Genomic DNA, 52268 nt, shown 5'->3' on the forward strand with positions numbered 1-52268 from the left:
ACCGCGGCGCGGGCGGTGTCGGTCACGGCATTGGAAAGCTGCGACTGCTGGAAAAACACGATCCCGCCGACGATGACTGTGAGAGCGATGACGAGGTAGAGCACGCCCTCGATGAGGGAGATGGCTCGATTCCGGGCGGCGATGCCCAGTTTGGTTGTGAGTTTCATGATGCTATTCCGTGGCGTTTTATATGACAACAGCGTAGCAGTAAGAAATCACTGATGGACTTACAGCGGTTCAGATCGGACTGTTTTCCCCAATAAACCAGCTCCACCGCTCAATATGGGTATCTGAAGACCGCTTACTGTCACGGCTATCAATAAGATTATTGGCAACCTCATGCTCAAATGTGTCATGCGATTTTGAGAAATGGATAGACGAAACACATGACAAGACAACCACGATATGCTTCTTGGATTTGATACTTAGAGGACTTCTTATGCACGGATTTTCATTCTCAGCACTTCTCGTCGCCACCGCCATGGGCGCAACAGCAGCTCACGCCCAATCGATGCCTCGGTACAACGTCGAGAGCTACTGCCAGGAAGTCTCCGACTTCAGCGGTGGGTCATCAATGATCTATAACGGCTGTATCGACCAAGAGCAGACGGCCTACAATATGCTGAAGGCACGCTGGTCAGGATTCAGCGCTCAAATGAGAGGCTACTGCGATGAAGTCGCCTCCTTCGGCGGTGGTTCATACATGCTTCTCGATGGCTGCATTCAGATGGAGAGCGATGCAGCCTCCGGAACGAAGAGCTTCAAATACTGAGGGCTGGCTGGATCTGCCATTACCCGGGTTCAGGCAGATCCTCGACTTCAGCAATGCGGGCCAATTCCCGAACCTCAGCTTCAAGGCGAAGCCCTTCGGTGATGGTTTGCGCGACGAGGGTTGCAGCATCCGGGTCACCGGCATCCTTGCCGCGCGCATCAGGCTGACCATCGAGACCACAAAGCTCGCGCAGTGGAATGACGATCGTATCTGCTGAGGCGACGTCATGGGTGGATAGGATCCGCTTAATGTCTTCATGCAAAAATTCAGCGGCCTGGTTCAGTTCAACATGGACGTCTTCCACGTCGCTCTTGTTGAGGCATTTGGAGATCTGCACCAAAGCACGTTCGGCAAAGACCTTGGCGCCGAAGTCACCCTGACCAAGGGCCATGTCAGACTCGCGGATAAGGAAATCCCGCGCGTCCTTCAAAACGCGTTCAGGGCCGCGATCAACCCAGGCTCTGACCATATCAGGTTTGGCTGCGGGTGTGCCGGCCGTGTCGGACATGATCAACCAATGCGAGGTATCAAGCTGATGAAGCGCCGCATCGCGGGCACCATCTGCTGCACCATCCGGGATGGAGCTCATTGTCTTCATGATCCTGCGCAGCGCGTCGCGCTTGGCGTTCCTGGCTGTATTCATGATGTGGCGTCGAAAGGACATTAGGTCTCCAATTCTAAAGCGTAGGTTCGGTGGTGGTGTGCCTTTTCGCGTAGGCTGCACGGTATGCTTCTTGTTCGAGGTTAATGCCTTCCAACAAGCAGTGCGCCATATCAATGGCGGCTGTCTCATCACCTGCTTCAGCCCCTCGCGTCTCTGGAATGCCATCCAGCCCACAAACTTCTCTCAGAAGCATCTCGATGAGGTAGGGCTTTGAGATTTTGCTCGTTCCCAGATCTGACATCATGTCCATTCGAACGTCTTGAGCCGCAGAATGTAGTTCAGAATGTACATCAATCGGACCCTCTCTCGTTAGCCGTTTGGTGATATGCAGCAATGCTAATCTTTCAAATGATAAGGGCGCCCCAACACGCTTCTCGACAATCAAATCAACCTCCCTGCGCAGGAAAGCACGAGCATTCCTCAAGACACGCTCATGGCCAGTGGCGATCCACTTCTTGATCTGGTCGGGATGCGCGGCGGGGGTGCCGGCAGTATCTGACATCACCTTCATTTTAGTCTTTGCCAAGTGATCCAGCGCGATATTCCGGCGATGATTGCCTGGCTTATCGGGAAGTCCAATGATGATTTCTTCTAGCTCGCGCATGGCTCTGCGCTTGGCATCTCGTTCTGTGTTATCCAAATGACGCCCGAATGATCGTACATAGCCCATTATCAGGCACTCCTTAAATCTCTGGTTCGTCGTTTTCGCAATCATCATCCAGCGAGGGATCAGGCTCATAGACCACATGATCTGAGTGCTCGATCTCGGCCGCGCTACCCAGCGCTTCGCGCAGGGCGACCAATACTGAGCTCGCACAGCCTGTGCTGAGGTCTTCTGTAGCCCAGGCACCGGTGACGAGGATGCGGTGGTCTGCAAGACGCGGCGCAATGGCTGTGGCGGCCTCCTCCTGCCCCTCAAACACTGCGCCCTCCATAGAAGCGCCAAAGGGTGCCCAGGAGGGGTAGGGGCTCTCACCCGCGTCACAACCCCAGAGGCGCAGTGCCAGATGTCCTGAAGCCGCGTTCTCAGCAAGAGCCTCATCGATCAAGGCTTGCTCATGCGAGGACAATTCGTCTGAGAGAAACCCATCGATGACAATGAGCGGTCCGCGATGGTCAGCAACCTCCTGGAGCACAGTTTGGCGTGCGCCGTCCGCCTCTTGTTTTCCGATGAACATACGTGCCGATCCGCATAGCGATCCTGCATGTACGAGCACCAAGGCTTCAGGGGTATCTGCGAGGTCGTTGCTCATTGCTCCCTCCTGTAGTTCTTCGATTTCATTGGGTGTCGCGAAGACATATTCGATCGCGGAGTGGACCGCATAGACAAGACCGGTCGAAGGCTCGCGCTTAAAGGCGACGTGATAGTCATCTTCGATATGCAGCCCTTCCTCTTCGGGCTGGGCATAGTTCAGCATTGCGAGCAGATCATGATAAGCTTCGGGGTCCAGCTCGGACCGGAACCTCTCCAGCGTGATGCTCTCGCCATTCTCGATCAGCAGATCCAGCGCATCGGCATAGGGTGCGCCAAAGTGCTCTTCACAGACCTTGGGCCAGCTGACGCAGTTGCTGAAATATTGCCGCTGGCCCATAATCAAAGCTCCGGGATGTCGGCGTTAGTCTGTTGCTCAGGCAAGGCCAGCTCTTCGCCATCGAAGAGGGCGCTTGTGATGACCGCACTCTTGGGCGCAAAGACAAGCGAGAGGGTGCGCTTCACACTGTCTTCGCCGCCCTCATCGCAAAAGACCGTCTTTGACATGCTGTTGTCACCATCGGTGCGCCAGCCGCTATCGTCGACGACATCGCCAAGCTCGGCATCATCTTCATAAAAGTAATCGGCAGCCGCGCGGCGTTCCTGCTCGATCAGATATGTCCAATTGGCGACACCATCGATTACCACTGCGCGGTCTAGGATCTTACCACCAGATGTCATGGAAGCGATGATATGCCCATCAGGGATCTCACCAAGCTCCCAGATTGCCGGGGCAGGACCCAGGGTGAAGTCGCGGGTCTCAATGCATCCCATTGGGCCTGCGGCATAGACCTTCTTTTCGTCCTGTGGACCGGTCAGCGCTGCAACAACGCTGCGCGCGGTATCTTGCAGGGCGGCAAACTTCGCATCGAAGTCTTTATCGCTACGGTCCAGTGCCGAGAGGACAATGAGGGTTTTGTGCATGGCGTTCATTTTTCTGCCTATATTGATGTTATTCGCAAAGCTGCACGCGCATGGCATCGATTTGCTGACGCTCGTAATCGCTATACTGAAGCTTATAGGTCAGCACGATACGATGGAAGCGCGTGACATATTCGCAATGAAACCCAGCGTTCGGTGGCAGCCATTCAAGCGGTCCCTTAGCACCCTTGGAACGGTTGGCCGAAGCCTCAACGGCAAATAGGTTCACCGGGTCATTGGCAAAGCGGCGGCGGGTCTCGTGATCCCATTTGTCAGCGCCATGGGCGTGGGCCCAAGCCAGCGGCACCATATGGTCGATGTCCATGTCGCGGGCGCGGGTGAAAATCTGGTTGGTATAGGGATCAATCCAACGGCCTTGAACCACGGTGCAACCGGAACTGGACAGGGTAACGCGACCTGTCGAAAGCTCTTGCAGAAGCTCGTGGCGGGCATTCTGGCAATCGCCATCCTCATCGATCCAGTGATCATAGAGATCGCGATCATAGGCAGTGCTGACGCCTGTGCGCTGCCCTTGTGGGGCAGGGGGTTTCGACATCGCCTGTGTGGCGCCTGAATAGCCCTTATATGCGCGACCTGACCCCATGCATTCGGACATCGAACCGTAGGCCGTGAAGTTTTTGGTGCGCCCATACCATGCAGAGTCTTCATCATGGCAGATGCCAGAGTTGGATTGTTTGACCATAGCCGCTTCGGCCGGGCCAGCGGGAAGAGAGATCTGGGTGAGAGCCAGACCAAATGTCAGGGTGATACTGCGCAGAACACTGGAAAGGGGCTTCATGGTGTCATCTCCACAGTTTGCTCAGGGGTCGCGCGTGGGAAAGCCTCGATTTCGTGCATTTCTGCAATCTCCTGGAGAAACGCCTCGATCTTTGAGACGCGACCGGAAATCGAAAGGCATTTGTTCACTTCTTCGATGATCTTCGGCCCCGCTTCAGGATGGCTGAGGGCTTCCCAAGGGATCGCCACAGTTTTGGTGGTTTCATCGATCGTGCGGAGCAGCGCCGCTCTCTCCTCAATGAATTCCTTGCGGCCATGTTTGTGCAGGCAGCCGTTACCATCCTCGTCTGAGGTCCAGACCATTGCCAGGTCGATATCCCCGACGATGGTCTTTGCATTGCCACTGGTGAAGAAGAGCTGTCCTGTGGCTTCGTCAAAGCGGTACGCGGGGTCGGCATGGCGTGTCATATCTCGTTATCCTCAATTATCTGGGCCAACTATACATATGAGTAATGAAAGGCTTTTGTTGTTTTTCGCACATGCGCTCAGTGGTTACCAGTGCCAGACCGCTGATAATCGAAGGCTTTGCGAAAATAAGTGCCTGAGTATCATCTCCACAGCTCGTCCCGCGGGACAATTGAGCGATAAAGGTCTAAATGTTTTCAGAGGCCGGTCCTATTCTTCAACCAACAAAATTGGAGATGACCATGTCGAGTAACCGCATAAAAGCCACTGAAGGCACTTTCGATCAATGGGTGCGCAATCACACTCTTGATGGCGCCGATGTCGAGAACTTTCGTGAAACTCCGGTGCATATGCGACAGGCAGCTGAAAAGATCCTGCACACACTGACGCGTCGCTACAACAAGACAGACGATGAGTTCACGGAACTCCTCGATGAAAAAGATGGTATCCAGTACCTCAAAGCTGGCAGGATCCTCTTTGCGCTTGATGCCGAGGACGGTTCCGCTGCCGGCATTTGCTGCGCAGGGCGCGAGCACTGCCTCAGCGACAACGCAGTGGGCGTCCACTTCCTTGTTTTGAATGAGGAGCGTGACCTGAACCAGTTCATGAGAAATCAGCCTGATGTGTTTTCCAGATCCGAATACGAGCGCCGCCAGGAAGCTCATCGCGAGATCTGCATCCGTGCTTTCGAGCGTGGCGATACCGTCAGCGAAGAGAATCTTTCGACCTATGCCCTTGAGCCCGCTGAAGCGGCTTGCGACGGTCCTTCGTGAGTGGCGCCAGCACCAGGCGATAGGATGTAAACATGGAGAGCAGCATGACGCAGCCAAGCGATCCGACACACATCACACCCTCTGACGGAAACGTTTTTGCAGATCTGGGATTTGATGCGGATGAAGCAATCGCCCTTCAGGACTGGTCCCAAGCAACCATCAGAAAGAAGCTACGCGGGCTTACAGCTCCATGCCCTCATCCGGAAACTCAGCGACACGAACCATCCGACCTATAACCTTGAGCTGGTTGAGTCGTCGTACGACAGTCCCCAATCAGGATCGTACCATAGGGCGGGCCCCGAGTGCATTCATGCCAATACGATCAAGGGCCCTCACAGATCGTGGGACTCTTCGGGTTATTGCTGGGCCACATGTAGATCGTAGTTCTTGATCATTTCATCATAGAAAGGCGGCTTGTATGAACTGTCCCATACAATGACCTCGAGCTCCTCGATGAACGCGTCAATGGTCTTATGGGCAGTTACTGGAGCATCTGTATGCTCGACACTGACCAGCGTGTGAAAGGGGTGGTCATCGGGACCCCACATGGGTTTTGTCTTCAGCAAGCTTTCGCGCAATTCATCGAAGGGTTCCGCAGCTGACCGGTCCGCCGCTTCAGCATCAGGATCCAGACCGGCGCTGCCCATGGCTTCAGCAAGTGCGACGAAATCATCATGCAGCGCGTTCTGAAGGTCCACCAATCCAACCTGGCCCGGAATGAAATCCCCCAAGCCATCATTATCGTAGCTGTGCAGAAGGGCGCCACTGACCCGTCCAAGATCTGATGCAGGCATAAGGCCGGCAAAAACCGCCTGGCTGTGAACTTTGTTCTTCGAGCCGTCATGATAACGGTATATGAGCGCCGTGTTTTTCAAGTTCCGTCCTCCACTTCATATTATTATGTGGTGCTTTTTTTCGCAAAAGATAGTTCAGTGAGAAATTTATGCGAGGTGGCGCGACCTCACCTGAGTGACGATGTCATTGAGCGCGCCCTGCCAGGCAGTCTACGTATCGAGAGCCTCGTCTGGGGACTCTAGGGCGATGAAATCATCGTAGTTTGCGATCATCTCGTCATAGAAGGGCGGGGTATAGGAGCCATCCCATTCGGTTGCCTCGAGTTCCTCGATGAATTCAGCGATCGTCTTCTCCACTGTCGGGGTCTTATCCGTACCCTCCACGCGCACAATCGTGTGCAGCGGGTGATCATCGGGCCACCAAATGGGTTTGACTTCCGACATGCTGTCGCGCAACGCATCAAAACGCTCTGCGGCAGCGCGCGCTGCGGGGTCTGCGTCTTGGGGTAGGTTATCACTGCCCATGGCTTTGGCGAGCAGCATGTGGCGCTCATAGAAAGCATTTTGAAGGTCTTGCAGACCCACCTGACCAGGCACGAAATTACCGATCTCATCGGGATCATCGGAGGGGACGAGGGCGGCTGTGATGCGCGCGCTCGACGCTTCATCCACTGGGCCAGCAAAGATCTCTTCCTTGAAGGCCTTATTGTTTGAGCCATCCTGATAGCGGTATTCGATCACCGTGTTTTTCAAAAAATGTCCTCCCTTACGGAATATATATGACAATCTTAATCTGAGAATGGAAGGTGTTCAGATACTTATTTTCGCAATGTGGTATTGTGACCCCGTCAGGCCATCTTCACCGCAACGGGTGATCCCATGGATGCGCGGATCCGTTCTTTCCAGGCCGCACGAGACACGGCGAGATAGGTTTCCTCACCACCAACCATGACCTGAGGACCGTCGACCATGGCCCTTCCGTCGGGCCCGAGACGCGCCACCATCATGGCCTTGGCGCCGCTGGCGCAGACGCCGGTGTTCTCGGTCAACACATCGGCCAGTGCCATCAGGGCGGCGGATCCCTCAAAAAGCGCGCCGCGGAAATCAGATCGCAGGCCAAAGCAATCCACCCGGATCCCAAGATCATCGACAATATCCGAGAGCTGCCAGACCTGGTCGCGCGACAGGAACTGCGCTTCATCGCAGAAGACAGCATCGATCGGTTGCTGGGCGTGGAGATCCGATAGACGTTGAGCAAGATCATCTCCGGGGCCAAAGACATCGGCTTCGGCCGAGATCCCAATGCGAGAGCGGATCATACCGCGTCCGGAGCGCGTATCGCCGGCCGCCGTGAGCAGATGCGCATTCAGCCCATGCAGTCGAAAGTTATGGGCTTCCTGCAAAAGTGCGGTGGTCTTGCCGCTGGTCATGGTGCCATAGACGAATGTCAATTTGCTCATCGGTAAATCCTCTTGTCGGTGTCTGACCAGCCTAAACCAAGCTCGGGAAAATCACAGGATCGGTTCGGGGAAAAGTTCAGAAATCTGGTCAGCCGAGGCTGAAGCCGCAGACCCCTTGGAGATCCTCTGGTGGACCGTCGAACCGAGCATAGCCCTGCTTGGCCTCATCCCAAGCAAACCAATCCACCGGCGACGCGATGGGGTAGATGCCCTCTGCCATCGTCTCGATAACACACAGAGGGAAGGTGCCGGCCTCGTTGATGTCGCCAGCGTTCATCTCGATGAGCCGAACAGCCTGATCCTTGTCCTTCAAATAGCCGACACAGCGGCTGTCGCGATGGGGCGCTTCGTTATTCGCAGCACTTAAATCGGTTAACGTGGTGATGAAATGCATGCCTGCCTGATCCGTCATTTTGATATTCTCTGATTGTTTCTATTCTGATCTATGCGCCCAAAACGAATGCGCCAGGGTGTTTCCACCCCGGCACTCTCGACACTCTCTTCAGCTCTCGCCTATCTACCCTTCCGGTTGGACTGCCCTGCGGCAGCGGAGGACCCCTCCCAGTCGATCATGAGGTCCTATCTCTGGTTGGTATCAGGGGGCGGGACAGGCCTCACCATCTTCTTTGTTCTCTTGCTCAACAACCGGCGGTGCCGTGCGGCTGATCCCGGCTTCGCGCGCCTGATCAATGTCATCTGTTTCATGCAAGCAGATCAAGAAGGCGTCCTTCGAGACTTCCAGCGCATGATGAACCTCAAAATTTTTCGGTGCGGGGTCCTGTTCAAGGGAGCGCTCATGAACGGCCTGGGCGACTTGCGCCCATGCGCTTTCGACGCGGGAGCTGAAGGCCGCATCGCCATCGAGGCGGTCGCGCATACCCTGCTGGATGGTACCATCCTTGAGCTTTGCTTTCTCTTCATTGCGTCGCGCAACAGCAGCAGCATCGACGTTTGTATCAGACATGTGGGCTCCTTGGTTTGTAAGGTTCCCCGACGCGCCGTAGCTGGCCGAGGGGTCGGGCGCCCCGCTGTTAAGCCAGAGCTGCTATGATGGAACCATCATGAGCGATCGTCATGAAAACGATCAACATCATTTCCAGCATAGATGAAAGCTATACGCAAGATTTTTCGCAAAGATATAGTGCGATGTGGTATCCCTGACCCCAACAAGCAACAGATAGATAGGACCACCTGATGAAGATGACGAAAACAGCAATCCTGGCAGCAACCCTCTTGGCCGTGTCTGGCCCGGCCTTTGCGCAGGGTATGGAAGGCCATAACCCGAGCTATGTCGAAGACAAAGCGGCTGCCGGCACCGCTTCGAAGAACGCGATCAAAGAAAACACCCGCTGGGTCTCTCCGAACTACTTCGCGAAAAGGCGCTCTGGGCTGGGCAAGAACGCGGATGGGAAAACCACCTTTGCGACAACCATGGAAAGTCGCGCGGTCACCGAGCATGGGGCAACGCATTAACCGTCGAGCTTTCCTGCCAAGGAATACCAAAGGGACCCTCAGTGAATGATGGTCCCTTTTTCAATGGTCATGGGGGCAGTTTGGCGCTCGGCGGCTTTGTCATCGGGACCGGCCGTCATCGCCTCTTTGATCTGTCTGCAGGCCTCAACAGCTTCCGTGCGGCCAACCTCACTGTAGGGATATTTGACCTTGAATTTATGACCGTCAACGGTCTGGATGCGGACTGAATACTGCCGAGCGTCTCTTACAGTGCTCCACAATACTATGGACACGAAGACCTCCAGGAGACCGAATACCTCACTGCCAAATGCCCAGGCTGCGGATGAGATCAGTGTAAACCCGATCGACATTAAATTCAGTAGCTGCAGGCGGCGCTCTTTGAAGGACACCGACAGGATGCCGGATACTGCGATGAGTTGCTTCTCATTCAGCGTGACCGTGTATTTTTCGACAACAACCTTTTTCGCTTTGGTCTGGCTCATAGCGTCCCTCATTGTTTGACGCCCTTTTTCATGTCTGCGATTAACGCGTCATATTTTGCAGGCGTTTTACAAGAAACGTCGTTTGCGGTGCCTTCCGCGAGACCTTCTGACTGTCCCTGCACTGAGGAGTCTCCGGCCATCGCAAGGCAAAGTCTCTCGTAGTCACCACCAGCCAGGTCGATGCCTTCTTTATTTGGAAGGTAGTACAGCACCAATGTTTTCCCCGAGCTACATTGGATCGCCACCTCCATGCGCCGGGTGCTCCAAGCATACGCCATTGCAATGAAGAACAAGACTGCGGCGAGTAGCATTTCCCCGGCGCCATTCCCAAGCCACGAGCCAAATGTAGCACAAAATCCCATTCCACCGGCCACCAGAATTTCATCTCGAGTGTTATTCTTGATCGATACCGCTGTGATGCTCCGCACGGAAAGCATTTGATTGTGCCCAAAAGCAACGGCGTTGCCGGAAAAGATGATGGGCTTTGAGATGAATAATTCTTTTTTCATATAATCCTCACTGGTCCATGCCAGAGTAGGCGCTCCTGTTGCCTGTGCGACCCCTCAATGGGACTTGTCCACATCTTTTCAGATCGCTTTCAAGCCGCGGCAAGCTCCTGAACCGCAGCTACCAACTCATCCTTCGGAATGACCCAGAGTTCATATCTAGAGATCAAACCAAGGACATCTTCGACAGGGACCATCTTTACGGCAGGGGAGGGGGCATTGCTTTGCGACAACTCAGGAAAGGGTTGGCCGTTATCGTCTAGCATCTGTTCAAGCATGGTGCGCTCCTTTTGGAAGCTGGCCGATGCCGGCATGGCACCAGCGACATGTTCAGCGTGACAGAGATCGGTGAAAATCCAGAATGCGGATCAGTCGAAGAATGAGAGGAAACCCTCTACGATGGTGTCCAGAAAGCCATAGATCCCCGACGACTTCTTCTCTTCGGGCCTTCGCCTGTCGTGTTTGCCGCGTCTCGCCATGGATCTGTGCTTTCGATTGATATCAGGGTTAAGCTAACCGCAGTTGGAAGATGCACAAGGAATTGTTTTCGCAATTCGTCCAGAGCGCCCCTATATATGTGGATAATGGTCACCATGGGCTTTCATCATCCACCCGCGCTTCATCGATACGGCGCTTGCTTGGAGGAGGCATATGGTGTTTTTTGTCAGAAATTCACAACGGTTAGAGCCGTGCATTTGAGATTGAGACCAATATGAGAGACGACAGTATTTCCTTTTCCTATGATGAGAACCCGGCGATGTTCAAAAACCATCCCCTGGGGTTTATTCTGTCGATCTTGCTGATCCCGGCATTCGGCATCGGGATCTTGATCTTGCTCTACTGGTACATCCAGACCAAATCTGTGCGTCTTCGGATCACCGGAGATGACATCGAGCTCGAGCGCGGGTTGCTCAGCAAAAGCCGCACCGATCTCGATCTGCGCAAGATCCGTACTGTTCAAGTCGACCAGGGCTTGCTGCAGCGCATGTTCGGCGTGGGCACGATCGAGGTTTATACCACCGGTGACGAGCCCGAGTTCAAGCTCTACGGCATGCCTGACCCCAATGATGTGCGCAATTACATCAAGGAGCGTGGTCGCGGGGCAGCGGACACATGAGTGAACACGACGAACAGCAAAAGGCCGCCAAGATGGTGCTTGGACTGGTCGTTCTGGTGATCTTCCTGGCCGGTCTTACCGTCTGGGGCGTCACAGCGCTGGCGCCAGACTTTCTGGCGGAGGCGTCGGCCGGGTTCGAGACAGGGATTGGCCTGAAGACCGCGGCGATCGCGGCCATGGTGGTCTCCGTACTGATCTCGATCATCTTTGCCATCTTCTCGGGCGACGGGTTCATCGGCGAGCTTCAGTTCATGATCCCGGGGTTCTTTTTCTTCTTCCTGTTCTTCTGGCTTATGCTGGCTTGGGTGTTCTGATGCATGTGAGGCCGCCTACGTAGTGCTCAGTATCTGCCATACCGTAGGGCTTCCGTTTCGCGACTTGCAGCGGCTTCCCTTGCCGTGCGCATACCCTCTGCAATTGCTTTGCAGACTCTGGCATCGCGAGCCTTTTCTTCATCCGTCCGTGTGTCCGGGCCATAATCAACTGCAGTTCTAAAACCTGGGTTGATATATTGGTTTACCGTTTCAGGAGGGCTAGAAAGAGAGTGTTCTTTCGAATACATCTCGTGAAACCGAGCTGCATTTTCGATCCTCTTACGGTAGTTATCTGCCAGTTCTTGGCTTACTATCTTGACCTCATCGATTGGGAAATTTATCCCCTTCAACAAGGTGTTTGGCGAGCCGAAGATGACCCCTTCCAAGCGTCCATTATTGATTTGTTTGAAAACTACCTCTGCTGTCTCTTGAGACTCGATTTTGAGTTCAATAATTGGCATCCCGGAATATATCTTTTCATCACTGCACGGGTGCGTGACGTATACCTCAATGAAGATATCCAATCCCTCAGAATTCTTTGCAAATACATCAGGTACAAACTGTTTCACCCTTTTCTCAAGGTATAATTCAGTGGAGGCATTCAGGATTTCGTAAGACTTAGGTACGAGTTTTGGGCGTGCGTTTTTATTGAACTCGATGCCATCTTCGTCAACAAAAATTTTGCGCTGTTGCCAAGGTAATTCCACATCAACTTTCAGACCTAGATTCCGGCGTTCTGTCAAGATTTCGTATATTCGAGTTTTAGTCATGTTGTGCAGGTAAGTTTCACTTCCACATCCTTTGCCATCACTACGGTGATAGAAGTGATTTACGTTCTTCGGGCCAAGTCGGGGTAGAAGTTCGCTGCCACAACCAAAGCAAGTAAGTTCACCATACTCTTTGCGGCTTTTGGGATCGATTTGATCAATAGAGATCGACCTACCGGACGGGCTGAGCGCGTATCTATATTTTATCGGTGACATAGATCACCCTTTTTTCGCGGCCTGTAACGATTACAGACACCATTGTGACGTCTGGAGCGAGGTGCAGATCTGCGTTGGTGAGCGGTACCAGGTCAGCTGTAGGCCGCGTAGAAGTGATCTTCGAAATCCGCCGCGGCGCGTGGGTGCTCTTCATTCCTGTGGTAGGAGGCAAAGACCTCCTCAAGCCTATATGCACCTCTGATAAGGTGCCGGAAGCCACTACGACCTTTAAGCGTAATGACAGGCTCCAGCATCGGATTTTTCTTAGTGGGTACAAGGCTACATCTGATGATGCCTTCCTTGAGAAGCCATTTGCAGCACCTTAGGTAGCTTTCCGCCTCTTTTTCGCAGAGCCCAAGATCGTCAAGCGAAAGAGCGCTTCGCTGATTGCACACGCCGGCCTGTGCAAGCGAATATAAAATCTTGCTGATGATTTTGGCGTCGCTGGGGGTGCTTTCGAGCATGTCGTATTTCCTGCTAATCGTTTCTTATGCGCTGCACGACAGGTCCCGTAGGATACAGTTCACCAGTATCGCAGCATTTTGGGGATATTACGGTCTGCGGGATGAGCTCCATAGGTCGCAAAATAGGTTATCCACATGTTCTTCTGATTTGATCTAACTGTCAGAAGTTCGAGCGCGATGTTCTGTCTGTCGGAAAGTTGCCATCCATTCGTCCACGCAGATCGAGCATGCCGCCAGTCGCGCGCATGCCATAGGTCTCGAGCTCTATCAGCGTCCTCCCCTGTGAAACTGCGGTAAGGCCGCGTGGCCCAAAGAGGTGCTCGCGGCCACGCCATGATTTACCTGATGCGATGATTAGCTTGTAGGTCCCTGAAGGTACCGCGACATCGAGGCTCTCACCGCCCTTCACGTAGATCCCCACCGACCTAGCAGGGGACCGAACATCCTCAAGCTTGATGAGATAGTTCGAACCGGGATTGGACATCACTCTGAATTCGGCAAGAGGTGGTTTGCCTGTCTCGTTCCATTGGATACCTGGATAGATGTTCTGAACCGGTGGTGCCGGCAGGAGAGAGAAGGACCGACCATTGGCGACGCCGCCACCAGGGCCGGGGTCCATTATGAAGAGTGAGGTCATAAGCGCTACCAGGAGAATGCCTGCGGTCGTGAGCCGTGCTTCTTTCTGTGCAGACGGAGCCGGGCCGTAGGTCGTCTTCCGGAGTTTTCTCTGGTTCGCACGCGGGTTGTGGTAGAGGCTATCTGGATGGGGCGCAGACCTGGCTCTTCTTCGGTTGGCATCCAAGCGCTTATTTCGGAACTCTCTGGATTTGATTTGATGCGACTTCTGCTTGAGATGTAGGCGACCGCCGCATGTCTTGCATACAGCGCGCCCTCGGAAGTCATCCGACAGTTCGTTGGTGATCCCGCAATCGAGGCAGATGTGAAGGGTTGAAGGCACGATGAATTCTATCCGTAGAGCATTTATCGCAGGATAGAAGAGGCTGAACATCAGCCAATATGGCAAAACCAGTTATCCACAACTCATCAATGAAAAGAGAAACGCCTTCCCTCTCGGAACGGCGCATAACATGTATCACCGGAGCAATGCCGTTTAGGCGGGCTCAGTTGTGATGTTCTTCAATCGGTCTAGCGGAGCGCTCTCTACAAAGCGCTTGACGAGCTCTTCATCAGGATCCGTTGGTTTGAAGGCATTCTTGTGGGCGCGCCAGGCAACATAGAAGGCTCCAGCACTGGCAGACATGCCCGAGATTGTAATTAGAGCTTCAAGAGTCATCATGTTGTCATCCTCTTCTTTGCCAAGGCTACCATTGTATATGTGGTCACAGCAACGCTTTTGCCAGTGCGGCTTCGCGCTTCAAGGCCTTCTCTAGCCCCGCAACCTTTTTTCTGTAGTAAGAGGTGCCAATAAAGGCCCCGATCGCGAGGAGTCCAATAGGTAACGCTGCGCTCACAGCCAGTGTTCCTGCCGCGAAGCCAATCACTGTACCAGCTGTGACGGTGATCGAGAGTGCCTGAGCCGGCTGCACTGCAGCAGAGATGCTATCCGCGTTTGCGCCTGCTTCCGCATCGATATCAACCGCAACCTGGTGGATCAAAGTCCTAACCAGCGTGACGGTTTCGGGGTCGTTCACCCTCTTTAGCTCTGCGTCCAGGGCCACTTTGCCTAGAGGGTCCTTCCCGAGCTTCACAACCGTCGAGCGTACAGCTGCCATATCAAGCTCTTCGTCGCCCGGCAGATAGGCGGCGGCATGAGAGATGAGTGCCTTGGCGAGTTCCGAGGATTTCAATGCGTTACCCTGTCTGTATCTGTGCTGCTCATTGATGGGATTATCTGACCTGATCATCAAGCGAAAACGCCGGTGCTGGTTGTATTTAATCCACAGGATTGTAGCTCATCGCTGCTGTAATCTTTCCAACAGTCCCCGCCTATCTGTTAGGCTCCCCATAGCTCAGGCCTAACCGCCGGTCCCCGGGGTCTCCCCGCGCGCAACCTGGTCAATGAGCCTTAGACCTTGCCATCGATGCACTCATGCGTCCGATCGCCCACCGGGACCAGAACGACTGGACGAGATTGAGAGCTTACGATGTTTTCCACCAATCAGGGCAAGTTTGCCCTTTCCAATGCTGCCATGAAGCTGGCGGCGCGCCGCGTCGCGTCCAACCCTGATAAGATCGAGGCCGCGGTTCGAGCCGCTATGTGGCATGATGCTTCCGCGTTTTTCGGAATCAATAACAGGTTCGATAAAAGCGTGAGATATGAGGTCATCGCTCCGATTGTTTGGGTGTCGGGCTGTACTGGCTCGGGGAAACATGAGCTTACACATGCGGCTTCGCGAAGCGCTGGCCGCGCCGGCGCACAGGTCATCACACTAACGACTTTGCCTGATATGGCTTACCGATGGCACGAAGATGAACGTGAGGTATTCGATATCCGCGAGAAGACCTTAGAAGTGGCCGAGTTGAGACGCCTCATGAAGCGAAATGACCCACACCTCATCATTCGACTTCCCGTTCTTGCCAAAGCTTGCCCAGAAAGGATCTCAGAAGTTCAAATTTTCATCGAGGAAGTCATCCAGCTTCTCAATGAGAATATGATTTTCGTCATCGATAGATTCGTTCTTGATGTCGTCAACCTTCCAAAACTGATGCAGCATCTGCGCGCCCAGATCAGAACCACTGGGGTGAGCGCGATCGTATCCATCGAGGAGCGTAAATTCAGTGCGGACCTTGTAATGAAGGGGGATGCCGAGATTGTCATGCGCGGCATCGACAGTACAGATTTTGATGGAGCGTTACCGGAACTCATCGAGGGCGAAGGGTTCCTTGTTCAAAATGGCAAGGTCATTCCAGTTCTCTCTGACTATGAGTTCACCTATGAACCAATGCACGTCCTCCCAGCCAAGGCGCGGAACGTCGTCAAGAGGCTGAAGGCACAACTCTCCGGTGGGGGAGATCTGGGTCATATCGGGCGTCTGGACGCCGTAGCCCGCGCCTGCGGGTATCGCAATTGGCACACAGCTCAGGGCAGGCGATACTGATCTTCATGGCTCTAAGGCGATATTAGGCAAATATCGCCTACGGGCTATCCGATCATACAAAGACTCAATCCTCAGACGCCAATGCTGGCACTTCCGGAGAGACATCGGCTTCTTCCAGAGGCGCCGGCCGCATGTCGATCAACTCCCGGTGCAAGAGCCCGCGGCTGAAGAAACGTTCCTCGCGGGCATGGATCCAAAAGAGCACCCGGTTGAAGGCGTGCCACTGGAAATGACGGGCTGCGTCATCAATGCGCACGAACTCACCCTGCGGATGGGGCTCGAGGCCCTGCGCGCCTTCCCGGTACCTTTTCAGCATTGCAGATGTCTCGCATAGCCCATCGGGCTCAATCGATCCCGTTGTGGCGCTGCAGTTCACGCACATAGGCGACGATGGCATCCACGTCAGACTGCGTTAGGCCCTCCACTGGGGGCATGTCCCCGAAGGACCAGTGATGGGCTCTTACGCCCTGCTGTACGGCCCGGTGGAAGGAGGCATCGCCGTGATGGGAAGGCTCATAGATTTTGTGGACCAGGGGCGGTGCCACCCCGTCCTGGCCTGCGGCATTGGCGCCGTGGCAACTGGCACAGGCAGCATCAAAGGCGCGTTTGCCGATCACGGCCTCTTTTGTGAGGTTTTCGGGGAGCGCCACTGAAATCATACCCGCGGGAGCAGATGTCTCCACCGGGCTTGTTTTTGCGGTATCTTCGATTGGTGCGAGCACCATCATGACCGGAAGCGCGATCAGACCAACTGCATAGAGAATGTGTTTGCCGGAAATCTTCATTTGGAAGCCTTAATAGAGATGAAAGCACCCCCACGAATGCAGGGCTGCTGGTTAGGAAATGTCTTCAGGTTTCGTTTGGGGCCTTGGTCAGCCACTGGCTGGACTTCGTTTCCGTAAGGTCGACATCCTTGGTGCGTCCGAAGGCGTAGCTGCCTGCCATGAAAAGACCCAACGAGAACACCATCGAGAACAGAACATGGGCGACGGTGAAACCGCCATCAATTCGAGGTCCATTGACGTGAAGCTCATAGATGCCAACCATGAGAAGGGTGAAGGTGTATGTAATCAAGTACAACGCCACAGCGGAGGTAGAGTCGTTAAGGCATTTGCTGCCTTGTGCGTGCTGCGCTTTCGCGGTCATTTCCGCATCGGAAATTCCGCCAAGATCGATGACTTGGGTCGGCCCAGAGATCGTTCCACCCCGAGGGAAGAACAGTTTTTTCCAAGACATGGTGCCATCGGTGCCCATGGTGCGAACCGCCATGACCTTGCCCGCGTCGATTTTGCAGGTGAAACCCTTTTCGACGACAGTGAAGTCGGATGTGGGGCTGGGCATCTCCATGCTCTCTTCCCATAGATATCCATCAGCCCGGCCCATATCATGTTGACAGGTTCGAAGGCTGGCAGTCTTGGACTTAGATACTGTCTTGTCGGCCGACTTGATTGTTCTGGTGGTCATGGAAAATCCTTATCTGGTTAAACGCACTGCGCTTCGCTTTTTGTTGTAATTTATTTATTCGCAAAATAAGATTGCACAAGGTGCTGCGGAGTAGTTTCAATCATCAATCCGCAGACCTTCACGATGAACGATATAGCTCAGCGTGTTGGGCACATCCCGCGCCCCGATAACCTCACTCATGCGTCCGGTAAGCAGATCCGCATGGGCTTTCGAGCGCCGCCGAAGCTCAAAGGCCGCCATCGGCGTATCGACACCCTCGGGCGCATCATCCGCGACCACGGCGAGAATGTCGTAATCGCTGTCCGGCCGGTGGTCGCCGCGCGCGCGGCTGCCAAAAAGCCAGACCTCCACGGCGTGCATCTCTGTTCTGCAGAGCTGGACCAGAACTTTGACCTCAGGGGGGAGGTTGATGTGCTTGGCCATTTGAGGTTTCTCCCGCAGCACAAAGCCCAGCTGGAACCCGAAAGGACGCCCGATTTTGGTCAGGACCTCCGCGGTGGGGTTGGCCTTCCCTGTCTCGATAGCGCTCAGATGCGCAAGGCTAAGACCGAAGTGCTTGGCGAATTTGGTCTGGGTAAACCCCAGAGCGTTGCGCATATCCCGGACAGCGCCTGGCAGTTGAAGCTCGCCCTCCATCGCGCGGCGGTGGATTTCATGGCGCCGGGCGCGGGTTTCATCTTTGGATAAGGGTTTCATCACCACGGCAGCCTCTACATAGGAAGTTGAATTGTTCACGTATTGTAGATTTTCGCAATGGCCATAAGTATGATGGAAAAAGAAGGCGAGCAGCGGAGGGCCTAAAGTGACCAAAAAACATAATGTGGGCTTAGATGAGAAATCGGGTCCCAGCTTCTCCGACGTGGTCAAGGAAACTCCGCCCCTCGATAGAGAATGCCAGATCAAATTTATGACGGAAGCACCAGCGCGTCATAATGCGATCGTGGATCGCTGGAAGAAGGACGATGAGATCTGCGCCATGTTGTCGGCGAGACGATTGTAGCGAAACAGGAGGTATTTGATGAGCGAGAAAGCATACGCACGCTTTATGGATGTTTCGACAGCAGTTTTTGTCGCAGGCAACATTGTGTTGCTGGTTGGCGTGACTGCTCGGATCATCATGAGTTAGACACGGTTGGGATTAGAAGAGCTCTGCGATCTTCGGCGATTAAGTCCATTCATGGTGGACCTTTCAGCCTATATTTAAAGGGACGGCTAATCCGGGTAAGGGTTTTTCTGGCAGAGTTGGCCCTGTCGTTTTCGAAAGCGCTCGAATGCGGACAGGTCAGGCAGAAGTGTTTGTCGAACTTGGCCTGGGTGAAACCCAAAGCAGTGCTCTTACTGAGCACGGGGCAGGATAGACCAAGCAGGCCTTCACATCACCGCGGTTGGCCTCCTGGGGCAGCGCGCGTCGTTCGTCTTTGAAAATTGCTTATGAGCCTAGTGTTTTGAAGCCGCTTGCTGCAAACGCTCCCAAAATCTCCCCAAGTTTGAGATGATATTGCGTGCTTGATGACACTTCCTTTACGGCTTCACCTAGTGTCTGATCGACGTCTGTCAGGAACCTACCACCCATCATTCTCATACCCTTCGCAGTGAGATGCGGTTTGATCATAGGTTGTGGGTGCCTAAACTTATCATTGCACCTGATGATGCCTTCATTGCGCAGCCATATGCAGCAGTTTGAAAATACCTCCGCATCGTCAGAGGACAAACCAAGATCTTCGTACGATAAAGTAACACAGCTCAATCCGGTCTCGATAAGCTTATCAAGAACCATTGCCATTACCTTTTCATCTCTCTCGAGATTTGATCGTTGAACCATTTGATGTCTCCAATACGTAAGCTGTCTTTTTCTTCGTTAGTGGCGTGGAATGGCACTGTATTTATGCCATTCCTATTTTTATCAGTCACTTACGCATTACGAGCAAGCGCTCCAGCCGCATGAATTGCACTGCTTGCAGCCGCCCTGAAAAACGATGTCGCAGTTGCCGTAATCCTTGCAGCCATCAAGCTGAACCTTCTTCGCGCCCAGCTCCGGCACCGGTGCCTCGGAGGTCTGAACCTCCCCATTCACCACGGCCTCAGCCTTCACGCCCTTGGGCAGCTTCGCCTGCATCAGGCCCAGACCAGCAACGTGCTGGCGCAGGATGCCACCGATCGCGGCTGCCAGCGACGGGATATATCCCTGACCCGGCATGAAGGAGCCGCCGCGGGGATCAAATACACCTTCGAGCTCTTCGACGATGAAGGTCGGGTCTTCGGTGCGGCGGAAGACGGCCGTCATCAGAAGCGTGACGGTGTCGATCCACATCTTGGACTCGATGTTCTTCGTGTTGATGAAGATCTCATGCGGGCATTTGCCACCGTTCGCCATCTCACGGTCATTGACTGTGATGTAGAAGGCATGCGGCAGATCGGGCCAGCTCAGCTTGTAGGTTGCGCCCGACAGAACCTCGTCACGGCCGGCCAGAACGTCTTTGCGCACTTCGGGCTCGACGTTTTTCGCAGGTGACTTATCGCTCTCAACCGACAAAACCGAACCGGTCACGTCGTTGGGGCGGTAGGTTGTGCAGCCTTTGCAGCCTGTGTCCCACGCCTGCATATAGACGTCCTTGAATGCGTCGAAGGAGATGTCCTCGGGGCAGTTGATCGTCTTAGAGATCGAACTGTCGATCCATCTCTGCGCGGCGGCCTGCATTTTGACGTGGTCGGCCGGCGGCAGGGTCTGGGCGTTGACGAAGAAGTCGGGCAGGTGCTTGTCGTCAAAGGCTTCACCGTTGCCGATCTTGCCGCTCTCCCACATGTCGCGGTACATCGCATAGGCATAGTCCTCGACCTGCTCTTCGGTGCGCGTGCCATCTTTCTGCAGAACCTTACGGGTATAGGCATAGGCGAAGACAGGCTCGATGCCGGAGCTGACGTTGCCCGCATAGAGGCTGATCGTGCCGGTGGGCGCGATAGAGGTCAGCAGTGCGTTGCGGATGCCGTGCTCACGGATCGCGTCGCGCACATCATCGTCCATCTGCATCATGTTGCCGGATGCGAGGTACTTTTCTGCATCGAAAAGCGGGAAGGGGCCTTTCTCTTTGGCAAGCTCGACGCTGGCCAGGTAGGCAGCGCGGGCGATGGCTTTCATCCAGACTTCGGTTTGGGCGGCAGCCTCATCGGAGCCATAGCGCAGACCCATCATCAGCAGGGCATCGGCAAGACCGGTGACGCCAAGGCCAATGCGGCGCTTGTTTTTGGCTTCTTCCTGCTGCTCGGGCAGGGGGAAGTTCGACACGTCGACGACGTTATCCATCATACGGACCGAGGTTGCGACCAACTCGTTCAGCGCATCGACATCAAGTGCGGCATCGGACTGGAAAGGATTGGCCACCAGACGCGCCATGTTCACTGATCCCAGAAGACATGCACCGTAAGGGGGCAGGGGCTGCTCACCACAGGGGTTGGTCGCGGCGATGGTCTCGCAGTAGTTCAGATTGTTGGCCTTGTTGATGCGGTCGATGAAGATGACGCCCGGCTCGGCATAATCATAGGTCGCCTGCATGATCGAGTTCCACAACTCCAGCGCGCGCACAGTCTTATAGACCTTGCCTTCGAAGACGAGGTCCCATTCGGCGTCCGCCTTGACCGCCTCCATGAAGGGATCAGTGATCAGCACAGACATGTTGAACATGCGCAGGCGTGCGGCATCCTGCTTGGCGGAGATGAATTTCTCCACATCAGGGTGATCACAGCGCATGGTCGCCATCATCGCCCCGCGGCGCGAACCCGCAGACATGATGGTGCGGCACATAGCGTCCCAGACATCCATGAAGGACAAAGGGCCGGAAGCGTCAGCGGAGACACCAACCACATCCGCACCATGGGGGCGGATCGAGGAGAAGTCGTAACCGATACCACCACCCTGCTGCATGGTCAGCGCGGCTTCTTTCAGCATATCAAAGATGCCAGGCATGCTGTCGGGGATGGTGCCCATGACGAAACAGTTGAACAGGGTCACGCGGCGCGCGGTGCCAGCACCGGCGGTGATCCGACCGGCGGGCAGGTATTTGAAGTTGGTCAGAGCGCCGTAGAAGATCTCTTCCCAATGGGCGGAATCCTTTTCGGCCCTGGCGAGATCCTTGGCGATGCGGCGCCAGCTGTCTTCAATGTTCTGATCGATCGGCGTGCCGTCGGCTTTCTTGAAGCGATACTTCATATCCCAGATCTGCGAGGAGATTGGTGGGAGAGTGGCCTCTACATTGTTTTTCGCAACTGCGGTTTTGTTTTTCGCAACGGACATATGAATAACCTTTTTGTCGTTAGAGTGAGTGTCGGCATTCATGCCGCGGGAAGTCCAAGCTAGATCTGGCGTGAGAAAACGCCAACCAGAGTTTTCTCAAGATATGGAGATTTTTTCAGGCGTTACACTTTATCTAGTATCGAAAACCTATTTCACATCTCGATATACCGAGGTTCGTCTCGATCTTCAACTGCGAAAAACAAAGAATTTCAGCAAAAAATCACTTGAATCTCATGTTATGAAGACGGGTATCTCTATGGGGTTTACGGGGGGTCTTGGTTAGGATGAGGTATACAGGAGTGTACCTATGTTCCAAATTCGCATTTTCTTGCTCGCCGCCTTGATGGGGCTCGGGCTTATCGGATCTGCCCAAGCCGCACCGGCCGTCTCCGGTGCGGTCCCAACAGAAGTCGTGGTCGATGTCTCTGCCCAGACTATGGCCGTCTATATCGATGGGTCTCTCTTTGATGTCTGGCCGGTGTCGACCGCACGGCCAGGCAAGATCACTCCGCGGGGGAAATGGTCGCCTAATTTCCTGTCAAAGCACCACAAGTCGAGCCGCTATAACAATGCGCCGATGCCCTTCTCGATCTTCTATGATGGGAACTTCGCGATCCACGGGACCAATCAGATCAGCAAGCTTGGCAGCACGGCCTCTGCCGGTTGCGTGCGATTGGCCACGGAGAACGCGGAAGTGCTCTTTAACCGTGTTCAAAAATACGGTCTTAAGTCCTTCCGCGTTACTGTGATCGACTGATCTCTACTTGCTGCCTGCGCGCCAGCGCATCCCGAAGCCGTAAGCATCATCCATATAGCTATGGCCACGATGGAAGGTGACCTCGCGCGAGACCTTGATCTGACCGCCCTTGTTCTCAAGGTAGGCCACAGCGCACATGCCGTGGTTTGATCCGAACTCGTTCATTTTGACTTCGATCTCGGGCTGGCCCGGCACCATGATGCGAACAACACCATCAGTCTCCGCCCAGTTGGCCGTACCCTCATAGATGAAGGCATAGATCAGAACACGGTGGATCTCCGACCACATCGACCCATTGATGTCGATCCATTCGCCATCGGTCACGGCACCGGTGCGGTCGTCGCCCAGCAGCTTCACATAAGGAAAGTAGTCGTAATCCCCGAAGCTGTTGCCCAGCGCCTGTACGGCGGTGATGTTGCCGTGGACGTCTTCCACGAAGGCGCCGAGATCCAGATCGATCGCGGTAGACCCGAGGCCCAGCAGGCCTGCTTTGCGCGGGCGCTGGTTCCAGTTCAAGTTGACCCGGATTTTCCCGAAGCGCCCATCATCTTTCTTGAGATTTACCGTCTTGTCGTTCTTCGTGAGGCTGATCTTGCTCAGATTCAGCGGTGCTGCACTTGGTGCTGGCGCCGGAGTAGGCGTGGCTTTGGGCCGGGCCATATTCACCGGTGCTGCCGGAGCAGGCGCGGGGGCGCGTGTAGGAGCCGCCTGAGGTGCCGGTGCGGGATCATCCGCGATATCCACGCCGTAGTGCTCAGAGATTGCCTTCAGGCCGCCGTTGAACCCTTGTCCGACATGGCGCATCTTCCAGTCTCCGCCGCGGCGGTAAATCTCCGCCAGGATCAGCGCGGCCTCGGAGCGTCCTTGCATGTTGATAGCAATCTGATGCTCGCCGCGCGCGTCCAGATGGATCTGCGAGATATGCCCAAGTGACTGATTGGTACCATTGGCTGTTGCGAAAATCACGATCTTCTCGACCTCGGCCGGGATGCGGTTCAATTGAATCGAGAACACCGTGTGATGTGTGGCTTGGGGCGTCAGCGTAAGCGCCCCGGCGCTGATCGAAGGCTGATTGTAGAAACACATGTCGCCATCGCCGCGCACCTTGCCACCCGCATAGGTCTGCAAGGCCGTGATGTCGGCGCTCTCGCCTGCTGGCAGGACAACGTCCAAGGTGATCTCGCGTTGTTGCAGTGGCGCGTTGGCGCCCATGGATAATTGGGTCATGCGAACTCCATCTTTGATTTAACAATGGCTTTTTGGTTGCGGGTGATGCCACCGACGAGAAATGCGACGAGGCCGATCGGGAAAAGAGACATCAGAGGAAAGCTCAGCAGATAGGGGTTGTCTGCCGCGCAGGTCCCCATGGAAAACATCAGATAGCCAGTCGCCAGGAACGGCAAAGTGAGGATCCACATCGAATGCCCCGGCACCGACATGAAGCGTCGCGCGCGGGGCTTTGACATGGCTTTCATATCTGCAGGCAGGAAGTGCTTCGACAGCTGATGCGCCCCCAGGATGATGCCACCATAGATCGAGAAGAGCATCGCGATCTCATAGGTGGCGACCTGATCTGTGCAAAGACCAGGGCTATGAATGGACGCAAGGGTGGGGACGGCAGAGAGGAATGCGCTCAATGCGATCAGCCAGAGCGATCCGGCCTCGACTGAGCTGATCTCTTCATTAATCCCGCGCAGCACCAGGATGATCAGCGCGGTCATGAAGCCGCCTGCCGCGAACAGCGCCAAGGATTGGTCGGAAACCATCGAGAGGTAGAGGTAAAAGGCGCTGCAGGGCAGCAGCGCCAATCGTGGGATCACATTCATCAGCTCAGGATCCCGGCGCCGCGCGCCGCGGTGAGCCACTCGGGGAACTCGTCGAGAACTTCATCATAGAACTCATCAGGCGTCGGTGCCGAAGGATCTGCCACATTGAAGAAGTCCGCGTTATCGATGGTCCGACCGGGCAGATCGTCGAGCTCCTGCAAGAAGCTCGTGCGGTTCGCTGCAAAGAAGCCTTCCTGCACCAGCCCCATGTACTTCCAGAAGATCGGCTCGTCGGCGCTCTCTTTGAGGTTCTTGAGCGTCAGCGGTTTGTCGTCGGTGCTCCCGTCGGTCACGAAGAACACAAAGACCGGCAGACCATCTTTGAAATCCGGTGCGTAGAACTTGCGGATCGCAGCCATGGCCTTGCCATAGCGGGTTCCGCCTTCGAGTGGGTGGTCCTTCAGGGCGCGCGCGCTGAAACCCTTATAATTGGCGGCGTTCACCGACCCATATTCATGGGTATTTCTCCCGAAGAGGAAGACATCGATTTCGCCATCGTCGTCGAATGTCAGACCCAGTGCCAAGGCACGCTCCACCAGCGTGTCGATCTTGCCTGTCCGGAACAGCTTCGACATGGAGCCGGAGATATCGAGGCAAAGGCAGACTTTAGCCATGGGCACCGGGCTGCCGCGCTTTTCGAGGTTGACGCCAACCGATTTGACCAGAGAGACGAGGGCAGGGGCGTCCTTCTCGAGTTTCACGATCCGCTTTGCCAGATCGACGGTGCCCTTCTGGGGGGCGGCTTCCGCTGCCGGACCTTCATCGGCTACCTCGATGCCGAAATGGGTGGCCAATGCCGCCAGGCCGCCGTTGAAACCCTGACTGACGTTGCGGATTTTCCAGTCGCCGTTGCGGCGGTAGACTTCCGCCAGGATCAAGGCCTTCTCGCTGCGCCCGGCCGTTGGAATGGTCATGTCCGGGCCGTTCTTACAGGTGATCTGCAAATCACCCAGCCCGTCAAAGCTCTTGGCGTCCAGCGTTGCTGTGATAGCGATCTTTTCCACATCATCGGGCAGCTGATCGAGCAGCAAGACGAAATCGGTTTCGGTGTCGCTTTGCCGGTCCGTGGTCACGGCCCCGCCCGCCACCGAAGGCTGGTTAAAGAAGCACATGTCATCATCGCCGCGCACCTTGCCGCCCGCGTAAAGGACGAAGGCCGAGATGTCGGCACCGGCACCCGCGGGCTGGATCACGGTGAGCAGGGGAGAGCGGACTGTGAGGGCGGCATTGGCGCCCGGGGTCAATGTGGTCATGGATCAGGCTTTCAATTTAAAGGCATGGCAAGCGAGCAGCACGATGATCGTGATCGGCGTGAATATTGCTGCGATTACAAGAATGAGGGCCACCCGCGGCATCGAGGCTTCGGGCGTGCCAACCCGCGCCCAGCGGCCTCCTGGCATTGCGCCATAGGCAAGCTCATCGATGAAGACGAGCCGGGTATAGAGGATAACCATAACGGCGTAGATGACCGAAATGACAAAGACGGTTTCTGGGTCGGGGTTGAGCATCAAGGTGATCTCCAGACGATCTCTTTCCAAAAGGCACATGACCCGTGCCCTCTGGAAAGAGGCCCGCATTGCGGGCCTCCCGGGGTGCGTGATTAGATGTTCACGCCGTGGTTTGCCGCGAGCGGGCCGAGGCCACCAGCAAAGCCCTGTTCGATCGCCTTAAACTTCCACTCGTCGCCCTTCTTGTAGAGCTCACCAAAAATCATGGCAGTCTCCATCGAGGCGTCCTCGCTGAGGTCAAAGCGCGCCAGCTCGGCATCGCCGTTCTGGTTCACAACGCGCATGAAGGCATTGGAAACCTGACCGAAGTTCTGGCTGCGGCTTTCGGCTTCGTGGATGGTCACAGCGAAGACCAGCTTCTCAACATCGGCGGGGACCTTGGACAGGTCGACCTTGACCTGTTCGTCGTCACCATCGCCGGCGCCGGTCAGGTTGTCACCCAGGTGCTCAACAGAACCATCTTCGGACTTCAGGTTGTTGAAGAAGATGAAGCCATTGTCGTTCAGGACTTTGCCATCTGCGCCGACCATGAAGACGGAAGCATCCAAGTCGAAATCCTTGCCGTCGGTTGCGCGGGCATCCCAGCCCAGGCCAACGAGGATGGTGGTGAGGCCAGGAGCCTCTTTGGTGAGCGAAACGTTGGCGCCTTTGGAAAGCGATACAGCCATGTGAATTCTCCTAATTCTTTCGTTGGTTCGTCCCGAAGCTCCTGCCCGGGTACAGATCGGTGTGCCGCCGCGGAATTCGCAAACCCCGCGGCGGGTCGTTTAGATGGCGATGCCGTACTGATCGCACATCGCCTTCAGACCGCCGGCGTAGCCCTGGCCCACGGCCTTGAACTTCCACTCGCCATTGTGGCGGTACAGGTCTGCGAAAATCATCGCGGATTCCGTGCTGTAGTCCTCAGAAAGGTCGTAGCGGACGACCTCGGCGCCGGTGGCGTCGTTGACGATGCGGATGAAGGCATTGTCGACCTGGCCGAAAGACTGGCCGCGCGGCTGGGCGTCGTGGATGGTGACGGTGATCGCAATCTTGGTCACGTCAGCCGGTACCTTGGACAGGTCGACCTTCAGCTGTTCGTCGTCACCTTCACCTTCGCCGGTGCGGTTGTCGCCGGTGTGCTCGACCGAGCCGCATGCGGATTTCATCTGGTTGTAGAAGATGAAGTCGGCGGAGCTGCGGACCTTGCCGTTGTCGCCCAGCAGGAAGACCGATGCGTCGAGGTCAAACTCGGAGCCGTCAGTGACACGAGGATCCCAGCCGAGGCCGATCAGCACATTGTTGAGGCCCGGATCGGTTTTGGTAAGCGACAGGTTCTGACCTTTGGAAAGCGTAAGAGCCATTTTGGTATCCTTTCGAGGAAGTTAGAGAGAGGCGATGAGTGTCTCAGCTGCACCGCTATATTGCAGAGCGGTGAAGCCGATGTAGGCCAAAGCCATTGCGGCCCCGGCAATCCGACCGATACGGCCGAAAGCGAAGAGCATCAGAGCGAAGACCATGGTCACAGCGATGACGATGGGCATGTCGAATGCAGCAAAGCGGCTGTCGATCACGAGAGGCTTCACCACTGCGGAGAAGGCCATGACAGACAGGATATTGAAAATGTTGGAGCCAACGATGCCGCCGAGGATCATATCGGATTCCCCCTTACGGGCAGCGGCGACACAGGCGGTGAGCTCGGGCAGGGATGTGCCGAAGGCGATCATGGTCATGCCAATGACGGCCTCGGGAACCCCAAGCGCGATACCACCTGCAACGGCGCCTTGAACCAGAAGCTCAGAGCCGACCAGCAGCGTGATGATGCCCAATGTGACCATCAGATAGGGGTTCTTGGTACCTTCGGCAGCTTCTTCGATATCATCGACGTCAAGCTTCGAGGCTTTGTACTGATAGATGATATAGCCGATAATCGCGACAACCATGGCGATGCCACCCCAGCGGGGCAACAGACCATAAAGGATCGCAGGCACCATGGCCGCGGTGGCGAGGATCATGACGATCGCATCGACACGAATTGCGGCTCGGCTGATGAAAATCGGTGCAATCATAGCCGAAACACCGATCACCATAAGCACATTCGCAACGTTGGAACCGATGACGTTGCCGACCGAAATGCCGGGATATCCAGAGATATTGGCGTTAATCGAAGTGAAGAGTTCAGGCGCCGATGTGCCAAAGGCAACGATTGTGGCCGCGATGAACATTTTGGACAGGCCAGAGCGATCTGCGATCGCAACAGCGCTGTCGATGGTCCAATCCCCACCTTTCACAAGCAGGTAAACACCAAAGGCAATCGAGCCGAGGGCGATGATGGCCATTTGGTAGCTGTCGAGGCTATGCATCTTGAAAAAGTCTCCGGGGAAAATGCTTGGGGGATATAAGGGCGGCCAAAAAGCCGCCTCTTATTGATCACAAATCGAAATCAGCCGGGTTCAGACCTAGTTCGAGGCAGATCTCGCGCACGACTGCCTGTTCGTCGGCGTCGAAATCACCATCAGCTGCGCCGATGGCACAGATCACACGCACCAAGAGGCGGGCCTGATCGTCTTTGCCTTTGATTTTTCCGATGGTCTGCAGGGCGGAAGCCTTGCCGATCGACGCATCAAATTCGAAATCCGCGGTAGTCTTATTGAAGACCTCAATGACCTGACGCATTTCAAAGTGCTTCAGCTCTTCCGCGCGCTGGATGAAGCCGGCCATCTTCTGCTTTTCGTCAGCGGAGATGTCACCGTCGGCTGCAGCGACCAGGGCGCAGCCAGAAACCACAGCCTCCATGAAGGAGCGGTTTTTGAATTTCGAGGTTTCGGCAGCCAAGCGGTCGCGGGTCTTGTTGGCGCTGTCTTTGAGCCAGTTCAGCATTGTTGTTCTCCTTACAGGACGCGGATTGCGTCGTTGGCGAGGTCGCGGACGGTGCGGCCGGTGGCAGGAACACCATGGGCAGTCATCTTCCAGCCATCGCTCGTTTTCGCAAGCGACGCCATGATAACACCGGTGTGCGAACCCTGTTCGGCCAGCGTATATTTGCAGATCTCTTTGTTGCCGTTCTCGTCGACCAGGCGTGCGACAGCGTTGTCGACTTCGTTGAACGTCTGGCCGCGGAAGGAGTTCACGGTGAACACCAGATAGGCGGCGGCGGAGTTCAGCTTGGTCAGATCGACGTGAATGACTTCATCGTCGCCATCGCCCTGGCCGGTCAGGTTGTCGCCGTCGTGTTGAATCGAACCATCTTTGGAACGCAACTGAGAGAAGGAAACAGTGTCGAGCACTGTTTTCGCAGAATCCAAAACGATCACCGATGCGTCGAGATCGATATCACCACCGGATGAAGCGCTAAGCAGTTTGCCGAAGAAGCCTTTCTTCTCGTTGCTGCCAGCCGGGTCCCAGCCCAAACCCATGAAAACTTTTGTAAGACCGCGGCTGCCACTTTTCTCAAGTGACAGTGTCTGTCCTTTTGCGAGGGAAATGCTCATCGAATACTCCTTTGTCGATCTCATCTTTAATTATGGATGTCAGATTGAAACGCAATAGGATTGCGAAAATAAATATCCCAGACGCGATTCACGGCGCAGGACTGTCGTCATTTTCAGGCAGAGGACGCGCTTTCAGGGTTGCGCTGACATCCTCATAGGCCTTGTTGATCGAGGCCATGCGACTGGTTGCCAAGGATTGCATCTCTTCGGGCAGGCCGCGCGATGCCAGCACGTCAGGATGGTTCTCCTTCACCAGCTGACGCCAAGCGCGGCGCGCATCTTGCGCTGTCGCATTACCTGGAAGGCCAAGAATGTCGAAAGGATTTTCACGGCCAGGTACATGTCGGGCAATTAGAATATCGAACTGCTCATCGGGCACCTCGAATACCTCTGCAACATCCCGCAGAAATCCTTCTTCATCAGGGTGAAATTCTCCGTCCGCCATGGCGATGTGAAAAAGACCGTCGAGCACATCGTGGCGTAGGGCATCTGCTTGCTCACCGGCACCCAAAGCATTGGATAGCTTGCGCGCATAGGTGTGATAGCCGCTGACGTCTTGGCGGCACAGGTTATAGACCCGCGCCGCATTCACCTCTTCCTGCGGGGGAATGGTGAAGATCTCACGAAACATAGTGACTTCGTCCCGGGTCACCTGGCCATCTGCCTTGGCGAGCTTTGCAGCCAGCGCAATGAAGGAGATCGAAAAGGTGACACTGTCGACACCCTTTCCACTCTCAAAGGTACGGCTGATGTCCTCACGCAGTGCAGCAATGCGAGACAGAATCAGTTGCCACAATGATTTTCGCAACGTCACGGGTGCGGGGTTCATTCCCGTCGACGCTGTGAGTTCATCATTCATGGGCCTCAGGCCTCCATTGCAAGCGTTTCTTCGACCTCCAGAACGTCCCGGCAGCCATAGGCGCGGTGACGCGCCTGGATGCGGAGCGCCCAGTTGTGATGTGTCGAAGGTTCGCACATTACGCCGCCGATTTGAAACACAGCTTTGCTATTTTTCGCAAGAATCGCTTCTGCCTGTGTCAATTCTTCCTCAGTCACCTGCATGGCTTCTTCGATCACGGGGATCTGTGCTGGGTGGATCGCCGTTTTAGAAATGAAGCCCGAAGCCACATCGCGCTCGACTTCCCGCTTCAGGGTTTCCAGATCATCGATGATATCAAAGACCGGTGCAGAGACCGGATAGCCGGCGGCTACGAACATCGACGAACACATCGAGAGCACGAAGCCCAGAGGCCCCTCCCAGGAGGTCACGCCGCGCTGGCGGCGCAGCCCGAGCGCACCCAGCAGATCATTGCCGCCCAGACGGATGGCAGAGATCAGCGTATGGTCAAATCCGTTGAACACATCACGCACCGCGGCGATGCGGCTGGGGTCGAAATATTCAGCAGTCTCAAGGGTGGGCATGACCCGCAGGCCGGCGGCCGAGACAATGTCCATCCACTGTGCCGCGTTTTCGGGGCGCACCTTTGGCGCCACAAAGCCTTCGACCGCAGTGATGTTCTTGAAGCTCGCCAGGCGGTCGGCCATGTCGATGGACCGCGGCCGCACGAAGACACGCAGGTCGGAGCGGTGATTGACGTCTTTGAGGACTTCGCGCAGCACGCCGATGCCGCGCTCCACGTCATTCTCTGCCAAGGCATCCTCGAGGCAGAGCACGATCGAGGAGGCGGCGCAGGCCGTGCGGCCACTCAGGATGTCAGGCACCTTGTTATGGATGATCGGCATATAGAGTGTCGATCCCAAGCCATAGGCGTTCAGCATGTGGTCACGATTGATCATCACGATACCTTTTCGATGAGAGTGATGGCCCGGTAAGGACCGGTAAGCTCAGCGGAGACCTCGAGATCGATGTCGTCCACGCGGCACAGATGGATCAGCGCGGCGAGATCGGGATCCTGAAGGCTGCGAACGAAGACCTTGCGGGGCTTGCGGCGCAGCACGGCACGCGTGGCCTCTGCAATACCCGGCTTGATCCGGTTGTGGTTGCTTACCGAATAGTCATAGGCGATGCGGATGATGCAATCGGAAGAGTCACCCCGCAAGAGACGCAGATTTTCTTCAGATGTCACTGACGCCGAACAGTCACCGCGCATGTTTTTCGCAAGCGCAGTGATCCGGTCCACATAATCCCGGCTAACATCGATATCTGCCAGATGGTCGACGGAGATGGTGCCGTGGAAATCGCCCTCGCCGATGACGTCCTTGTTGAGGATCGAGCGCGAGATCAGACCCGAGACATTGGCGCCAAGGATGCCCGAGGGGATTAACCAATCCTCATGCGATCCCGACATGGTCGCGTAGCCTGCCGGATCGGCCAGGACGGCCAGCTCCGCCTCGCGGCCGGAGATCTCTTTCCAGCTGCGGCGCAGCTCACGGGTGATTGCGCCTTTACCTGTCCAGCCATCCACAAAAACGATGCCCGCTTCCGGCCGGCGCTCGGAGATATAGGCCATAGCCACTTCATCGAGGCCGCGGTCGCGAATGATCGAGACACCGTAGTGGACCGAGTCCACACCCAGAGCTTTCAGCTCACGGTGCAAAAGCACGCCGTAGGGCACACCTGCGCGCACCAAAGAGCAAAGCGTGATCTGAGGGTCGAGCTCGCCCTTTGCGATGCGTTTCTGAATTTGGAGTGCCAATGAGATCATCTCTCCGGCGATCCGGGCTTCGCCGCGGGTCTGGGCCTTCTCAAAAATCTCGAGATAGCGGGTGTCGGGGCGGCGCTCATCGGAAATCATCTCCGAGTAATGCGCGGCACCACTCTGGATCAGGACTTCTTTCTCAGCGACCGCGGTTGGCTTCATTGCCACCAGTTTCAGCAGAAAAGTCACGTCCGCTGGATCGTAGGAGCCTGAGGTCAGCTCTTTTTGGGGTGTCGCGTCGAGCATCAGATCGATCCTTTCTTGAATGTCTTGTGCAGCTGGGTCTCGGTGGGGATCACCATCATGTCGCAGGATTCCATAAACGGCAGATCCGTGATGCTGTCGCCCATGCCCCAGATCGGCTGGTCGCGGGTTGGGCTGATCTTCTCGATCAGATAATCGACCGCGCCCTTCTTCGAGATGTCATGCGGCATATAGGCCAGGTTATTGCCGTTGCGGTGCTCAAAGAGCAGGCCGCCCGGAGGGCCGCCGAGAAAGCTTTCCATGACCGACTGCACTTCATCCAGGCGTTCCTCCGAGCCATTGGACTTCACGCAGTAATAGACACCACACATCTGCTCTTCGACAAGCCAGTGGCGCAGGCCCCCGTCCTCGTTCATCTCTTCGATCTTGACCTTCATATCGGCAAAGAGCTGTTCTTTGGCTTTGCAGACATCGCGGGTCCGCGCCATCCAATCCTCGTCGAGCGCGCCTTCCGGGGTCAGGATTACCGCGCCATTGGAGGCAATCTGATAGTCACTGAAGGGCAGGGCGCAGCGCGACAGGGCTTCTGTCGAACGCGCGGTCACCGGAATGAACCGGGTGCTCGCGTTCAGCCATTCAAAGGCCGAAGCCTGCGCTGGCGTCATGTAAGAGTGGCTTCCGTTCAGCGCGTGTGACGCCTTCAGGGCCTCATCGGGCGCGCCGGCCATCTTGCGGGCCGTCTGGAAAATCGTGTCATCCAAATCCGAAAATACGATAGGCTTCATTGCTGACATTTCAGATATCCATCATTTCAAAAACTTGACCGTCTTTATCGACGATATGCCCCTTGCCGAGTGCCTCGCGCAGGCGGGGGTGAATGCCTTCAACACCAGTCTCGGTGAAGAGCACGATACGGTCCCAGTCGTCCGGGTTCACATTGTGCAGATACATATCGAGGCCGATCCCGAAGTGGTCAGGAAAAGTGATCTTATGCGCGATCACCGGGCCCGGCAGGATGGGAGATCGTGTTGTGCAAATGAACCCAACGTTCCGACCAATGCGCTCAATGGTCTCTGCGAAAAGAAAGGGCTGCCAGACATGTTCGCCAGTGCCAATCACCAGAACCCGCTCCTTGCGCTTGAACCGGGGCAACTTCTCCATCCACGAGAGGTACTCGGTTTCCGACATATCACGGCCGCGCAAGCCATCGCGGGGTGAGCGGTACATTGTGGTTTCGTCCGGCTCCCAAGAGGGGCAGTCGGCCTCAGCCATCGCGGGCAGGGCGGGCAGAACCGCATCCGGGTCTTGCGTCCAGGTCCAGGAGCCCTCAAGAAGCGAGACCGCCTCGACTTCCACGTCTCCCACGGCGGATTTGACTCGCTCTGCGGCCGCGCCACCCGACCAATCGGTCAGGGTCACCAGAACGATCTTTCCGAAGTGCGCGCCATTCTCGAAAAGCCCAGCGGCCAGCTCGGCAAAGGTATTGCCGGTGGTGGTCTCGTCATCCACGAGGACCAGCGTGCTGGCGGGGCCAGGGTGGTAGCATCCGCGGGTCGGGCGCATGATAAAATGTGAGGTCGCGTGGCTGTGACCCTCTTCGATCGCAAACCAGGGCTCAGCGCCGGGCAGGGGGTGGCGTGTCGTGTGCAGATAACCCATCTCGCGTCCAGGCAGCATCTTGCGCAGCCCGTCAAAGACCCCGGCGCCAATGCCCACGGCGGTTTCTGCAAAGCCCATCACGAAGACCGCGCCGCCCTTGAGATGGGGTGCGGTCATTTCGCAAAGTGCGTTCAGCGCATCGCGGTGATCTTTCGGCGCCACCGGGATATGGCGACCCAGAACGGTCGAGACGAACAGAAACGCCCGCTTCGGGTTCTGACGCTCTGCCAGCTTGAACAGCCCGCCGCGGCGTTCGATCTGAATGTCCAGATTCAGTTTGCCCGTCGAGAGCACATGGGTTGAGGCGTTCGTTTCAGTAATAAGGTCTTTCACGTCATATCCAATCGGTTGTCGTGTAAAAATCTGTAATCCATGACAGTTTTCGCAAAGCGCAATTGTCAGCAGAGCAACTTAAGTCTTCGAAAGTGGCGGACATCGTTGCGCCCGCCCATTTTCGCAATCCTCAGCTGTTGAGGAATTCGTCGATATCTGCAGCGGATGTCGAGGCGGCAACAGGATTGCGGTCTGCTTCGCGTGTTGCGCGCTTCTCGCGACGCCGCTCACTGATGCGGGAGATCATCTTTCCGGCTTTCCAATAGGCGGTGAGGATCGCGCCCCAGACCAAGGTAAGCACAATAAAGAAGAGGTAGGGCACAGTGCTGTAGCTCTCCGCCACAGGCTCGATCTTCGTGGCATTCGGGAACAGCGAGAAGAACTTGTTGCGCCAGCCATAATGTCTCACAGCAACCAAGGATTTGTCGGAAGCCAGCGATTGCGCACGGGACTGCAGATCAGCCGAGTTCCACTTGAGGTACCAGTAGTTGTCCTCATTGCTGTAGACCTTCGGCTTCGCGCTCTCGGTGTCTTCGGTCTGGATGTAATAGACATCGCGGGTTCGCGTTGTCTCGCCATTGGCCAGCCCGCTGGCAGTGGAATCGACGCGCTTTGTCTCGACGCCAACGGCGCGGACCACATCGGTCTGTGGCACCAGGTAATGCGTTGCAGCACCCGTTACGATCAGCGTTGTTGCGAGGAGGATTTTCTTGATCATGGTCAGGGCCCCTGAAGTTGGCGAGGCGATCTCCTGACCGCCGGTATTGCGAAAAACTGTATTACTTATATTGTCCGTTTGGGGGCGGGTTGCAACAGGTGTTGCGAAAATAATTAACCTAAATAGGGAAGCCAAGGGGCGCTCATTCCCTTTTCAAACGTAAAAGACCCCGGAGCACAATGCATCCGAGGTCCAGATTGTCGCCGCTGAGGGATCAGCTGGTAGAGATGTTACCGGTAGCCGATGTCATAGCCCTGACGGTACATGTCATAGCTCTTGTCATCGCGGCCATCGCCATCTGCGTCAGACCAACGCTTGGGCTTAAAGCGCACCGACCGATCGGTGGGCACATTATGCACGAAACCCCAGTCTGTATGAGCTTCATCCTCGCCGTCGAAAGCAGCGTAGCTCCGTGGCAAGCCCGCCGCGGCATCAGCCTTACCGTCGTCCTTGCCGGCATTCAGGATATGCCCGTAAGGCGTGAACCCGGTCCGCCATTCGATGCCACCACAGGATTCACCCAAGGCAGACTGGAAGCGGTAAGCCTTGCCGTTCTTGTACCAACCGTTCTTCTTCCCGTGACCTGAGCCGCCATTGGTCTCGACGATCAGCATGTCGTTACAGACGCTTTCCAGCACATTGGTGATGTTGGTGATGTCCTGCTTCAGGACAGTGATCTGCGTCTCAAAATCGTTGATGATACTGCGAAACGAGTTGTCGACGTAAAGCTTGTTCACGTATTCAGAGGACAGGATTGGGCTATAGACATTCCCAGCAACGTTCTCCTCATATTTGGTGATATTGGTGATGTAATGCACATCGCCAGGCCCACCGCTGCCAGGTTCAATATCCTGAAAGCGATATTGAGGAGAGATGATGCCATACATCGGATCCTGGTCGATCTCGCGCGGCACTTCGACTTCATTTGCGCCACCTGAGCCTGCGTTCTGTGCTGAGGCTGCTGCAGCGATGAAAGACAAGATGAGTGCTGTACTCAGGATAGTGTTTGAGCGCATGTGCGGTCCCTTCCTAATTTCTGTAAGTATGACATATTCGCAAATTTTAGTCGCAGGAAACGGACATACAAACTGCCGAGCTCTGTGTTTTTATAGCTCGGCCCGAAACGCGGGTGGGCTATCATGGTTATCTTTACATTTCTATTTCGAAAAACTTAGAGATCCGCTTGCACCATGAGATCTGGATCTTGAGGTGTAATGACCTCAATCCGAAAGGGCTTGAGCTCCGCGGTGATCCTGTTTTGAACGACTTCTGGCGCGAGGTTATGATCCGTTACTTGTTGCAGCTTCCAGATGTCGCGCAAGGCTGTATCCGGGAGAGCGTCAAGCAGCGCGCCAAATTCACCTCGGCTCGCAAAATCGATTTCAGCCCCGTCGATGGCTTCGAGGCAGATCACATCGGGGTTGCTGGCGCCACCTGAGCAAAAGCTGTAGCGGCCGTCATCAGTCTCCGGCCAGGTGGTGACACCCCCTGAGAAGTAGGGCTCGAGAATGGACTGCGCGGCCAAATCGAAAAGTTCGGGATGAGCTTCGCAATGCTTAAGCCAGGGGTCATCCAGATCATTTTCAGAAGGTTTGAAGTAGGGGTGCTCCGACCGGTCGGGCAGGGCCCAGGAAAGTCTCCAGCGGCCATCTTCCCCCTGCAGGCAACTGTGCGACAAAAGACCCTGCAGAATTTCACTGCGGGTCGTTCTGGGGAAGCTATAGGGGCATTCTGAACTGGCATGGGCTGAGACCATGGAAGGGGATCGCAAATCCGCTTCATCCGAGGGAGCATGCATGACACCCCGTTGGATCTGGTTGACCAAAACACCCTTATTGGGCTGGTCGCGGTGGAAGTCGTCCTGCGACCCGCGATACCGCGGGTGCTTTAATGCCATCGCGCTGAAGTCAGCCCAAGACATCTTGCGCAGATCAGACATGAAAGACGCCTGCGCCTCTGGATCACCCTTCAGCTGGCCATCGAGCACCACGCTCATCTGATCATTGTCGATGATCGCGATCCCATCATCCTGCAGATCAATCTCATCGCGTTCTGTGGCTGTATATTGTATGGCAGTAAAGCTGCGCGGTACGCCACCAGTCTTGAAGGAAAGGTGGGTCACATCGTCTGGACCGTGGAGATACTTCCAAGTTTTTTGTGAGATGTCCGTCATGGCATATCCAGTTTCGCTATTTCTTCAGGATACGCCCGTTATGCGAAAAAGGACAGAAATCTGTTGGTGAGCGAAATAATGCGGCCGGGGAAGCTCCCCGACCGCCTATCTGTTATCAGGCGGGGCGCACGCGCACCATCGCGCCATTGCCCGTCAGCACGCAGGCAGAGCCAGGACGCATCGCACCTTCACCCGGATTTAGGTTCTGAACGATCGTGCGCAACCCATTTGCCCCAAGATCGACAGTGTATTCGACACCAGTGCCGCTACGGCGGTTGGTGTTTACATTGGATGCAACCTGGCTGCCGACCACGCCACCGGCGACGGTGCCCAGACCCTTGGCCAGATCACGGCCGCTGCCGCCGCCGATCTTATCACCGATCGCATTTCCGAGCGCCGCACCAATGCCGATCCCCACGGCCTGATTGATCCCGTCGCGGCTCGAGGGCGCATCATCGACCAGAGCGACATAGCGCGCCTGAGCCACGGTACAGGCGGCGACGCGCATGGCCGTATTCGCCTCCGAGGTGCGATAGACGCTGCCGCTTGGCATCTGAGCTTGGGGCGCTTGGCATGCTGCAAGGGTAAGGCCAGCAACGAAAAGGAGGGAGGTGCGGAAAAGCTGCATTGATGCGCTCCTGTTTGGATGTTGAGTGACGCCAAATGCGTCTGAATATCGTCGCGACGAACCATGTCTTGACCTATGCGAAAAATAGGGTAGATGAAAAACAATATCAAGGAAGGCCTGCGATTTTCGCAGGTCAGATAGTTTGACATGGAGAATGATGCGTAATGGTATATGCTACATATGAAGCCGTAGCCAAGGCTGCGACGACTCTGCTTTCGCAGGATAAAGAGCCAACCCTGAATGATATCAGAGATGTGCTCGGAGGCGGTTCACTAAATACCATCGGAAAACACCTTAGGACGTTTCGTGAAGGAAGAGGTGAAGCAGAAGCACGCCTCCCGCCAACTTTCGTGAACGAATTTTCTGTTGCCGCTGCTGCAGAAAATCTACTTTTAGGCGGCAAGAAACCTACTATTGAAGCTGTGCGTAAAGAGCTTGGAACTGGATCAAAACGTACAATTTCACCGCTTCTAGAGAAATGGCACGCACGGACAAACAAGGCAGCAAAGCGGGCGGCTCTTGAGGTTCCTAAAGAGCTAAGAGAAAGCTCCACACAGCTGATTGGGCGCCTTTGGTGCTTAGCTCTTGAGCATGTCCGGGATCGAGATGAAGCCACAAGGCGATCGCTCGGATATGCCGAGCGTGACCTTAAGGAAGCACGCAGGGCGCACAATAAGTTTGTTAAAGATACAGAGCGCGAAATCGGCCTCCGGGATGCGTATATCGCAGACCTCGAGAAGCGCCTCGAGATGAAAGAGAAAACGTAAGAGGCAGGGCTCCTAGATACCATATAGATGCTTAAGGTGGTCATAGGCTGAGTTCACCTGCCTTAAGCGCTCTGGGTCGCCACCATGATCCGGGTGGTGGATCTTGACCAGCCTGCGATAGGCGGCCCGAATGTCTTCCCAGGTTGCCCCGGGGCTCAGATCGAGCGCCTCAAGTGCCCGATCTATCTCGCTGTCAGGGGAGGAGGTCTCGCCGTCATACTGCGCCCGATGCATATCGGCGCCGGCCTCCATCGCGCGGATGTGCTCTTTAAGGGCTTCATTCTCGGCTTCCAGCGCATCCGCGCCGTGTTGGTATTGTGCCAAGAGTTCCTCGAGATCTGAAATATAGGCACTCATCTCGTCGATCCTGGTGCGCGCCTGGGTGGATACATCCTGCAGGACCTGAGCATGTGTTTTCCGTGACCCGCGGATGATCCTCGGCCGCGGAGCGCCAAAGGCAAGGTGAAGCCCCATGCGGATGAAAAACAGCCCGTAGGGGGAGAGCCCGAAGATGATCATCATGATGACCACGTAGGAGGCAAGATCTTGGATCGAGCTGTTTTTGATGAAGGTTTCGAACATGCAAAGACTATCGCGCCGTGCGGCGGGGGCACCAAATAAAATCATACGGGGAAAGGCGCTTACCCCGGGATTTCCTGTGGACGGTGTTGTTGATGCTGATATTGCGCGGTATGTCTGTTGGCCGTTTGCGAATAAGAAAATCGGTTTACTATAATCAGAAGTGTCTCATATCTGTTGGGGCGAGCAGTTTTTAGAGTCCGGGAAGGTCCATTACGTATGTTCTACCAAAATGAGCGGATCGCTTTGATCATCGACGGTGTCAATCTCCACGGCATGGCACGTGCCCTCGGCTTTGAGATCGACTACCACAAGCTGCGCAAGTATTTCGAAGCCAAAGGCAAGCTCGTTCGGGCATCCTATTTCACGACCACGCTGGAGAATGAAGAGTTCTCATCATTGCGCGGTCTGATCGACTGGCTGAGCTACAATGGCTACAAGGTCCACGAGAAGCAAGCGCGTGAGTTCACCGACAGCGCCGGCAACCGCAAGATCAAGGGCACAATGAACGTCGAGATGGCGGTAGAGAGCTATGAGCTTGCCAGGCATATCGACCACTTGATCCTGTTCACCGGTGATGGCGAAATGCGCGCATTAATCGAGGCTGTGCAGCGCCGCGGCGTACGGGTCACTGTGGTGTCCAGTCTGAAGACTTCGCCGCCAATGGTTTCTGATGATCTGCGGCGCCAGGCAGACAGCTTCGTTGATTTTGCCGACCTTAAGGAAGCAGTTGAGCGGCCGCGGCGGCAGTAAGCTCTGCCGGTCACCTCAATGCCGGGATAAATATTACATAAGAAGGATTATGCGACACAACACTTCGGTTTCGGGAGTTTTGGCCAATATGCTCTTTACAACCTTCCTAAAGGCGGTTTCGATGACCCCCATGGAGGGATTGCGATGAATGAAGCAAGCGCGGATGAGGATGCCGTTTCAAAGAATCTGCCATGGCATTTTGGCCCGGCCTACACAGATGCACAGCTTGAGGAATATTACCGTCAAAAACCCTTCTACAATCAGATGATCACGCTGCTTAATGAATACGAATACACCAAAGCAGTAGTTGACCGGGACACAGATCGGCTGATGGAGATTTCAAAGATCTATGTCGACAAGTGGCTGGAGTTCGACCCGGTCTACCCCGGCCTGAGCAACTTCTTTCAGGCCGACTATTGGTTCAATCGGCTGACCGGCGGCCTGGTGCGTCATAAACGGTTTGATGAAGCGAAACACTATCTCGATATCTACTTCGGCAGAGAATGGGACAAGCTGTATTTCGCGAGCAAAAAATCAGTCAATGCGACCATGCGTAAGCGTCATGCGCGTGTCACGGCGCTCGTAAACAGATCAAAGGGATAGAGCCACGCCCGTCGCCCATACGAGGGTACCGGCTGCGCCCCATAGAGGCGCAGCCGCAGTGTTTTACGCCACCAGATTGATGTTCAGGCAGAGCAAGAAGGACGCGGCCACCATAGCGGCCAGCTGGCGCTCTTCCGAAAGCTCGTTCCAGCGCTCGACGGTCAGCTTCTTTTTGCCCACCGCTTCACGCATCTTGTCGATGTGCTCCTGGCGCATCTTCTTGGCTTCCTTCTCGGCCGGCATGTCGGGGATCTTGCGCGCCGCTGCGTCGACCATGTCGCCGGGCACCTGCAGATGCAGATCCTGGTAGCGGAAAAAGCGCAGATCATCCATGGTGCCTTCGCGCATCATCTTCTTGGTCTCTTCGCATTTCACATAGGCCGCGCGCACCATCACATGTGCCAGCGCCATGGCCTCTTCTTCGGTCTTCGGCTTGCCAGGCGCGCCAAGCACGTTGGGAATCCCGCGGGGCAAATCTTTGAAGGTCAGAACCACAACCCAGCCACCGATGGTCTTTTTCTGGACGATGATGCTGTCGATGTGCTTGGACTTCATCCAGTAGTAGGTTTCCATGATCGCCTGTGCGTCGGCCAGCTCTTTGGTGTCAGCGCCGAGTGTACCGGCCAGCAATTCGCGGGCTTCTTTCTTGGCGCGCTTTTCCAGTTTTTTAAGGGTTTTGCGGCCTTCGTAGTAATGGGCAGTCGTAAGTTGCATAGTGATGCTCTTCTTTCTTTTGTTGTGGGTCGTTTTTTGTTTTGGGATCAGCGTGCGTCTTCGAGCATCGCCTCAGGGTTCTCGAACAAAGCCTCGAAGTCGGCCTTCCCCGCATTGCGTGCCTGGGCAGCCAGAACACCGATCTGACGGGCAGATTTGTCTGCATAAGGAGCTGCGGTTTCATGCCAGGGCACCAGGTCCCAGGACGAGACCGCAAAGCTGGTCATGATGGCTTCCTTCAGGCGCGGGCTGCGCTCCGCACGCTGCATCACCACGGCAATCAACTGGTGGCTGTCATGGTGATCGAAGCAGGCATCGAAGCGCTCGCCCCATGAGCCCCTTTTGAGGGCTTTGGCGACGTAATCGACGCGTGCCTGGAATGAGACGGCCTTCTCTCCGGCCGTCTTCTTGCGCGGCGTTGGCCTGGCTGTTTTAGTCTTGCTCATTCGTTTGCTCCGCAGTTCGTTTTTCGCAATAAGGTAAACTTAGGCGCCCTATTCCCGCTGCGATAGCCCCCAGAGCCGGACAGACGTCCGAGAATTGTGGATATAGTTGTTTTTGCGGGTCCATGTTAAGCTGTTTTTCGCAACAACCAAAAGGAACACTCCATGGCCAAGAAGCCTGAAATGAAGATCGAAGACATGATAGACCGGCTCAGGTCTGGCGAAGTTTCCCCGGGCTCGCGCGAAGGCAGCGATATGATCCGCAAGATTGCCCTCTCTAGCCCGAGGGACCTCACGACACGGCTGTTTCACCTCTCCAATGCGTCGCTCGAAAAGGCGATGAAAACAGCTGGCATGAAAGAGGACCAGATCGAAGAGATCCTCGGCACCGACGTCAAGGGCGACATTGACGATGTTCAGCAGGAGGACCCCTTGGATCCCTTTGCGAAACACACAGAATTGGCACCGGAGCCTGATCTGGAAGTCGAACATAGCCCCTACGAGTATGATCCCGGCGAAGAGATGCGTAACGGTCCGCGTCCGCCACGCTAAGGTTGGGCCCGTCTATACCAAGGCGGGCTCTTCACCAAGCTCTTCGACACCAAGGCCGGTCATACGTTCAATGAAGCGGAGCTGGTCATCCAGAAGTTCATAGACCAGAACTTCGACCTGCTCGGCGTCCATCTGAACACCATCTTCGTCAAAGACCAGGATTTCATCCACCCTATAGGCTGGCGCGCAGATAGTTGCGGCCAGCGGGTTGCCGTCGAGATCATAGTCGAGGTGAAATTCAACCTTATCCTCTGACCCGTAGATGTCCCGATCCCTATTGCCCGAGACCTCATTGCCTGTGAAAACATAGGCTTCTTGGCGCAGCTTGGCTTCGGTAGTTTTTGCCCTGTTCATGTTCAGCGCGCCTTTTCTGAATCTTCGGCGTACATAGCGCCATTTTCGCAAAGGTAAGCGCAAACTGTTTCCTGCGCTTACTGGTGAAGTCCCGTTTTTCGCAATTATGCGTCAACGGTAAGGAAATTCATACCCTTGATGCCCATGATTTCGAGCTTCTTGCGCAGCTTTTTCACGGCATTGGCCTCCAGCTGACGCACGCGCTCCCGCGTGCGGCCGAATTCCTGGCTCAGCACCTCGAGGGTCAAAGGCTCCAGCGCCATGGTGCGGGCCTGAATAATCCTGATCTCGCGCTCATTGAGGGTGCTCATGGCTTCGGCGATGGCGTTGACCGCAAAGCTGCTGGCGTCCTCGGAGATGACGATGTCCTCCGGCGTAGGGTTGCTGCAAGGCAGAACGTCGACGAACTCCAGGGTCTCGCCCCTTTCGTTTGCATTGGGAAGTGGCGCATTCAGCGATGCGCTGGTTGGCATCGCAGATTTGATGTCTTTGAGCTTAGCAACATCCATGCCCATCATCCGCGCTGTCTCTTCGTCGATCTGCTGCTGGGTCGGCGACATGCCGGCAGTCCGCAGCTTCATCTCAACGCGCCTTTCGATGTTCGAGAGGGTGAAGAAGGCTGTGCGGTTGACCGAGGAGGACTTCAAACGCACCGCGGAGTTATCCCTCATCACGGCATCCTGAATTGCGGATTTGACCCACCAGACAGCATAGGTGGCAAAGCGGTACCCGGAGTTGGGGTCATATTTATCAGCGGCCTTCATAAGGCCGATGGATGCCTCTTGCATGAGATCATTGACCGATCCGGAGGTGCGTTTCATCTTGCATGCCAACTTGCTGGCCAAGCGGAGGTGCGAATCGATAAGGCGATTTCGCGATTTTTCGCAACCATGCTCCCGCCAAGCCGTCGCCAGTTCGATTTCCAGTTCCCTGTTCAGGTATTCACGCCTCATGGAAGATGCCGAAAGGTTAAGCTCACGAACGGGGGCTGCCTCCGGGGTCGCGCGGGCTGTTGTGTGAACTTGGGTGGTGGCTTCGGTGAGTGTGATCGTGGACATCTGAGACTCCTGAGGGAAAACTTCTTAGGCTTTCTGTCAAAGATGTAAATCATGTGCAATCCCTATTTTTCGCAAATCGTAATTTTGATGGAACTTTCTGCACTTTGTCCGGGTTTATGTCGTTCGGCCTTCATCAATATTGAATTTTCCCTGCAATTTCAACGATGTAACGCTGTAACGGCTTTGTTACACGTTAAGTAACGCTCGTAAGTACATGAAAAGACGTAGATATATCTCTATTTCTATCTATGTAACAAAATATAAATAAAAGTATACATACACGAAGAACCTCACGTAGGTCATCACATGCGCTCTAATATTAAGACACATCTGGGCGTAATGCGTTACACTTGCTAAGTCATTGATATTTATATATATGTTTGTAACAGACCCCGAAAATCGGTCGAATTCCGCGCATCTCTGAAAAATTGATCAATGATTTCAAGGCCTTCTGTGTTACAGCCTGCGTTACAGGGCGCATTGCTCCTCCTGAAGCGTTCGAAATATGCATATCGGCAGGTCCAGGTTGGCTATGAAAGCCATTGAGAGGTCCTCTGAAGCCGATCTGGCTCGGTTCAGCGCTGGCCACCCGCAATACGCCCTATCGATGCGCAGGAGCCTCTTCTGTGATCCCTAGACCCCGACGTGCGGGGCCTTTGTGGTTCCCGCCGCTATGTTCGATTAAACTGTGGTTAATTTATAGGGTTCACGACGGTAGCTCTTGGCGATTTGCGAAAAAGACTATAATGTGCTTAAATGTCGTGCCAACTGAGGACGGGTCATCTTTATGAGCGCAAGCACCACCGCGAAGATATTCGAGTTTCCAGGACGTGCATCTGCGCGCCCTTTGGCTGCATCGCATCAGGATATCGAGTTTGAGCAAGAGCCCTGCCCTATGATGGATGACGGTATGCTGGCCTTGGATGCCTATCCGTTCGAGATAGACGAGGTAGACCCTCTTCTGATCGTCGAAGGTCGGAACTCTGATTTCATGGAAGGTCCGGTACAATCGCGCATGACGCTCATAGAGAACGCAGCGCATGGCTCTGTTGCCCGCCGCTTCCGCCTCAAGGATCTACACCCCATGGATGTTGCGATCATCGCAGGCTTTCTTGTCATTGTGGCAATGATCTAAAGACCCCCACTGCCGGATCGAATGCCGCCCTACCCCATGCAGGACGGCTTTTCCTTACATGGCTGAGACAATGCTTTCATAGTCCCACGCGGAGATGCGTTTGCCATCAACGAAGACTGTCGGTGTGGCGTTCACGCCGTCACGCGCGAGATTAGTCTCCTGCCAGGCCACCAGGGCTTCAGCTTTGTCTGCATCAGAGAAAGCCTCTTCGAGGGCCTCCTCCTGCATCCCGGCGATCTTCCCGATCTTGCGAAGGTTCCGGGCAATCTCAGCCGGATCACCCGAAAGCCAGTCGCGCTGGCGCTCATAAAGCAGGTCGGACACGGCAAAGAAGCGATTGGCGCCGGCGGCGCGCGCCATCAGTGATGCCCAGATGCCAGGACGATCAAAGTAGACCTCGCGGAAAATGAACTTGGCCTGACCCGTTTCGATCTGCTCAGCAACCAGCCGCGGTTTGACCGTCGCCTGAAACCTTGCGCAATGCGAGCAGGTGAAGGAAGCGTACTCGATGATCTCCACCGGTGCGGCTGGGTCGCCCAGGATCATGTCCGGGATCTCGACCACGCTGTCGGAAGCGCGCGGCAGAGCGGCCTCCCCAGCGTCAGGTTTGCGGCCCATCGCTGCGAGGCCGGTGCCGGCCGTCATGCCAATGCCGGCAAGTGAGGTCATGTGAAGGAAGTAACGTCGTTGCATATTGTCTCCGAATAATTGTTTTTCGCACCGCTCGATGCTGTTGGGGTATTCCTGAAGGTTAGGGTTGCTTGTCTGATATCTGTCTCAGGTACGCCTCTTACAAGAAGAGATCCCCCTTACGGATAAAGTGCCGATCATAAACTTGGGGATTTGCGCGATGCGCGCGTATCCTTTAAGTCACCCAACCCCCCCCCGGGAAGCCCCGTCTGTTCACGGCGGGGAGGGATGGGGGCGATTTGTCATGGGGCTGATCTTTGATTGGCCACATAATTCCGCACGATCTCGATCGGTGCGCCCCCGCAGCTGGCTGCGAAATAGGACGGGGACCACAAACCCTTGGCGGCATGGGCCTTCAGGTCAGGCCGATCCCTCAAAAGGATCCGGGACCCGACCCCTTTCATGGAGTTGATGAGGCGCGACAGCGCCACGGTCGGGGGGTATTCCACCAGAAGGTGGACATGGTCTTTCTCGCCATCGCATTCCACCAGCACCGCGCCGAAACCTTCGGCGACGGAAGTGAAGGTGCCGCGCAAGCGCGCCAACGCATCATCGTCGAGCATTCCGGGGCGGTACTTTGTTACAAAGACCAAATGCACATGCAGTGATGTAACTACATGTCGTCCCGTGTGATATTCCATCTTGCGCTTCCTCAGACCAAACCTTACCTTTGGTATATGGAAGTGATTAGAGCCCATGTCTATACCCTGCGCCCGACGCCAGAGCAGAAAATGCTCCTGGCGCAGACGGCAGGTGTGGTGCGTCTCGTTTACAACCTCGCCCTCGAACAGCGGCGGATCTGGAGCGGCAAGCGATATGCAGGCGGCGCCCGCCGCAGCTTTGGCGCCAAAGGGTCGTCGCGCGAGCTCAGCGAACTGCGCGCCGCCTATGACTGGGTCGGTGCCGTCAGCCAGACCGCACAGAACCAGGCGTTGATGGATCTCGATCGCGCTATTGCGAATTTCTTCGAAGGCCGCGCGTCTTACCCTACACCGCGACGAAAAGGCGTAAACGACGCCTTTCGACAGGCGGGCCGCGAGATCTCGGTGCGGCAACTCAATGCAAAATGGTCCGAGGTCAGGATTCCCAAGATCGGATGGATCCGTTACCGCGACACCCGGCCCTTGCGACGCGGTGAAGGGGGCGCAGTCGATATCCGCAACGCCACCCTGCGCCGCGGCGCCGGTGGCGGCTGGGAGGTCTCGATCTCACACCGCTGGGACATTCCCGAAGACGATATCCCTACGGGTGCTGTCGGTGTCGACCGCGGTGTCGCAGTGCCCTTTGCGATGTCGGACGGCACTCAGGTATCGCTGCCGGCGACCATGGCAACGCGCGAGACAGCTCTGCGTCGTGCGCAGCGCAAAATGTCGCGCAAGCGACGGGGTTCGCGACGTTACGCGAAAGCCCGGGCCCGCGTCGCGCGACTGAAGTCGAGCAACGCCAGAGCGCGCAAGCATTTGGCACATGTTACCTCCCGCTCCTTGGTGCGGGACTATGGCTTGATTGCGATTGAGGATCTTCGAACGAAGAACATGGTCGCAAGCGCCCGTGGCACACTGGCAGAGCCAGGTCGGAATGTGGCACAGAAGCGCGGCCTCAACCGGGCCATCCTGAACGTAGGTTGGCACCAGTTCGAGACGATGCTTGGGTACAAGCTGGAGGAGACCGGTGGCGTGCTGGTCAAGGTTCCTGCCGCATACTCGAGCCAGGAATGCGCCGCCTGCGGGCATGTAGACAAGGAGAACCGCAAGAGCCAAGCGGTCTTCGTCTGCATCGCCTGCGGCGCGGCGGACAATGCCGATACCAATGCGGCAAAGGTGATCCGCGACCGCGCCCTCCGGGGCGAGACGGCGGGAAAACGGCGGTGGAACACACCGTTGCTGGACGTGGAGGGGACCGCAATAGCGCCCGTAGAAGCGTCAACTCCCTGCGCAGGCAAGGGGCTCAATGCCCCATTGCATGCGTCGGAAATCCACCTCTCTTCAGGGGGTGGAAGATGTTAAAACCGAATATCAAGGAGCATTCCATGGAAGCGAAATCCGTAGCCCTTCGGCTTAAGGCCGGCAGCAGCGACAAGGCCTATACCGCAGAACTTAAGCAGGAAGGCACCGGCTGGGTCGTCCACTGCGCCAATGGACGTTATGGGGGCACTCTGAAGCCCCAGATCAAGACCCCAGATCCGGTCGACTATGAAACGGCCGACAAGATCTACACAAAGATCGTCAATGAAAAGACACGTAAGGGCTATACTGCAGGTGGCGATGGTGTGGCCTTTGCTGGCACCGAGAATGCAGGCCGCGTCACCGGCTTTCAGCCCCAGCTTTTGAATCCGACCACGGAGGAAGAGTTGCTCGAGGTGATCGCGCGCGAACCGGGCCAGTGGGTTGCACAGGTCAAGTTCGATGGCGAACGCCGCGGTCTGAACGTCGTCGATGGCAAGATCACCACGGCCAACAAGCTGGGCCTCGAAGTGCCTGTCCGCGGTGAGTTTGCTCAGGCGGTCGAGGCTTTGGTCGCTGCAGGCCTCAAAGACTTCGCGATCGACTGTGAGGATATGGGCAAATATCTGGTGCCCTTCGACGTGCTTTCGATCGATGGCACGGATCTGGCCAACCAGCCGCTCAAGGCGCGTCTTCATCAGCTCAATGTCTTCAGCAACCTCTGCGCCAAGGCGGATGTCGACGATACCCTGCGCTGTGCCGATACCTGGGTTATCGATAATGTCGCGCTCGCCAAAGAACTGATCGCGCGTCACCGTGAGAAAAAGGCTGAAGGTCTCGTATTCAAGCGGTTGGATGCGCCCTATGTTGCTGGCAAACCCAACTCCGGCGGCGACCAGGTGAAGCTGAAGTTCTACAATGACATCACGGCTCGGGTGTCCGGTCACACCACTGGCAAACGCTCGGTCTCGATGGAGCTGCTGCAGGATGGCGACTGGACGGAAGTGGGCAAGGTGACGGTGCCCGCCAACAAGAAGATCCCCGAGATCGGTGCTCTGATCGATGTGCAGTATCTCTATGCTTATGAGGGTGGCTCGCTGTTCCAGCCCACCTTCCGCGGCGTCCGTACGGACTACCTCGAAGAGGACTGCACCACCGACAAGCTCTGCTACAAGCCGGACGATGAATATATGCCGAGCATGGAGGCCGTTGAGGACGATCAGCCGAGCCTCTAAGCCACGGCAATGAACTGTGAGGGGCGTTCTGCGCCCCTCCTGTCATCAAGCCAACCAGGAGCTTCTATGCAATACGTAGATCGCCTCAGAAATGCTTTGTCGGATTGGCGCTCTGGACTTCACAAGACATGTACTCGGCGGGCGACGACAATGCACGTATGCGGTGCCTGCGGCGTAACCTGGTGGACCACATTTGCCGATCGGAATGAGCTGCGACGGCCGAGCTGGTGCTGTTCGAGCGAAGCGCATCCCGAGATTAAGTCTCAGTCCCTGGCGCCTTCAAGGTTCTGAGCATCTTCCCGACCGGTGCCGGGATCTTTGGCGATGACATTCATCAGCCCCTTGTGGCGGAAAAAGGCCCCACCGCCATGTGCCGAGGATGCAGTGACACCCTTGGCAGTTTGCTTCGCCCCAGTGAATGGATCTTTTGTCTCAGACATCTACTCTGCTCCTTTAGTATTTTTCGCACAGCCCGTACCCATGGCTAAGTTCACCACCCTGTCCCCGACAGAGAGGTCGAGTGCCTCGCTAAGGCCGCCATTGATCTCCAGAACGTAGCGCACATCACCATCACTACGGATCGAGGTTGTGTCATGTGGGATGGCGTTCTCATGGATAGAGGACACATATCCCGCCTCATCAATGAAGAGCATGTCGAGGGGGATTAATGTGTTCTTCATCCAGAAGGAGACCTCGCCTGTATGGGGGAAGATAAAGAGCATCCCGGCGTCGGCTGGCATGTCGTCGACCATCATCAACCCGCGAGACAACGTGTCTGGCGTATCAGCAAGGGCGACCTCGAAGCTGACGGCATCGCCGCCCCCTGCCCCTTCGATCGAAAGCAGATTGGGGTCGCATGACGGCGGCACTGCCGCGGCGCTCCCTGTCAGGGCCAGAATGACACCTGAGATAAATACTGGCGTAAACAATGCTTAATCCTCGCTTAATGGAATTTCATGCTTCCCAGTTATTCGCAAAGTATAGAGGAAGATACGCCCAACTGGCAATTAGCGCGTCTCAGAGGCCGGCGCTGGTCTCCAGCTCCATTTGCGCCGCTGGCTGGGTTGCGGGTTCCTCAGTGGCAAAGGGGTCGTCGACGTTCTGCCAGCTGTAATAATGGCCAATCTCTCGGTTCTCAAACTCCCTGAATACATTTGTTTTCTCATGGAATTTGTATTCAGTGGTGGCGAGTTCATGGTAGGGCTCGTAGATAATCTCGGCGATGCTCTGCAGCGCATCGAGCTGGGCGGCGGCTTCGCGGCGGAAGTCATCCGATTGTGGCTCCCCTGCTGCCAGCCGCTCGATATCAAAGCCAGGCGTGTCTTCGAAATATCCCGCGATGGCCGCCTTGTTCTGTATGTTGGTGTCCAGACGCCGCTTGCCAAAGTCGCTTCTGCGTCGAATGAAACCCACAGGCATCCCATGGGTGATCTTATCGATCAATGTGTCGCCCTTGGCCTCTTTCAGGACACCCGATTTCGCGAACTTGTTGCCAAGCGCCTTCAAGAGCGCGGCATCCACACTGTCGAAACCATGTGTTTCCAGAACCTTGTCGATGCGCCGCGCAGCAGCGTGAAGCTTCCCGCGGAACGCTTGGACATTGGCATCTTCAAAGGGTGAGTTCAGCGTCATTGTCATGGGACAGTACCTCGTTTTTCTCATAAGGATTTTCAACGACCTGCATTTTTCTCGGCTTCTTCCCGCCGGTCGGCTCCAGCACCCGGTCCAGATGCATCTCGATCAAAGGCGCGATGGCCGGGTCGCGGTAGGGCATATTTTCGCAGACCCAGGTCATGCAACTCATGAAGGAGGCGCGCGCCTGGCTCGGCAACATGCAGGCCACCTCTACTCCCAAGCGCTCAAGTTCAGGATCGCTTTCCCAGGTCACATTCAGCCCTGCACTAAGTGCCGGCTCTTCTATGATGCTGAGACGCTCATCGATGCGGATCCTGACATCGATCTCCTTAATCTCTTTCTTGGTGATGAGGGTGTTTTCAGCCGTCAAACCAAAAGCGTCCTGGATCACAAACTGCGCCCGATCCTCCATGATCTTATAGTCTGGCAGCATCTTCTTAATCGGTGTTGGGATGTCGCCGTAGAAAGCCTCGGAGGCATCATGCAGCAGGATGGCGAGTGCATCTTCCACATGGCGAACGCGGCCGTTCTCAATTGCCCACCAAGTCATGGCTGTGGCGTGTTCAGCCACCGAATAGAGCTCGACGTCATGTTTGAGCTGACCGCCATAGCGGCAGGTGCGCGCCATGCCCCAGGCCAGATCGTCAATGAAGACATCCCGCGGATGCGGGTTCAGGATCGACCACATACCGCCAAGGGATGTGGCAACCCAATCACCGCGATCCGTTACAGGAAGCAGTGTGACTGGATCATATTTCGCATCATTGAACAGGTTGTGTTTCATAAGGCCACCATAGCAAGACGTTGTGAAAATCCCGCCATGTACTCACGCGCAACGATGTAGCGCATCTGAGAGACACTTTGGCTTTTTCGCACTTGGCGGTGAGCTACACGCCCGAGGCTATATAATCAATGGCAAGCGACAGAACGGCCGATCCCGCAGCCCTCGCCTGTTCAGGAAAAAGAGCTGCGTAAAAGACCGTGCCAGTCAGGGAGGCATAAATTGCTGTCTTGGTCCGCCGGAAAGGCGCTGGCTTGCGCTTGCGGCGCGAGTGTCGCCTGCCTTTACGAACAGATCTGGCATCAATCATCTTCAAAGCGGAGCGGATATCTTCAGGGCGAGCCTCGAACCATTCGTTATGGACGTTGCGCACACCCATGCCGCGCAGAATGCGATGCACATCCTTGTCGCTGAAAGTCTTGCCGTTCCGTTTGACAGCCTGAGCTGTCAAAAGCAGCGTGTAGGGGTCCTTCTCTGGGGACGAAGCGCCGATCTGCTCGCGAATGCGCACATGCGGATCCCGTCGTGTATAGCCAACCTTGATGAGCCCCCTGCCCCGGCGCCGCCCGGTCCAGCGGGTGTCACGGTAGGCGGGGGTCGTATAGGCGTAGATGCTTCCCTTTTGCTGGCTCATATCCCTGAAGTTTTTCGATGATCATAGCGGAGGGTAATGCAGTCCAATGCGAAAAACATGGTCGCTATAGATAATAATGTGGAAAACTCCACCGCCACGCAGTCACATGTATACCAAATGAGTTGACATAAGGGTGGTTAGCTATCAGGTTAACACCAACGCGAAAAACACAGGGATACATTGAAAATGACCGAATCTCAGAAACAGAAAACAATTGTCACCCTTCTTCTGGACCGTTCGGCCTCCATGATGCAGATCCGCGATACAACCATCGCCGGAGTCAATGCCTGGATCGAAGAGCTGCGGAAGACGAAAGATAACATGCTCTTCAGCTTGATTCAGTTTGACTACTTTGCCGATCAAGAGCAGACAACCAAATCTGAGCACGCACCGACCGGTGCCGTGGCCGCCTCCGCCTATATCGGCGGTGCCTTCGGCAATGCCGGTTTCGCTGGCGCGTCTAGCTA

Annotated in this window: 70 protein-coding genes (1 of these 70 running past the window's edge); 16 read left to right on the forward strand and 54 right to left on the reverse strand. The window is 55.6% G+C overall.

Annotation, left to right across the window (positions count from 1 at the left end):
- The first annotated feature begins 439 nt into the window (after positions 1-439).
- Positions 440-772, forward strand: coding sequence for a hypothetical protein (locus tag ACGYLO_RS10445; protein ID WP_394376403.1), 333 nt, complete (start codon positions 440-442; stop codon positions 770-772).
- A 19-nt stretch (positions 773-791) separates the two neighbouring features.
- Here ACGYLO_RS10445 and ACGYLO_RS10450 read toward each other — a convergent pair whose 3' ends face one another.
- From ACGYLO_RS10450 to ACGYLO_RS10475, 6 genes are read right to left on the reverse strand one after another with little or no spacing between them, the layout of a single operon-like run.
- Complete coding sequence (locus ACGYLO_RS10450) at positions 792-1436, reverse strand: hypothetical protein (RefSeq protein ID WP_394376404.1); 645 nt, start codon at positions 1434-1436, stop codon at positions 792-794.
- Positions 1437-1449: 13 nt separating this feature from the next.
- Complete coding sequence (locus tag ACGYLO_RS10455; RefSeq protein WP_394376405.1) at positions 1450-2106, reverse strand: hypothetical protein; 657 nt, start codon at positions 2104-2106, stop codon at positions 1450-1452.
- Positions 2107-2119: 13 nt separating this feature from the next.
- On the reverse strand, positions 2120-3028 hold the full coding sequence (locus ACGYLO_RS10460) for a hypothetical protein (RefSeq protein WP_394376406.1): 909 nt from the start codon (positions 3026-3028) through the stop codon (positions 2120-2122).
- A gap of 2 nt (positions 3029-3030) precedes the next feature.
- Entirely contained in the window at positions 3031-3612 is a 582-nt protein-coding gene (locus ACGYLO_RS10465; RefSeq protein ID WP_394376407.1) for a hypothetical protein, read from the reverse strand.
- 28 nt (positions 3613-3640) lie between these two features.
- A complete protein-coding gene (locus ACGYLO_RS10470) occupies positions 3641-4408 on the reverse strand; it encodes an HNH endonuclease family protein (RefSeq protein WP_394376408.1) in 768 nt (255 codons plus the stop codon).
- Positions 4405-4815: a hypothetical protein gene (locus tag ACGYLO_RS10475; RefSeq protein WP_394376409.1), complete on the reverse strand. Its 411-nt coding sequence runs from the start codon at positions 4813-4815 to the stop codon at positions 4405-4407. The genes ACGYLO_RS10470 and ACGYLO_RS10475 overlap by 4 nt, the downstream gene beginning before the upstream one ends.
- A 239-nt stretch (positions 4816-5054) precedes the next feature.
- On the opposite strand from ACGYLO_RS10475, the gene ACGYLO_RS10480 reads away from it, so the two are divergent.
- A complete protein-coding gene (locus tag ACGYLO_RS10480) occupies positions 5055-5585 on the forward strand; it encodes a hypothetical protein (protein ID WP_394376410.1) in 531 nt (176 codons plus the stop codon).
- Positions 5586-5941: 356 nt separating this feature from the next.
- On the opposite strand, the gene ACGYLO_RS10485 is transcribed toward ACGYLO_RS10480, so the two are convergent.
- The 5 genes from ACGYLO_RS10485 to ACGYLO_RS10505 form a co-directional block, all read right to left on the reverse strand.
- Positions 5942-6460 carry a hypothetical protein gene (locus ACGYLO_RS10485; RefSeq protein WP_394376411.1) on the reverse strand — a complete coding sequence of 173 codons (519 nt, stop codon included), beginning with the start codon at positions 6458-6460 and terminating at the stop codon, positions 5942-5944.
- A 129-nt stretch (positions 6461-6589) separates the two neighbouring features.
- Entirely contained in the window at positions 6590-7132 is a 543-nt protein-coding gene (locus ACGYLO_RS10490) for a hypothetical protein (protein ID WP_394376412.1), read from the reverse strand.
- A gap of 95 nt (positions 7133-7227) precedes the next feature.
- Positions 7228-7839 (reverse strand): thymidine kinase, encoded by a 612-nt coding sequence (locus tag ACGYLO_RS10495; protein ID WP_394376413.1) that lies wholly within the window; start codon positions 7837-7839, stop codon positions 7228-7230.
- A gap of 88 nt (positions 7840-7927) precedes the next feature.
- A complete protein-coding gene (locus ACGYLO_RS10500) occupies positions 7928-8251 on the reverse strand; it encodes a hypothetical protein (RefSeq protein ID WP_394376414.1) in 324 nt (107 codons plus the stop codon).
- Between the two features lie 183 nt (positions 8252-8434).
- The gene (locus tag ACGYLO_RS10505; protein WP_394376415.1) at positions 8435-8803 is read right to left on the reverse strand and encodes a hypothetical protein; all 369 of its coding nucleotides are present in this window, start codon (positions 8801-8803) and stop codon (positions 8435-8437) included.
- 230 nt (positions 8804-9033) lie between these two features.
- Between ACGYLO_RS10505 and ACGYLO_RS10510 the strand changes: the two genes are divergently transcribed.
- Positions 9034-9312, forward strand: coding sequence for a hypothetical protein (locus ACGYLO_RS10510; protein ID WP_394376416.1), 279 nt, complete (start codon positions 9034-9036; stop codon positions 9310-9312).
- A gap of 38 nt (positions 9313-9350) precedes the next feature.
- Here ACGYLO_RS10510 and ACGYLO_RS10515 read toward each other — a convergent pair whose 3' ends face one another.
- From ACGYLO_RS10515 to ACGYLO_RS10525, 3 genes are all read right to left on the reverse strand, one after another.
- The gene (locus ACGYLO_RS10515; protein ID WP_394376417.1) at positions 9351-9794 is read right to left on the reverse strand and encodes a hypothetical protein; all 444 of its coding nucleotides are present in this window, start codon (positions 9792-9794) and stop codon (positions 9351-9353) included.
- Between the two features lie 8 nt (positions 9795-9802).
- Complete coding sequence (locus ACGYLO_RS10520; RefSeq protein WP_394376418.1) at positions 9803-10303, reverse strand: hypothetical protein; 501 nt, start codon at positions 10301-10303, stop codon at positions 9803-9805.
- 89 nt (positions 10304-10392) lie between these two features.
- Positions 10393-10578 (reverse strand): hypothetical protein, encoded by a 186-nt coding sequence (locus tag ACGYLO_RS10525; RefSeq protein WP_394376419.1) that lies wholly within the window; start codon positions 10576-10578, stop codon positions 10393-10395.
- Positions 10579-11012: 434 nt separating this feature from the next.
- On the opposite strand from ACGYLO_RS10525, the gene ACGYLO_RS10530 reads away from it, so the two are divergent.
- Together ACGYLO_RS10530 and ACGYLO_RS10535 are read left to right on the forward strand one after the other, a co-directional pair.
- Entirely contained in the window at positions 11013-11417 is a 405-nt protein-coding gene (locus tag ACGYLO_RS10530; RefSeq protein ID WP_394376420.1) for a PH domain-containing protein, read from the forward strand.
- Complete coding sequence (locus ACGYLO_RS10535) at positions 11414-11731, forward strand: hypothetical protein (protein ID WP_394376421.1); 318 nt, start codon at positions 11414-11416, stop codon at positions 11729-11731. Before ACGYLO_RS10530 ends, ACGYLO_RS10535 begins: the two co-directional genes overlap by 4 nt.
- A gap of 26 nt (positions 11732-11757) precedes the next feature.
- Here the strand turns inward: ACGYLO_RS10535 and ACGYLO_RS10540 are convergent, their stop codons facing one another.
- From ACGYLO_RS10540 to ACGYLO_RS10560, 5 genes are all read right to left on the reverse strand, one after another.
- Positions 11758-12714, reverse strand: coding sequence for a hypothetical protein (locus ACGYLO_RS10540; protein WP_394376422.1), 957 nt, complete (start codon positions 12712-12714; stop codon positions 11758-11760).
- 92 nt (positions 12715-12806) lie between these two features.
- Complete coding sequence (locus tag ACGYLO_RS10545; RefSeq protein ID WP_394376423.1) at positions 12807-13178, reverse strand: hypothetical protein; 372 nt, start codon at positions 13176-13178, stop codon at positions 12807-12809.
- 160 nt (positions 13179-13338) lie between these two features.
- Positions 13339-13815: a hypothetical protein gene (locus tag ACGYLO_RS10550; RefSeq protein ID WP_394376424.1), complete on the reverse strand. Its 477-nt coding sequence runs from the start codon at positions 13813-13815 to the stop codon at positions 13339-13341.
- Between the two features lie 474 nt (positions 13816-14289).
- Positions 14290-14475 carry a hypothetical protein gene (locus ACGYLO_RS10555; protein WP_394376425.1) on the reverse strand — a complete coding sequence of 62 codons (186 nt, stop codon included), beginning with the start codon at positions 14473-14475 and terminating at the stop codon, positions 14290-14292.
- A 43-nt stretch (positions 14476-14518) separates the two neighbouring features.
- Complete coding sequence (locus ACGYLO_RS10560; protein ID WP_394376426.1) at positions 14519-14986, reverse strand: hypothetical protein; 468 nt, start codon at positions 14984-14986, stop codon at positions 14519-14521.
- A gap of 297 nt (positions 14987-15283) precedes the next feature.
- Between ACGYLO_RS10560 and ACGYLO_RS10565 the strand changes: the two genes are divergently transcribed.
- A complete protein-coding gene (locus tag ACGYLO_RS10565; RefSeq protein WP_394376427.1) occupies positions 15284-16237 on the forward strand; it encodes a hypothetical protein in 954 nt (317 codons plus the stop codon).
- Between the two features lie 64 nt (positions 16238-16301).
- On the opposite strand, the gene ACGYLO_RS10570 is transcribed toward ACGYLO_RS10565, so the two are convergent.
- The 4 genes from ACGYLO_RS10570 to ACGYLO_RS10585 all read right to left on the reverse strand — a co-directional run bounded on the left by ACGYLO_RS10570 (position 16302) and on the right by ACGYLO_RS10585 (position 18397).
- Positions 16302-16553: a hypothetical protein gene (locus ACGYLO_RS10570; protein WP_394376428.1), complete on the reverse strand. Its 252-nt coding sequence runs from the start codon at positions 16551-16553 to the stop codon at positions 16302-16304.
- A gap of 28 nt (positions 16554-16581) precedes the next feature.
- A complete protein-coding gene (locus ACGYLO_RS10575) occupies positions 16582-17022 on the reverse strand; it encodes a c-type cytochrome (RefSeq protein WP_394376429.1) in 441 nt (146 codons plus the stop codon).
- A 64-nt stretch (positions 17023-17086) separates the two neighbouring features.
- Positions 17087-17701, reverse strand: coding sequence for a hypothetical protein (locus tag ACGYLO_RS10580; RefSeq protein ID WP_394376430.1), 615 nt, complete (start codon positions 17699-17701; stop codon positions 17087-17089).
- 96 nt (positions 17702-17797) lie between these two features.
- The gene (locus tag ACGYLO_RS10585) at positions 17798-18397 is read right to left on the reverse strand and encodes a helix-turn-helix domain-containing protein (RefSeq protein WP_394376431.1); all 600 of its coding nucleotides are present in this window, start codon (positions 18395-18397) and stop codon (positions 17798-17800) included.
- Between the two features lie 106 nt (positions 18398-18503).
- Between ACGYLO_RS10585 and ACGYLO_RS10590 the strand changes: the two genes are divergently transcribed.
- On the forward strand, positions 18504-18701 hold the full coding sequence (locus ACGYLO_RS10590; RefSeq protein WP_394376432.1) for a hypothetical protein: 198 nt from the start codon (positions 18504-18506) through the stop codon (positions 18699-18701).
- A gap of 918 nt (positions 18702-19619) precedes the next feature.
- Here the strand turns inward: ACGYLO_RS10590 and ACGYLO_RS10595 are convergent.
- Positions 19620-21905: an adenosylcobalamin-dependent ribonucleoside-diphosphate reductase gene (locus ACGYLO_RS10595; protein WP_394376433.1), complete on the reverse strand. Its 2286-nt coding sequence runs from the start codon at positions 21903-21905 to the stop codon at positions 19620-19622.
- A 391-nt stretch (positions 21906-22296) separates the two neighbouring features.
- Here ACGYLO_RS10595 and ACGYLO_RS10600 point away from each other — a divergent pair, with 391 nt between their 5' ends.
- Positions 22297-22746 (forward strand): L,D-transpeptidase, encoded by a 450-nt coding sequence (locus ACGYLO_RS10600; RefSeq protein ID WP_394376434.1) that lies wholly within the window; start codon positions 22297-22299, stop codon positions 22744-22746.
- 3 nt (positions 22747-22749) lie between these two features.
- On the opposite strand, the gene ACGYLO_RS10605 is transcribed toward ACGYLO_RS10600, so the two are convergent.
- From ACGYLO_RS10605 to ACGYLO_RS10690, 18 genes are all read right to left on the reverse strand, one after another.
- Entirely contained in the window at positions 22750-23973 is a 1224-nt protein-coding gene (locus ACGYLO_RS10605) for a TerD family protein (protein WP_394376435.1), read from the reverse strand.
- On the reverse strand, positions 23970-24467 hold the full coding sequence (locus tag ACGYLO_RS10610) for a hypothetical protein (protein WP_394376436.1): 498 nt from the start codon (positions 24465-24467) through the stop codon (positions 23970-23972). Before ACGYLO_RS10610 ends, ACGYLO_RS10605 begins: the two co-directional genes overlap by 4 nt.
- A gap of 104 nt (positions 24468-24571) precedes the next feature.
- Entirely contained in the window at positions 24572-25825 is a 1254-nt protein-coding gene (locus tag ACGYLO_RS10615) for a VWA domain-containing protein (protein WP_394376437.1), read from the reverse strand.
- Between the two features lie 3 nt (positions 25826-25828).
- A complete protein-coding gene (locus tag ACGYLO_RS10620; RefSeq protein WP_394376438.1) occupies positions 25829-26080 on the reverse strand; it encodes a hypothetical protein in 252 nt (83 codons plus the stop codon).
- A gap of 92 nt (positions 26081-26172) precedes the next feature.
- Positions 26173-26748 carry a TerD family protein gene (locus tag ACGYLO_RS10625; protein WP_394376439.1) on the reverse strand — a complete coding sequence of 192 codons (576 nt, stop codon included), beginning with the start codon at positions 26746-26748 and terminating at the stop codon, positions 26173-26175.
- A 99-nt stretch (positions 26749-26847) separates the two neighbouring features.
- Complete coding sequence (locus ACGYLO_RS10630; RefSeq protein ID WP_394376440.1) at positions 26848-27423, reverse strand: TerD family protein; 576 nt, start codon at positions 27421-27423, stop codon at positions 26848-26850.
- A gap of 21 nt (positions 27424-27444) precedes the next feature.
- The gene (locus ACGYLO_RS10635; protein ID WP_394376441.1) at positions 27445-28422 is read right to left on the reverse strand and encodes a calcium/sodium antiporter; all 978 of its coding nucleotides are present in this window, start codon (positions 28420-28422) and stop codon (positions 27445-27447) included.
- Between the two features lie 67 nt (positions 28423-28489).
- Positions 28490-28939 carry a tellurite resistance TerB family protein gene (locus tag ACGYLO_RS10640; RefSeq protein ID WP_394376442.1) on the reverse strand — a complete coding sequence of 150 codons (450 nt, stop codon included), beginning with the start codon at positions 28937-28939 and terminating at the stop codon, positions 28490-28492.
- 11 nt (positions 28940-28950) lie between these two features.
- Positions 28951-29550 (reverse strand): TerD family protein, encoded by a 600-nt coding sequence (locus tag ACGYLO_RS10645; RefSeq protein ID WP_394376443.1) that lies wholly within the window; start codon positions 29548-29550, stop codon positions 28951-28953.
- Positions 29551-29638: 88 nt separating this feature from the next.
- Entirely contained in the window at positions 29639-30409 is a 771-nt protein-coding gene (locus tag ACGYLO_RS10650) for a TerB family tellurite resistance protein (RefSeq protein ID WP_394376444.1), read from the reverse strand.
- A gap of 5 nt (positions 30410-30414) precedes the next feature.
- The gene (locus ACGYLO_RS10655) at positions 30415-31347 is read right to left on the reverse strand and encodes an HpcH/HpaI aldolase/citrate lyase family protein (RefSeq protein WP_394376445.1); all 933 of its coding nucleotides are present in this window, start codon (positions 31345-31347) and stop codon (positions 30415-30417) included.
- Entirely contained in the window at positions 31347-32456 is a 1110-nt protein-coding gene (locus ACGYLO_RS10660) for a cysteine protease StiP domain-containing protein (RefSeq protein WP_394376446.1), read from the reverse strand. The genes ACGYLO_RS10655 and ACGYLO_RS10660 overlap by 1 nt, the downstream gene beginning before the upstream one ends.
- Positions 32456-33208 (reverse strand): hypothetical protein, encoded by a 753-nt coding sequence (locus ACGYLO_RS10665; RefSeq protein ID WP_394376447.1) that lies wholly within the window; start codon positions 33206-33208, stop codon positions 32456-32458. Before ACGYLO_RS10665 ends, ACGYLO_RS10660 begins: the two co-directional genes overlap by 1 nt.
- 1 nt (position 33209) lies before the next feature.
- Complete coding sequence (locus ACGYLO_RS10670) at positions 33210-34406, reverse strand: phosphoribosyltransferase domain-containing protein (RefSeq protein WP_394376448.1); 1197 nt, start codon at positions 34404-34406, stop codon at positions 33210-33212.
- Positions 34407-34536: 130 nt separating this feature from the next.
- A complete protein-coding gene (locus tag ACGYLO_RS10675; RefSeq protein ID WP_394376449.1) occupies positions 34537-35124 on the reverse strand; it encodes a DUF1523 family protein in 588 nt (195 codons plus the stop codon).
- Positions 35125-35354: 230 nt separating this feature from the next.
- Positions 35355-36140, reverse strand: coding sequence for a hypothetical protein (locus ACGYLO_RS10680; protein ID WP_394376450.1), 786 nt, complete (start codon positions 36138-36140; stop codon positions 35355-35357).
- Positions 36141-36295: 155 nt separating this feature from the next.
- The gene (locus ACGYLO_RS10685) at positions 36296-37297 is read right to left on the reverse strand and encodes a hypothetical protein (RefSeq protein ID WP_394376451.1); all 1002 of its coding nucleotides are present in this window, start codon (positions 37295-37297) and stop codon (positions 36296-36298) included.
- Between the two features lie 115 nt (positions 37298-37412).
- A complete protein-coding gene (locus tag ACGYLO_RS10690; RefSeq protein ID WP_394376452.1) occupies positions 37413-37925 on the reverse strand; it encodes a hypothetical protein in 513 nt (170 codons plus the stop codon).
- A gap of 164 nt (positions 37926-38089) precedes the next feature.
- Between ACGYLO_RS10690 and ACGYLO_RS10695 the strand changes: the two genes are divergently transcribed.
- Entirely contained in the window at positions 38090-38692 is a 603-nt protein-coding gene (locus tag ACGYLO_RS10695) for a DNA-binding protein (protein ID WP_394376453.1), read from the forward strand.
- A 12-nt stretch (positions 38693-38704) separates the two neighbouring features.
- Here the strand turns inward: ACGYLO_RS10695 and ACGYLO_RS10700 are convergent, their stop codons facing one another.
- Positions 38705-39274, reverse strand: coding sequence for a J domain-containing protein (locus ACGYLO_RS10700; protein WP_394376454.1), 570 nt, complete (start codon positions 39272-39274; stop codon positions 38705-38707).
- A 216-nt stretch (positions 39275-39490) separates the two neighbouring features.
- On the opposite strand from ACGYLO_RS10700, the gene ACGYLO_RS10705 reads away from it, so the two are divergent.
- Positions 39491-40024 (forward strand): NYN domain-containing protein, encoded by a 534-nt coding sequence (locus ACGYLO_RS10705; protein ID WP_273055492.1) that lies wholly within the window; start codon positions 39491-39493, stop codon positions 40022-40024.
- A gap of 144 nt (positions 40025-40168) precedes the next feature.
- Complete coding sequence (locus ACGYLO_RS10710) at positions 40169-40627, forward strand: hypothetical protein (RefSeq protein ID WP_394376455.1); 459 nt, start codon at positions 40169-40171, stop codon at positions 40625-40627.
- 63 nt (positions 40628-40690) lie between these two features.
- Here the strand turns inward: ACGYLO_RS10710 and ACGYLO_RS10715 are convergent, their stop codons facing one another.
- Positions 40691-41341 carry a hypothetical protein gene (locus tag ACGYLO_RS10715; protein ID WP_273055498.1) on the reverse strand — a complete coding sequence of 217 codons (651 nt, stop codon included), beginning with the start codon at positions 41339-41341 and terminating at the stop codon, positions 40691-40693.
- A 47-nt stretch (positions 41342-41388) separates the two neighbouring features.
- Positions 41389-41787, reverse strand: a complete 399-nt coding sequence (locus ACGYLO_RS10720; RefSeq protein ID WP_273055500.1) for a hypothetical protein — start codon at positions 41785-41787, stop codon at positions 41389-41391.
- A gap of 162 nt (positions 41788-41949) precedes the next feature.
- On the opposite strand from ACGYLO_RS10720, the gene ACGYLO_RS10725 reads away from it, so the two are divergent.
- Positions 41950-42336, forward strand: coding sequence for a hypothetical protein (locus ACGYLO_RS10725; protein ID WP_273055502.1), 387 nt, complete (start codon positions 41950-41952; stop codon positions 42334-42336).
- A 12-nt stretch (positions 42337-42348) separates the two neighbouring features.
- Here ACGYLO_RS10725 and ACGYLO_RS10730 read toward each other — a convergent pair whose 3' ends face one another.
- Entirely contained in the window at positions 42349-42690 is a 342-nt protein-coding gene (locus ACGYLO_RS10730) for a hypothetical protein (protein WP_394376456.1), read from the reverse strand.
- A gap of 104 nt (positions 42691-42794) precedes the next feature.
- A complete protein-coding gene (locus ACGYLO_RS10735) occupies positions 42795-43748 on the reverse strand; it encodes a sigma-70 family RNA polymerase sigma factor (protein WP_394376457.1) in 954 nt (317 codons plus the stop codon).
- 787 nt (positions 43749-44535) lie between these two features.
- Between ACGYLO_RS10735 and ACGYLO_RS10740 the strand changes: the two genes are divergently transcribed.
- Entirely contained in the window at positions 44536-44883 is a 348-nt protein-coding gene (locus ACGYLO_RS10740) for a hypothetical protein (protein WP_273055507.1), read from the forward strand.
- Positions 44884-44937: 54 nt separating this feature from the next.
- Here ACGYLO_RS10740 and ACGYLO_RS10745 read toward each other — a convergent pair whose 3' ends face one another.
- Positions 44938-45528 carry a thioredoxin domain-containing protein gene (locus ACGYLO_RS10745; RefSeq protein WP_394376458.1) on the reverse strand — a complete coding sequence of 197 codons (591 nt, stop codon included), beginning with the start codon at positions 45526-45528 and terminating at the stop codon, positions 44938-44940.
- Positions 45529-45815: 287 nt separating this feature from the next.
- Positions 45816-46214: an IS200/IS605 family transposase gene (gene tnpA / locus ACGYLO_RS10750; protein WP_394376459.1), complete on the reverse strand. Its 399-nt coding sequence runs from the start codon at positions 46212-46214 to the stop codon at positions 45816-45818.
- On the opposite strand from tnpA, the gene ACGYLO_RS10755 reads away from it, so the two are divergent.
- Entirely contained in the window at positions 46191-47579 is a 1389-nt protein-coding gene (locus ACGYLO_RS10755; RefSeq protein WP_394376460.1) for an RNA-guided endonuclease InsQ/TnpB family protein, read from the forward strand. The genes tnpA and ACGYLO_RS10755 overlap by 24 nt on opposite strands.
- A 23-nt stretch (positions 47580-47602) precedes the next feature.
- Complete coding sequence (locus tag ACGYLO_RS10760; protein ID WP_394376461.1) at positions 47603-48751, forward strand: hypothetical protein; 1149 nt, start codon at positions 47603-47605, stop codon at positions 48749-48751.
- 263 nt (positions 48752-49014) lie between these two features.
- Here ACGYLO_RS10760 and ACGYLO_RS10765 read toward each other — a convergent pair whose 3' ends face one another.
- The 5 genes from ACGYLO_RS10765 to ACGYLO_RS10785 form a co-directional block, all read right to left on the reverse strand.
- On the reverse strand, positions 49015-49191 hold the full coding sequence (locus ACGYLO_RS10765) for a hypothetical protein (protein ID WP_394376462.1): 177 nt from the start codon (positions 49189-49191) through the stop codon (positions 49015-49017).
- Positions 49192-49680, reverse strand: a complete 489-nt coding sequence (locus tag ACGYLO_RS10770) for a DUF192 domain-containing protein (RefSeq protein WP_394376463.1) — start codon at positions 49678-49680, stop codon at positions 49192-49194. It abuts the gene before it with no gap.
- A gap of 88 nt (positions 49681-49768) precedes the next feature.
- On the reverse strand, positions 49769-50389 hold the full coding sequence (locus ACGYLO_RS10775) for a hypothetical protein (RefSeq protein WP_273055517.1): 621 nt from the start codon (positions 50387-50389) through the stop codon (positions 49769-49771).
- A complete protein-coding gene (locus ACGYLO_RS10780) occupies positions 50361-51170 on the reverse strand; it encodes a hypothetical protein (protein ID WP_394376464.1) in 810 nt (269 codons plus the stop codon). Before ACGYLO_RS10780 ends, ACGYLO_RS10775 begins: the two co-directional genes overlap by 29 nt.
- A gap of 103 nt (positions 51171-51273) precedes the next feature.
- Entirely contained in the window at positions 51274-51801 is a 528-nt protein-coding gene (locus ACGYLO_RS10785) for a GIY-YIG nuclease family protein (RefSeq protein WP_394376465.1), read from the reverse strand.
- Positions 51802-51981: 180 nt separating this feature from the next.
- Between ACGYLO_RS10785 and ACGYLO_RS10790 the strand changes: the two genes are divergently transcribed.
- On the forward strand, positions 51982-52268 hold the beginning of the coding sequence (locus ACGYLO_RS10790) for a hypothetical protein (protein ID WP_394376466.1). 484 nt of this gene lie beyond the right edge of the window; only the first 287 of its 771 coding nucleotides appear in the window; the start codon lies at positions 51982-51984; its stop codon lies off the right edge, out of view.

This window comes from Sulfitobacter sp. 1A13353, from assembly GCF_043557255.1.
Lineage (GTDB): Bacteria > Pseudomonadota > Alphaproteobacteria > Rhodobacterales > Rhodobacteraceae > Sulfitobacter > Sulfitobacter faviae.

What these genes read in the sequence shown, in the direction of transcription:
- ACGYLO_RS10445 (WP_394376403.1), top strand. Translation starts at nt 440, where the DNA reads ATGCACGGATTTTCATTCTCAGCACTTCTCGTCGCCACCGCCATGGGC.
- ACGYLO_RS10450 (WP_394376404.1), bottom strand. Translation starts at nt 1,436, where the DNA reads ATGTCCTTTCGACGCCACATCATGAATACAGCCAGGAACGCCAAGCGC.
- ACGYLO_RS10455 (WP_394376405.1), bottom strand. Translation starts at nt 2,106, where the DNA reads ATGGGCTATGTACGATCATTCGGGCGTCATTTGGATAACACAGAACGA.
- ACGYLO_RS10460 (WP_394376406.1), bottom strand. Translation starts at nt 3,028, where the DNA reads ATGGGCCAGCGGCAATATTTCAGCAACTGCGTCAGCTGGCCCAAGGTC.
- ACGYLO_RS10465 (WP_394376407.1), bottom strand. Translation starts at nt 3,612, where the DNA reads ATGCACAAAACCCTCATTGTCCTCTCGGCACTGGACCGTAGCGATAAA.
- ACGYLO_RS10470 (WP_394376408.1), bottom strand. Translation starts at nt 4,408, where the DNA reads ATGAAGCCCCTTTCCAGTGTTCTGCGCAGTATCACCCTGACATTTGGT.
- ACGYLO_RS10475 (WP_394376409.1), bottom strand. Translation starts at nt 4,815, where the DNA reads ATGACACGCCATGCCGACCCCGCGTACCGCTTTGACGAAGCCACAGGA.
- ACGYLO_RS10480 (WP_394376410.1), top strand. Translation starts at nt 5,055, where the DNA reads ATGTCGAGTAACCGCATAAAAGCCACTGAAGGCACTTTCGATCAATGG.
- ACGYLO_RS10495 (WP_394376413.1), bottom strand. Translation starts at nt 7,839, where the DNA reads ATGAGCAAATTGACATTCGTCTATGGCACCATGACCAGCGGCAAGACC.
- ACGYLO_RS10500 (WP_394376414.1), bottom strand. Translation starts at nt 8,251, where the DNA reads ATGACGGATCAGGCAGGCATGCATTTCATCACCACGTTAACCGATTTA.
- ACGYLO_RS10505 (WP_394376415.1), bottom strand. Translation starts at nt 8,803, where the DNA reads ATGTCTGATACAAACGTCGATGCTGCTGCTGTTGCGCGACGCAATGAA.
- ACGYLO_RS10510 (WP_394376416.1), top strand. Translation starts at nt 9,034, where the DNA reads ATGAAGATGACGAAAACAGCAATCCTGGCAGCAACCCTCTTGGCCGTG.
- ACGYLO_RS10515 (WP_394376417.1), bottom strand. Translation starts at nt 9,794, where the DNA reads ATGAGCCAGACCAAAGCGAAAAAGGTTGTTGTCGAAAAATACACGGTC.
- ACGYLO_RS10520 (WP_394376418.1), bottom strand. Translation starts at nt 10,303, where the DNA reads ATGAAAAAAGAATTATTCATCTCAAAGCCCATCATCTTTTCCGGCAAC.
- ACGYLO_RS10525 (WP_394376419.1), bottom strand. Translation starts at nt 10,578, where the DNA reads ATGCTTGAACAGATGCTAGACGATAACGGCCAACCCTTTCCTGAGTTG.
- ACGYLO_RS10530 (WP_394376420.1), top strand. Translation starts at nt 11,013, where the DNA reads ATGAGAGACGACAGTATTTCCTTTTCCTATGATGAGAACCCGGCGATG.
- ACGYLO_RS10535 (WP_394376421.1), top strand. Translation starts at nt 11,414, where the DNA reads ATGAGTGAACACGACGAACAGCAAAAGGCCGCCAAGATGGTGCTTGGA.
- ACGYLO_RS10540 (WP_394376422.1), bottom strand. Translation starts at nt 12,714, where the DNA reads ATGTCACCGATAAAATATAGATACGCGCTCAGCCCGTCCGGTAGGTCG.
- ACGYLO_RS10545 (WP_394376423.1), bottom strand. Translation starts at nt 13,178, where the DNA reads ATGCTCGAAAGCACCCCCAGCGACGCCAAAATCATCAGCAAGATTTTA.
- ACGYLO_RS10550 (WP_394376424.1), bottom strand. Translation starts at nt 13,815, where the DNA reads ATGACCTCACTCTTCATAATGGACCCCGGCCCTGGTGGCGGCGTCGCC.
- ACGYLO_RS10555 (WP_394376425.1), bottom strand. Translation starts at nt 14,475, where the DNA reads ATGATGACTCTTGAAGCTCTAATTACAATCTCGGGCATGTCTGCCAGT.
- ACGYLO_RS10565 (WP_394376427.1), top strand. Translation starts at nt 15,284, where the DNA reads ATGTTTTCCACCAATCAGGGCAAGTTTGCCCTTTCCAATGCTGCCATG.
- ACGYLO_RS10570 (WP_394376428.1), bottom strand. Translation starts at nt 16,553, where the DNA reads ATGCTGAAAAGGTACCGGGAAGGCGCGCAGGGCCTCGAGCCCCATCCG.
- ACGYLO_RS10575 (WP_394376429.1), bottom strand. Translation starts at nt 17,022, where the DNA reads ATGAAGATTTCCGGCAAACACATTCTCTATGCAGTTGGTCTGATCGCG.
- ACGYLO_RS10580 (WP_394376430.1), bottom strand. Translation starts at nt 17,701, where the DNA reads ATGACCACCAGAACAATCAAGTCGGCCGACAAGACAGTATCTAAGTCC.
- ACGYLO_RS10585 (WP_394376431.1), bottom strand. Translation starts at nt 18,397, where the DNA reads ATGAAACCCTTATCCAAAGATGAAACCCGCGCCCGGCGCCATGAAATC.
- ACGYLO_RS10595 (WP_394376433.1), bottom strand. Translation starts at nt 21,905, where the DNA reads ATGAAGTATCGCTTCAAGAAAGCCGACGGCACGCCGATCGATCAGAAC.
- ACGYLO_RS10600 (WP_394376434.1), top strand. Translation starts at nt 22,297, where the DNA reads ATGTTCCAAATTCGCATTTTCTTGCTCGCCGCCTTGATGGGGCTCGGG.
- ACGYLO_RS10605 (WP_394376435.1), bottom strand. Translation starts at nt 23,973, where the DNA reads ATGACCCAATTATCCATGGGCGCCAACGCGCCACTGCAACAACGCGAG.
- ACGYLO_RS10610 (WP_394376436.1), bottom strand. Translation starts at nt 24,467, where the DNA reads ATGACCGCGCTGATCATCCTGGTGCTGCGCGGGATTAATGAAGAGATC.
- ACGYLO_RS10615 (WP_394376437.1), bottom strand. Translation starts at nt 25,825, where the DNA reads ATGACCACATTGACCCCGGGCGCCAATGCCGCCCTCACAGTCCGCTCT.
- ACGYLO_RS10620 (WP_394376438.1), bottom strand. Translation starts at nt 26,080, where the DNA reads ATGCTCAACCCCGACCCAGAAACCGTCTTTGTCATTTCGGTCATCTAC.
- ACGYLO_RS10625 (WP_394376439.1), bottom strand. Translation starts at nt 26,748, where the DNA reads ATGGCTGTATCGCTTTCCAAAGGCGCCAACGTTTCGCTCACCAAAGAG.
- ACGYLO_RS10630 (WP_394376440.1), bottom strand. Translation starts at nt 27,423, where the DNA reads ATGGCTCTTACGCTTTCCAAAGGTCAGAACCTGTCGCTTACCAAAACC.
- ACGYLO_RS10635 (WP_394376441.1), bottom strand. Translation starts at nt 28,422, where the DNA reads ATGCATAGCCTCGACAGCTACCAAATGGCCATCATCGCCCTCGGCTCG.
- ACGYLO_RS10640 (WP_394376442.1), bottom strand. Translation starts at nt 28,939, where the DNA reads ATGCTGAACTGGCTCAAAGACAGCGCCAACAAGACCCGCGACCGCTTG.
- ACGYLO_RS10645 (WP_394376443.1), bottom strand. Translation starts at nt 29,550, where the DNA reads ATGAGCATTTCCCTCGCAAAAGGACAGACACTGTCACTTGAGAAAAGT.
- ACGYLO_RS10650 (WP_394376444.1), bottom strand. Translation starts at nt 30,409, where the DNA reads ATGAATGATGAACTCACAGCGTCGACGGGAATGAACCCCGCACCCGTG.
- ACGYLO_RS10655 (WP_394376445.1), bottom strand. Translation starts at nt 31,347, where the DNA reads ATGATCAATCGTGACCACATGCTGAACGCCTATGGCTTGGGATCGACA.
- ACGYLO_RS10660 (WP_394376446.1), bottom strand. Translation starts at nt 32,456, where the DNA reads ATGCTCGACGCGACACCCCAAAAAGAGCTGACCTCAGGCTCCTACGAT.
- ACGYLO_RS10665 (WP_394376447.1), bottom strand. Translation starts at nt 33,208, where the DNA reads ATGTCAGCAATGAAGCCTATCGTATTTTCGGATTTGGATGACACGATT.
- ACGYLO_RS10675 (WP_394376449.1), bottom strand. Translation starts at nt 35,124, where the DNA reads ATGATCAAGAAAATCCTCCTCGCAACAACGCTGATCGTAACGGGTGCT.
- ACGYLO_RS10680 (WP_394376450.1), bottom strand. Translation starts at nt 36,140, where the DNA reads ATGCGCTCAAACACTATCCTGAGTACAGCACTCATCTTGTCTTTCATC.
- ACGYLO_RS10685 (WP_394376451.1), bottom strand. Translation starts at nt 37,297, where the DNA reads ATGACGGACATCTCACAAAAAACTTGGAAGTATCTCCACGGTCCAGAC.
- ACGYLO_RS10690 (WP_394376452.1), bottom strand. Translation starts at nt 37,925, where the DNA reads ATGCAGCTTTTCCGCACCTCCCTCCTTTTCGTTGCTGGCCTTACCCTT.
- ACGYLO_RS10695 (WP_394376453.1), top strand. Translation starts at nt 38,090, where the DNA reads ATGGTATATGCTACATATGAAGCCGTAGCCAAGGCTGCGACGACTCTG.
- ACGYLO_RS10700 (WP_394376454.1), bottom strand. Translation starts at nt 39,274, where the DNA reads ATGTTCGAAACCTTCATCAAAAACAGCTCGATCCAAGATCTTGCCTCC.
- ACGYLO_RS10705 (WP_273055492.1), top strand. Translation starts at nt 39,491, where the DNA reads ATGTTCTACCAAAATGAGCGGATCGCTTTGATCATCGACGGTGTCAAT.
- ACGYLO_RS10710 (WP_394376455.1), top strand. Translation starts at nt 40,169, where the DNA reads ATGAATGAAGCAAGCGCGGATGAGGATGCCGTTTCAAAGAATCTGCCA.
- ACGYLO_RS10715 (WP_273055498.1), bottom strand. Translation starts at nt 41,341, where the DNA reads ATGCAACTTACGACTGCCCATTACTACGAAGGCCGCAAAACCCTTAAA.
- ACGYLO_RS10720 (WP_273055500.1), bottom strand. Translation starts at nt 41,787, where the DNA reads ATGAGCAAGACTAAAACAGCCAGGCCAACGCCGCGCAAGAAGACGGCC.
- ACGYLO_RS10725 (WP_273055502.1), top strand. Translation starts at nt 41,950, where the DNA reads ATGGCCAAGAAGCCTGAAATGAAGATCGAAGACATGATAGACCGGCTC.
- ACGYLO_RS10730 (WP_394376456.1), bottom strand. Translation starts at nt 42,690, where the DNA reads ATGAACAGGGCAAAAACTACCGAAGCCAAGCTGCGCCAAGAAGCCTAT.
- ACGYLO_RS10735 (WP_394376457.1), bottom strand. Translation starts at nt 43,748, where the DNA reads ATGTCCACGATCACACTCACCGAAGCCACCACCCAAGTTCACACAACA.
- ACGYLO_RS10740 (WP_273055507.1), top strand. Translation starts at nt 44,536, where the DNA reads ATGAGCGCAAGCACCACCGCGAAGATATTCGAGTTTCCAGGACGTGCA.
- ACGYLO_RS10745 (WP_394376458.1), bottom strand. Translation starts at nt 45,528, where the DNA reads ATGACGGCCGGCACCGGCCTCGCAGCGATGGGCCGCAAACCTGACGCT.
- ACGYLO_RS10755 (WP_394376460.1), top strand. Translation starts at nt 46,191, where the DNA reads ATGTCGTCCCGTGTGATATTCCATCTTGCGCTTCCTCAGACCAAACCT.
- tnpA (WP_394376459.1), bottom strand. Translation starts at nt 46,214, where the DNA reads ATGGAATATCACACGGGACGACATGTAGTTACATCACTGCATGTGCAT.
- ACGYLO_RS10760 (WP_394376461.1), top strand. Translation starts at nt 47,603, where the DNA reads ATGGAAGCGAAATCCGTAGCCCTTCGGCTTAAGGCCGGCAGCAGCGAC.
- ACGYLO_RS10765 (WP_394376462.1), bottom strand. Translation starts at nt 49,191, where the DNA reads ATGTCTGAGACAAAAGATCCATTCACTGGGGCGAAGCAAACTGCCAAG.
- ACGYLO_RS10775 (WP_273055517.1), bottom strand. Translation starts at nt 50,389, where the DNA reads ATGACAATGACGCTGAACTCACCCTTTGAAGATGCCAATGTCCAAGCG.
- ACGYLO_RS10780 (WP_394376464.1), bottom strand. Translation starts at nt 51,170, where the DNA reads ATGAAACACAACCTGTTCAATGATGCGAAATATGATCCAGTCACACTG.
- ACGYLO_RS10785 (WP_394376465.1), bottom strand. Translation starts at nt 51,801, where the DNA reads ATGAGCCAGCAAAAGGGAAGCATCTACGCCTATACGACCCCCGCCTAC.